The organism is Brevibacterium zhoupengii, from assembly GCF_021117425.1.
GTDB classification, from domain to species: domain Bacteria; phylum Actinomycetota; class Actinomycetes; order Actinomycetales; family Brevibacteriaceae; genus Brevibacterium; species Brevibacterium zhoupengii.
Genome location: NZ_CP088298.1, coordinates 345,394 through 403,064 on the forward strand (window position 1 = coordinate 345,394; position 57,671 = coordinate 403,064).

Annotated in this window: 52 protein-coding genes and 1 pseudogene (2 of these 53 only partly in view); 28 read left to right on the forward strand and 25 right to left on the reverse strand. The window is 61.6% G+C overall.

Translation table 11 applies throughout. The annotated features are described in order from the left end of the window. A protein-coding gene (locus tag LQ788_RS01565; protein ID WP_231444618.1) for an MFS transporter crosses the window boundary here: on the reverse strand, positions 1–435 show its 5' portion. The gene continues 687 nt to the left of window position 1, outside the view; only the first 435 of its 1,122 coding nucleotides appear in the window; it begins with the start codon at positions 433–435; the stop codon falls past the left edge of the window. A gap of 596 nt (positions 436–1,031) precedes the next feature. On the opposite strand from LQ788_RS01565, the gene LQ788_RS01570 reads away from it, so the two are divergent. Beyond that, positions 1,032–1,733, forward strand: coding sequence for a MerR family transcriptional regulator (locus LQ788_RS01570; protein WP_231444620.1), 702 nt, complete (start codon positions 1,032–1,034; stop codon positions 1,731–1,733). 9 nt (positions 1,734–1,742) lie between these two features. On the opposite strand, the gene LQ788_RS01575 is transcribed toward LQ788_RS01570, so the two are convergent. From LQ788_RS01575 to arr, 7 genes are all read right to left on the reverse strand, one after another. Next, the gene (locus LQ788_RS01575) at positions 1,743–3,629 is read right to left on the reverse strand and encodes a S9 family peptidase (RefSeq protein ID WP_231444621.1); all 1,887 of its coding nucleotides are present in this window, start codon (positions 3,627–3,629) and stop codon (positions 1,743–1,745) included. Further along, positions 3,629–4,330: a DUF3159 domain-containing protein gene (locus tag LQ788_RS01580; protein WP_231444623.1), complete on the reverse strand. Its 702-nt coding sequence runs from the start codon at positions 4,328–4,330 to the stop codon at positions 3,629–3,631. The genes LQ788_RS01575 and LQ788_RS01580 overlap by 1 nt, the downstream gene beginning before the upstream one ends. A 231-nt stretch (positions 4,331–4,561) precedes the next feature. Continuing rightward, positions 4,562–5,323 (reverse strand): MerR family transcriptional regulator, encoded by a 762-nt coding sequence (locus tag LQ788_RS01585; protein WP_231444625.1) that lies wholly within the window; start codon positions 5,321–5,323, stop codon positions 4,562–4,564. Continuing rightward, positions 5,310–6,530, reverse strand: a complete 1,221-nt coding sequence (locus tag LQ788_RS01590; protein ID WP_231444627.1) for an MFS transporter — start codon at positions 6,528–6,530, stop codon at positions 5,310–5,312. The genes LQ788_RS01585 and LQ788_RS01590 overlap by 14 nt, the downstream gene beginning before the upstream one ends. A gap of 101 nt (positions 6,531–6,631) precedes the next feature. Continuing rightward, positions 6,632–7,096, reverse strand: a complete 465-nt coding sequence (locus LQ788_RS01595) for an SRPBCC family protein (protein WP_231444629.1) — start codon at positions 7,094–7,096, stop codon at positions 6,632–6,634. Continuing rightward, entirely contained in the window at positions 7,093–7,452 is a 360-nt protein-coding gene (locus LQ788_RS01600; RefSeq protein WP_231444631.1) for an ArsR/SmtB family transcription factor, read from the reverse strand. Before LQ788_RS01600 ends, LQ788_RS01595 begins: the two co-directional genes overlap by 4 nt. Positions 7,453–7,525: 73 nt before the next feature. Then, positions 7,526–7,936 (reverse strand): NAD(+)--rifampin ADP-ribosyltransferase, encoded by a 411-nt coding sequence (arr, locus tag LQ788_RS01605; protein WP_231444632.1) that lies wholly within the window; start codon positions 7,934–7,936, stop codon positions 7,526–7,528. Between the two features lie 223 nt (positions 7,937–8,159). Between arr and LQ788_RS01610 the strand changes: the two genes are divergently transcribed. The 4 genes from LQ788_RS01610 (at position 8,160) to LQ788_RS01625 (ending at position 12,825) form a co-directional block, all read left to right on the forward strand. Next, the gene (locus LQ788_RS01610) at positions 8,160–9,470 is read left to right on the forward strand and encodes an Nramp family divalent metal transporter (RefSeq protein ID WP_231444634.1); all 1,311 of its coding nucleotides are present in this window, start codon (positions 8,160–8,162) and stop codon (positions 9,468–9,470) included. A 103-nt stretch (positions 9,471–9,573) separates the two neighbouring features. Further along, positions 9,574–10,533 (forward strand): alpha/beta hydrolase fold domain-containing protein, encoded by a 960-nt coding sequence (locus LQ788_RS01615; RefSeq protein ID WP_009882177.1) that lies wholly within the window; start codon positions 9,574–9,576, stop codon positions 10,531–10,533. 15 nt (positions 10,534–10,548) lie between these two features. Beyond that, positions 10,549–11,730, forward strand: a complete 1,182-nt coding sequence (locus tag LQ788_RS01620; protein ID WP_009882178.1) for a serine hydrolase domain-containing protein — start codon at positions 10,549–10,551, stop codon at positions 11,728–11,730. Between the two features lie 60 nt (positions 11,731–11,790). Next, positions 11,791–12,825, forward strand: coding sequence for a helix-turn-helix domain-containing protein (locus tag LQ788_RS01625; protein ID WP_092104694.1), 1,035 nt, complete (start codon positions 11,791–11,793; stop codon positions 12,823–12,825). A 9-nt stretch (positions 12,826–12,834) separates the two neighbouring features. On the opposite strand, the gene LQ788_RS01630 is transcribed toward LQ788_RS01625, so the two are convergent. The 3 genes from LQ788_RS01630 to LQ788_RS01640 form a co-directional block, all read right to left on the reverse strand. After that, positions 12,835–13,857, reverse strand: a complete 1,023-nt coding sequence (locus LQ788_RS01630; protein ID WP_231444636.1) for an aldo/keto reductase — start codon at positions 13,855–13,857, stop codon at positions 12,835–12,837. Then, entirely contained in the window at positions 13,854–14,288 is a 435-nt protein-coding gene (locus LQ788_RS01635; RefSeq protein WP_231444638.1) for a MerR family transcriptional regulator, read from the reverse strand. The genes LQ788_RS01630 and LQ788_RS01635 overlap by 4 nt, the downstream gene beginning before the upstream one ends. 183 nt (positions 14,289–14,471) lie before the next feature. Beyond that, a complete protein-coding gene (locus LQ788_RS01640; RefSeq protein WP_317207058.1) occupies positions 14,472–14,972 on the reverse strand; it encodes a GNAT family N-acetyltransferase in 501 nt (166 codons plus the stop codon). Positions 14,973–15,138: 166 nt separating this feature from the next. Between LQ788_RS01640 and LQ788_RS01645 the strand changes: the two genes are divergently transcribed. Then, on the forward strand, positions 15,139–15,702 hold the full coding sequence (locus LQ788_RS01645) for a dihydrofolate reductase family protein (RefSeq protein WP_231444640.1): 564 nt from the start codon (positions 15,139–15,141) through the stop codon (positions 15,700–15,702). Between the two features lie 27 nt (positions 15,703–15,729). Here the strand turns inward: LQ788_RS01645 and LQ788_RS01650 are convergent, their stop codons facing one another. The 6 genes from LQ788_RS01650 to LQ788_RS01675 all read right to left on the reverse strand — a co-directional run bounded on the left by LQ788_RS01650 (position 15,730) and on the right by LQ788_RS01675 (position 22,241). Beyond that, positions 15,730–16,758, reverse strand: coding sequence for a CNNM domain-containing protein (locus tag LQ788_RS01650; RefSeq protein WP_231444642.1), 1,029 nt, complete (start codon positions 16,756–16,758; stop codon positions 15,730–15,732). After that, a complete protein-coding gene (locus tag LQ788_RS01655; RefSeq protein WP_231444644.1) occupies positions 16,755–18,098 on the reverse strand; it encodes a hemolysin family protein in 1,344 nt (447 codons plus the stop codon). The genes LQ788_RS01650 and LQ788_RS01655 overlap by 4 nt, the downstream gene beginning before the upstream one ends. Before the next feature lie 291 nt (positions 18,099–18,389). After that, a complete protein-coding gene (locus tag LQ788_RS01660; RefSeq protein ID WP_231444646.1) occupies positions 18,390–19,676 on the reverse strand; it encodes a TRAP transporter large permease in 1,287 nt (428 codons plus the stop codon). After that, on the reverse strand, positions 19,676–20,308 hold the full coding sequence (locus LQ788_RS01665; protein WP_231447526.1) for a TRAP transporter small permease: 633 nt from the start codon (positions 20,306–20,308) through the stop codon (positions 19,676–19,678). The genes LQ788_RS01660 and LQ788_RS01665 overlap by 1 nt, the downstream gene beginning before the upstream one ends. Before the next feature lie 2 nt (positions 20,309–20,310). After that, a complete protein-coding gene (locus tag LQ788_RS01670; RefSeq protein ID WP_231444648.1) occupies positions 20,311–21,354 on the reverse strand; it encodes a TRAP transporter substrate-binding protein in 1,044 nt (347 codons plus the stop codon). A gap of 293 nt (positions 21,355–21,647) precedes the next feature. Continuing rightward, on the reverse strand, positions 21,648–22,241 hold the full coding sequence (locus LQ788_RS01675; RefSeq protein WP_231444650.1) for a TetR/AcrR family transcriptional regulator: 594 nt from the start codon (positions 22,239–22,241) through the stop codon (positions 21,648–21,650). A 145-nt stretch (positions 22,242–22,386) separates the two neighbouring features. Between LQ788_RS01675 and LQ788_RS01680 the strand changes: the two genes are divergently transcribed. Together LQ788_RS01680 and LQ788_RS01685 are read left to right on the forward strand one after the other, a co-directional pair. Further along, entirely contained in the window at positions 22,387–22,818 is a 432-nt protein-coding gene (locus LQ788_RS01680; protein WP_231444652.1) for an Ohr family peroxiredoxin, read from the forward strand. Between the two features lie 31 nt (positions 22,819–22,849). After that, positions 22,850–23,467: a hypothetical protein gene (locus LQ788_RS01685; RefSeq protein ID WP_231444654.1), complete on the forward strand. Its 618-nt coding sequence runs from the start codon at positions 22,850–22,852 to the stop codon at positions 23,465–23,467. A gap of 68 nt (positions 23,468–23,535) precedes the next feature. Here the strand turns inward: LQ788_RS01685 and LQ788_RS01690 are convergent, their stop codons facing one another. Continuing rightward, entirely contained in the window at positions 23,536–24,216 is a 681-nt protein-coding gene (locus tag LQ788_RS01690; protein ID WP_231444656.1) for a GntR family transcriptional regulator, read from the reverse strand. A 154-nt stretch (positions 24,217–24,370) separates the two neighbouring features. Between LQ788_RS01690 and LQ788_RS01695 the strand changes: the two genes are divergently transcribed. The 12 genes and pseudogenes from LQ788_RS01695 to LQ788_RS01750 all read left to right on the forward strand — a co-directional run bounded on the left by LQ788_RS01695 (position 24,371) and on the right by LQ788_RS01750 (position 39,828). Beyond that, positions 24,371–25,558 (forward strand): CaiB/BaiF CoA transferase family protein, encoded by a 1,188-nt coding sequence (locus tag LQ788_RS01695; RefSeq protein WP_231444658.1) that lies wholly within the window; start codon positions 24,371–24,373, stop codon positions 25,556–25,558. Between the two features lie 5 nt (positions 25,559–25,563). Then, positions 25,564–27,282, forward strand: a complete 1,719-nt coding sequence (locus tag LQ788_RS01700) for a FumA C-terminus/TtdB family hydratase beta subunit (protein ID WP_231444660.1) — start codon at positions 25,564–25,566, stop codon at positions 27,280–27,282. 93 nt (positions 27,283–27,375) lie between these two features. Beyond that, the gene (locus LQ788_RS01705; RefSeq protein ID WP_231444662.1) at positions 27,376–28,524 is read left to right on the forward strand and encodes an acyl-CoA dehydrogenase family protein; all 1,149 of its coding nucleotides are present in this window, start codon (positions 27,376–27,378) and stop codon (positions 28,522–28,524) included. 11 nt (positions 28,525–28,535) lie between these two features. Continuing rightward, positions 28,536–29,714 carry an acyl-CoA dehydrogenase family protein gene (locus LQ788_RS01710; RefSeq protein WP_231444664.1) on the forward strand — a complete coding sequence of 393 codons (1,179 nt, stop codon included), beginning with the start codon at positions 28,536–28,538 and terminating at the stop codon, positions 29,712–29,714. 1 nt (position 29,715) lies between these two features. Further along, a complete protein-coding gene (locus LQ788_RS01715; protein WP_231444666.1) occupies positions 29,716–30,585 on the forward strand; it encodes an FAS1-like dehydratase domain-containing protein in 870 nt (289 codons plus the stop codon). 9 nt (positions 30,586–30,594) lie between these two features. Further along, positions 30,595–31,761, forward strand: a complete 1,167-nt coding sequence (locus LQ788_RS01720; protein ID WP_231444668.1) for a CoA transferase — start codon at positions 30,595–30,597, stop codon at positions 31,759–31,761. A 122-nt stretch (positions 31,762–31,883) separates the two neighbouring features. After that, positions 31,884–32,771, forward strand: coding sequence for a hypothetical protein (locus LQ788_RS01725; protein WP_231444670.1), 888 nt, complete (start codon positions 31,884–31,886; stop codon positions 32,769–32,771). A gap of 325 nt (positions 32,772–33,096) precedes the next feature. Beyond that, complete coding sequence (locus tag LQ788_RS01730; protein ID WP_231444672.1) at positions 33,097–34,428, forward strand: hypothetical protein; 1,332 nt, start codon at positions 33,097–33,099, stop codon at positions 34,426–34,428. Positions 34,429–34,637: 209 nt separating this feature from the next. Further along, the gene (locus LQ788_RS01735) at positions 34,638–35,045 is read left to right on the forward strand and encodes a (deoxy)nucleoside triphosphate pyrophosphohydrolase (protein ID WP_231444674.1); all 408 of its coding nucleotides are present in this window, start codon (positions 34,638–34,640) and stop codon (positions 35,043–35,045) included. A 119-nt stretch (positions 35,046–35,164) separates the two neighbouring features. After that, positions 35,165–36,090: pseudogene (locus LQ788_RS19890) on the forward strand (DEAD/DEAH box helicase family protein); the annotation flags it as partial. A gap of 30 nt (positions 36,091–36,120) precedes the next feature. Next, positions 36,121–38,046, forward strand: coding sequence for a DUF3427 domain-containing protein (locus tag LQ788_RS19895; protein WP_394801344.1), 1,926 nt, complete (start codon positions 36,121–36,123; stop codon positions 38,044–38,046). Between the two features lie 690 nt (positions 38,047–38,736). Continuing rightward, entirely contained in the window at positions 38,737–39,828 is a 1,092-nt protein-coding gene (locus LQ788_RS01750; protein ID WP_231444675.1) for a hypothetical protein, read from the forward strand. A gap of 371 nt (positions 39,829–40,199) precedes the next feature. Here LQ788_RS01750 and LQ788_RS01755 read toward each other — a convergent pair whose 3' ends face one another. Continuing rightward, positions 40,200–41,135: an Lrp/AsnC family transcriptional regulator gene (locus LQ788_RS01755; RefSeq protein ID WP_231444678.1), complete on the reverse strand. Its 936-nt coding sequence runs from the start codon at positions 41,133–41,135 to the stop codon at positions 40,200–40,202. Positions 41,136–41,341: 206 nt separating this feature from the next. Between LQ788_RS01755 and LQ788_RS01760 the strand changes: the two genes are divergently transcribed. From LQ788_RS01760 to LQ788_RS01780, 5 genes are all read left to right on the forward strand, one after another. Beyond that, positions 41,342–42,664: an MFS transporter gene (locus LQ788_RS01760; protein WP_231444680.1), complete on the forward strand. Its 1,323-nt coding sequence runs from the start codon at positions 41,342–41,344 to the stop codon at positions 42,662–42,664. Between the two features lie 16 nt (positions 42,665–42,680). Beyond that, positions 42,681–44,384: an amidohydrolase gene (locus LQ788_RS01765; RefSeq protein WP_231444681.1), complete on the forward strand. Its 1,704-nt coding sequence runs from the start codon at positions 42,681–42,683 to the stop codon at positions 44,382–44,384. Next, positions 44,381–45,988: a zinc-binding metallopeptidase family protein gene (locus LQ788_RS01770; RefSeq protein WP_231444683.1), complete on the forward strand. Its 1,608-nt coding sequence runs from the start codon at positions 44,381–44,383 to the stop codon at positions 45,986–45,988. The genes LQ788_RS01765 and LQ788_RS01770 overlap by 4 nt, the downstream gene beginning before the upstream one ends. 233 nt (positions 45,989–46,221) lie before the next feature. After that, positions 46,222–47,721 (forward strand): peptide MFS transporter, encoded by a 1,500-nt coding sequence (locus tag LQ788_RS01775; protein ID WP_231444685.1) that lies wholly within the window; start codon positions 46,222–46,224, stop codon positions 47,719–47,721. Between the two features lie 33 nt (positions 47,722–47,754). Further along, complete coding sequence (locus LQ788_RS01780) at positions 47,755–49,437, forward strand: amidohydrolase (protein WP_231444687.1); 1,683 nt, start codon at positions 47,755–47,757, stop codon at positions 49,435–49,437. Positions 49,438–49,447: 10 nt separating this feature from the next. On the opposite strand, the gene LQ788_RS01785 is transcribed toward LQ788_RS01780, so the two are convergent. The 3 genes from LQ788_RS01785 to LQ788_RS01795 form a co-directional block, all read right to left on the reverse strand. Beyond that, positions 49,448–50,503 (reverse strand): hypothetical protein, encoded by a 1,056-nt coding sequence (locus LQ788_RS01785; protein WP_231444689.1) that lies wholly within the window; start codon positions 50,501–50,503, stop codon positions 49,448–49,450. After that, positions 50,500–51,108 (reverse strand): TetR/AcrR family transcriptional regulator, encoded by a 609-nt coding sequence (locus LQ788_RS01790; protein WP_231444691.1) that lies wholly within the window; start codon positions 51,106–51,108, stop codon positions 50,500–50,502. The genes LQ788_RS01785 and LQ788_RS01790 overlap by 4 nt, the downstream gene beginning before the upstream one ends. Positions 51,109–51,208: 100 nt before the next feature. Beyond that, positions 51,209–52,189, reverse strand: a complete 981-nt coding sequence (locus tag LQ788_RS01795; protein ID WP_231444693.1) for a helix-turn-helix transcriptional regulator — start codon at positions 52,187–52,189, stop codon at positions 51,209–51,211. A 128-nt stretch (positions 52,190–52,317) separates the two neighbouring features. On the opposite strand from LQ788_RS01795, the gene LQ788_RS01800 reads away from it, so the two are divergent. Both LQ788_RS01800 and LQ788_RS01805 read left to right on the forward strand, forming a co-directional pair. After that, positions 52,318–52,713, forward strand: coding sequence for a RidA family protein (locus tag LQ788_RS01800; protein ID WP_231444695.1), 396 nt, complete (start codon positions 52,318–52,320; stop codon positions 52,711–52,713). A 52-nt stretch (positions 52,714–52,765) separates the two neighbouring features. Continuing rightward, on the forward strand, positions 52,766–53,008 hold the full coding sequence (locus tag LQ788_RS01805) for a hypothetical protein (RefSeq protein WP_231444697.1): 243 nt from the start codon (positions 52,766–52,768) through the stop codon (positions 53,006–53,008). 129 nt (positions 53,009–53,137) lie between these two features. Here the strand turns inward: LQ788_RS01805 and LQ788_RS01810 are convergent, their stop codons facing one another. From LQ788_RS01810 to LQ788_RS01820, 3 genes are all read right to left on the reverse strand, one after another. After that, the gene (locus LQ788_RS01810) at positions 53,138–53,815 is read right to left on the reverse strand and encodes a hypothetical protein (RefSeq protein WP_231444698.1); all 678 of its coding nucleotides are present in this window, start codon (positions 53,813–53,815) and stop codon (positions 53,138–53,140) included. Between the two features lie 124 nt (positions 53,816–53,939). Further along, positions 53,940–55,904 (reverse strand): primary-amine oxidase, encoded by a 1,965-nt coding sequence (locus LQ788_RS01815; RefSeq protein ID WP_231444699.1) that lies wholly within the window; start codon positions 55,902–55,904, stop codon positions 53,940–53,942. A gap of 5 nt (positions 55,905–55,909) precedes the next feature. Further along, positions 55,910–57,463, reverse strand: coding sequence for an APC family permease (locus tag LQ788_RS01820; RefSeq protein ID WP_231444700.1), 1,554 nt, complete (start codon positions 57,461–57,463; stop codon positions 55,910–55,912). A gap of 146 nt (positions 57,464–57,609) precedes the next feature. On the opposite strand from LQ788_RS01820, the gene LQ788_RS01825 reads away from it, so the two are divergent. Beyond that, positions 57,610–57,671, forward strand: the 5' end (the start) of a protein-coding gene (locus tag LQ788_RS01825) for a TetR/AcrR family transcriptional regulator (protein ID WP_231444702.1). It continues 544 nt past the right edge of the window; only the first 62 of its 606 coding nucleotides appear in the window; it begins with the start codon at positions 57,610–57,612; its stop codon lies beyond the right edge, outside the window.

The following is a 57,671-nucleotide window of genomic DNA, read 5'->3' on the forward strand; positions in this document are numbered from 1 at the left end:
GGCGAAGTGCGCCAGGACTCCGGCCAATGCTGTGGCACTGGCGGTTCCGACGGCGATCGCAGCCATGAGATCGGTCAGAGCCGGTTGCCGATGCGCCTCGGCGACGGTGTCCCCGACATAGGTCATCGAGGTCGGGACGACGGCCCCATAGAACGCACCTGACAAGGCGCGTGCAATGACGAGGATAGTCAGATTCGGGGCGAATGTCGCCACCACTCCCGCCGCGGCCGCAGCCAAAAGTGTTGCCTTCATCAGTCGGATGCGCCCGAGGCGGTCGGAGAGCACTCCCCAGACAGGCTGGCTGATGCCGTAGGCCAAGAAGTAGGCACTGGCGATGGTCAGTGCCTGGGCAAGGGATGCGCCGAGGTCGTGGGCGACGAGCACGACGAGAGGGCTGATGGCGAAACGATCGAAGCTGCTGACGAACGCCGCCACGGAGACAGGAAACGGGGGACGCGTCGGACCAGGTAGAACAGCGGCAGCACTCACGATGGATCACTGTACTCCGGACACGGCGAAGCACGGGTGGCTTTCGACTGCTATTTGTTACCAAGGGGTATGTTAAATCAGATGCGCAATTGGACAGAATAGTGGCTTTGACCTCGGGAAATATCACTGATTAAATCAAGGTGCCTTCATAAATGTGAAGGGTCAAAACGAAGGGAACATCATGATCAACCTCAACCTGCCTGACATCCTCAACTCCATCCTTGCGGCTCTCGGCCTCGCCTGATCTGACTACGGATTGACGCGACGGCAACCGTCGCAACGAAGGCTTCTTCTCGATTGAGAAGGGGCCTTCGTCGCCTCCTCGGTCCGGGAGCGGCCCGATGCTAACTCGCTAGGGCAGGTCCTCGTCACTTCACATGCGTGGTGGTGGTCAGGCAGTCTCGTCGAGTATTTCACCGAAGCGGCGCAGAACGTGGCTGCACCAGGCGCTTTTGCTTTCTCTATCGTGGAGCCTGGCGTTGGTTGGTAGCGTTTGCCTGGAGCACGTGGAACGGGACCGAAGCGGAAGGAAGAGGCGGCTGATGGCGTGGAGCACGCGGGAACTCGCTGAGCTTGCGGGGACGTCCCTGCGAGCGGTACGGCATTACCACGACCAGGGTCTGCTGCCCGAGCCGCCCCGTGCGTCGAACGGGTACAAGCACTACGGGGTTCGGCATCTGATCCAGCTGATGCACATCAGACGGCTGGTCGACCTGGGTGTGCCGCTGGCCGACATTCCCACCTTGGACCCGTCTGCCGACAGCTACCGGGAGACCTTGGAACTCCTGGCCTCGGAGGCCACCGCTGAGATCGACCGGCTGGTCGTGGTCAGAGGCAAGATCGCCCAACTGCTCGAGGAGCCGGAGGCGTGGGAGATGTCCAGCGGGACGACGGGCAGCGCGGACGGCGACTTCCTCACGGTCCTCTCCCAGGTGCTGGACGAAGACTCGCTCCAGGCCTGGCGGCAAATGGGTGACTCGATCCCTGACGCCCAGGTCGTGGCCGACTTCGAGAATCTGCCTGAAGATGCTTCGGCAGAGGTACGCGAGGACGTCGCAGTGCGGATGACAGAGGCGGTCCGCGACGGTCTCGCCGCGTCTCCCGAGCTGCGCGATCCTCGGTTCGGCGAGGACACCTCGCGCACGCTGGGGACGCGGAGCATCGGCGAGGCCCTGGTCGAACTGTATTCGCCGGCGCAGCTGCGAGTGCTGGCCAGGTGCCATGAGCTGCTGTCCGCCGGATAAGTGAGTCACTCAACCGGCCGGCGCGGTCGAGGGTACCCTCGCCAGGTGGCGCGCGAAGAACCAATCGGCCACGTGGAATAGGGTCAGTACGTTCTGCGGATTGATGATGAAGTGCCCCTCGTCGGGGAACACGAGGTACTCCACGTCGTTGCCCCGTTCCCGCAGACCGGCGACGATCCGGTCGGAGTTCTCCCGTCTCACTCGTACATCATTGGCGCCCTGCACCACCATCAGCGGGGCCCGGATGTCACCAACCCGGGTGATCGGTGATCGTGCCGTCATGTCGGCGGCCTGCTCCGGAACCGACGGGTCGCCCACGTACCGGTACCAGTTGTTCGCGAGTCCTGCTCTCGCATATTCCGGTAAGGATCGCATGTAGTCGACGAGGTCGGAGACACCCACATATTCGACCGCTGCAGCGAAGCGTTCAGGGGTGAACGCGAGGCTCACCAGAGCAGCATAGCCACCGTAGGATCCGCCGAACACCCCGATCCGCTCCCGGTCCGCATAGCCTTGGTCGATAGCCCAGTCGACGGCGTCGATGAGGTCATCGTGCATGCGTCCGGCGAACTCACCCACGCCAGCCTCCATGTGAGTGCGTCCGAAGCCGGCGGAGCCGCGGAACTGGGGCTGCAGCACGGCGTATCCACGGTTCGCCCAAAGCTGGACAGTGGAGTCATAGCCCCACCAGTCCCGTGTCCAGGGTCCTCCGTGTGGCATCAGCACCAGGGGCAGGTCCCGCGGCTCCTCGTTCACAGGGAGCGTGAGGTAGGCGGGCAGTCGCAGCCCATCTCGAGCTCTGATCTCGATGCTCTCGACGGGGGCGAGCAGATCAGCGTTCAGATGCTCCAATGTTCGTGCCAGGAGCCGGCTGCGACCGGTCTCGTGATCGTAGAGCCAGGTCTGGGGATCGTTGTCGTGCAGAAACGACACCACCCATCGTCGCTGGTCGACATCGCTGGTGATCGTGCTGATGTCCCCGTCGCACAGCGTCCCCACGGCCTCCAGGACCTCCGCGAAATGCGGGTCGAGCGGGTGGGTATGCATGCGCATCCCGTGATAGCGCACCCCGAGCAGCTCGCCGGTGCGACGGTCGCGGATGAGCGGGGACGGCAGGTTCGTGAAGACCAGCGGCCGCGAGTCCAGGTCGGCTTGGGGATGGTGATGGATGATCGTCTCCTCCCCAGTGTTCAGGTCAAGCCGAGCTGGATGCAGGTGATCGGTCCCGCGGTAGGAGCCGAACCATATGCCCGTCCCATCGGGAGTGGCCTCAAAAGGGTAGACGTCCATCGGGTAGGCATCCCCGTCGAAGGTGGTGATGAGCGACTGGCCTCGCCAGAGGCACCAAGAGCCGTCCGCCCGAATGCTCCTCCACAGGAGCGTATCGCCGACGAGCATCCAGGTGCTTCCCTCCCCGGGGCTGGGAGCGAGCCGGGTCAGGGTGCCGGTGGTGATCTCGAGGTCGTAGAGATCGAACTCGGTGGCGGTCTCGGCATTCAGCTGCAGGGTGGCGTGTCCGGGGCGGTCCAGGCGGAGCTCGAGGTTCTGGGCCGTGGCACCGGGGAACGGAGTGAGGTCCACCGCCGGGGTTCCGGGCTCGTCGAGGTCGATGCGGAAGACGTGCCAATTCTCGTCGCCCCCGCTGTCCTGCTGATAGAGCAGGTGGCGGGAGTCTTCTGCCCAGAGATACCGAACGATGGAGCGAGCATCGTCGGCGGTGACACATCGGGGCGCCGTGTCGGCATCGATCTCCTCGACCCAGATGTTGAGCCGCTCGTGCCACATTGACAGGTACGCCAACCGGGTGCCGTCCGGGGAGATCGTGATCCCCGAGCGCTCCGGCGGTCGCAGGAAGTCTTCGATGGTGATGGTCGGGTTGGTCGGGTTGGTTGACATCAGAGGTCCTTCTCTTCGAACTGGTCGGCGGCGGCATCGTCCGATCTGTGGCCAGCAGCGGTCTCGTCGTAACGCGATTCGGCGGCGCGGAGCCGCTTCGTGCTGTGGCGGAACGCCCAGATCACGACGAGGGCGAGTGCGATAGTTAGCGGTGCGCCCATCACGACATCCGCGACCCCCAGGCCGGTGATATTGCCCGAGACGTACATCCACTGCTGCACGACGAACTTGGCGGCGTGAACTACTGCGATGGCCGAGGTGGCTATGAGGTGCGCGTGCAGAGTGGGGCGGTCCTCCCTCCAGGCGTGGGTGCCTCCGTGTACGGCGTTCCAGATGATGCCGGTCAGGGGGCGTTGGACCGCGACGGAGATCGCGGTGGGGATGAAGATAGCAAGGGCGAACCAGATGCCGATGACGAAGAAGTCCCGGACCGAACCGGTCCAGACCACGAGGCCGGCGGCCACTCCCACGCCGAGCAGACTGCCGATCGCCGAGGCTGCCTTCTCTCCCTGCAGCAGTCGGACGATGAACAGTACGCCTCCCACTCCGATCGCCACGGCAAGCGTGGGCATCAGGGGTAAGAAGAGCTGAGCCACCACCAAGGCGATGACGGGGATCGTCGAGAAGAGGAGCCCCCAGGCTCCACCCATCTGCTCGATCACCTGCTGAGTGGTGGTGCTTTCTGTCTTGTCGGTACTCATCGTGCGCCTCCTTCGCAATGTCGTCGAGGACTGCTTTCAACAAGGAGTACACACTGTGCCGGAGCGGCACACTCCACCCCTAAGAGGTCAAATGTGAGGTAAATCATAGTAATGCCGCCGCGATCGGTGTATGAGACTGCCGGAGGCGTCTTGCTCGCCTAGACAGGGGAAGCCGCACGGAAAGGTGAGTCAGTTTGACCTCTCCTGTGGCGTGAACTCCAGCTTTGACCTCTAGGGATGCGGCCGCCGCTGTGCGCGCGGCTGATCCGTTTCAAGACGTTGTTGGAGCATGTGCATCGCCCGGTGCTGCATCGGGCTGAGGTTGCGGGCGCCCAATTGGTCGAGTAATTCGGCGCCGAGGGGATCGAGGGACGATATGACTTCGGCAGTCTCGACGAGTGGTCGGATCTGCTCAACCCAGTCCTCGATCAGTGCCTCGACCTCGCGGTCCGAAGTGTCGGCATCGAGGGCGTAGAAGCGCTTCGTCAGAGTGGTCAAGGCCGTTCTGGAGTCATCCGGGACATCGAGCAAGGCGGCCAGGCCCGCCGCCCCATCCTCTCCGAGCAGATGCGCGACAAGGACGAGCTGCTCTCGCTCGAACCGGGCCATGTGATCGGGAACGCCCTGAGTCGGCTCGGCGTGCGCGGCCGAGAGCTCCAGCGGCAGGTCGAGCGGGGCGCCGGTTCTGCGCAGCACGTCGATGTTGGCGCGGCGGGCGCTGAGCCGTTCGATCTCGGCCGCAGCCTGGTGATCGAGCTGGTCGAGCAGCTCCTCGGCTGCCGTGGGGTCGTCCAGCACTTCGGGGAGCGCAGACAGCGGGATGCCTAGGGCCGTCAGTCGCGTAATCCGCAGAACGCGCACGAGGTGGCCGACGTCGTACTGCCGGTAGTCCCCGGATGTTCGCGGCGGCTCGGCCAGCAATCCGATTTGATGGTAGTGGCGCAGCGTGCGCACGGTGACGCCGGCCAGGTCGGCGAGTTCACTGCTGAGCATCGGACTCCTCCTTCGGGTCCAGATCGCGCAGGGCACGCGAACCGATCACGGCCAGGAGGACGATAATCCACACGCCGGTGACGCCGGCTCCGGCCAGCAGCGGCGAGCCGAGTTCGGCGAGCACACCTGCCAGCGCGATTCCCGCCGGCGCAGCAACAGTCAGCAAGGCCGTCTTGACGCTGAGCACCCGTCCAAGAAGATTATCAGGGGTGTGCTGGACCTGCAGGACTCCGGTGACCGCACCGACCACGGCATTGCCGAGCCCCAGGGTCGCCGCTCCGGCGAACACGATTGTGGGGGAGTGCAGCGAGGCCATCAGCGCGAATCCCACGGTGGTGACGAGGATGCCCGATGACAGCCAGATCCGCGATGACAGCCTGGTCCCGACGGCGCTGTAGACTCCAGCTCCGACCAGCATCCCGGCTGCGAGAGCGGTGAGGACGAGGCCCAACAGCCCGGGGCGGGAGATCAGGTCGAAGTACACCGGCATCACCAGCCCTTGCAGTCCGCCCAGGGCAACTGCAAGACCCAGGACCAGGATCGTGGTGCCCAACAGGAATCGGCTCCTTCCCACGACCAGCAGGCCATCGAGGAGTCCCCGCATCAGGGGCTGACGCGAGATGAGTGAGGAGTCGACCTCCCCGAGGCGGCGAGGCAGCATTCGGGTCAGCACCGCTGCGAGGGCAGATGTCACTGCGGTGATCCACAGGACGGCCATGGGGTCGAAAGCGGCCAGGAGAACGCCGGCGGCAGCGGGACCGATCACTAGGGCGACCGAGGTCAGAGTCTGGCGCATGCCCACCACGCGCTGCAGATCCAGGCCGGTGTGCCGGGCCACCATGGGAGCGAGCACTTCACGGGCCGTCATGCCCGGAACATCGCCGAAGGCTCCCAGAATGCCGAGCACGATGAACCAGGTCAGGTCGAGCCCCCACAGCAAGTTCACGAGCGGCAGCGCCGCGATCGCCGCGGCGGAGATCACGTCTGAGACCACCGAGGCCGTGCGCCTGTTGATCCGGTCGATGATGACGCCGCTGAGGAGGCCGACCGCGACGGAGGGGATCGCGGTCGCGGTGGCCAGGGCGGACATGCCCAGTGGGCTGCCCGTGATCTGCAGGACGATCAGCGGCAGCGCCACGGAGGCGATGCCGTTGCCGAGCAGGCTCAGCAGGTGGGAGGCGTAATAGGCAAGTGCGACGAGGGGCATAGGTTCAGTGAAAACTATGACCTTACGTCGGGGTCAAGCACGACAACTTAGAGGATTTGAGAGGTCCGAATACGTTCGGGCGGTGCCCGGGACCGCACCGGTCAGGCAGCTTCGTCGAGTATTTCGCCGAAGCGACGTAGGACGTGGCTGCGCCAGCCGCCACCCATGAATTTCCGAGACATCTGCTGGGTCGCGTCATCTGGGTCGAAGCCTGCGTGTTCGAGGAACAGGCGGGTGCCCTTCCCCTCGGCCTGCAGCGTCCAGGTGATGGTCCAGTCGGCAGGCGAGGTCGTAGACTCCGGCGGGTTGGCATCGGCCCAGCTGATCTGCAGGCGCTCCTCGGGCACGAGCTCGAGGACCTCGCAGGCGACGACACCGGAGAATCCGGTCTGCTCAATCGGCTGCCCCTGGAAATTGAACCTGTGGCCCACAACGGGTTCGAAGTCGTTGGGCATGAGCCACTGCTCCATGAGCTCAGGCGTCGTCAGGGCACGCCAGACCTTGCCTGGCGGATGTGGGAAATACTGTTCTACTTCAATGCGGGTGAGGTCGCCGGTGTCAGTCATTCGTCGTCATCTCTTTCGGGTTGGTCGTCCATGGTGTCGAGAACTCCGCCGAGCGCGGTCAGGCGACCGCGCCAGAATCGTTCGTAGGGATTGAGCCAATCGATGAGCTGAGCCATCGGCTCGCCGGTGACTCTGTAGACGCGGAAGCGCCCCTCCTGTCGTTCCTCGACGAGAGCCGATTCCCGCAGTGCGCGCAGGTGCTCGGAGACGCTGGGTCGGGCCATGTCGAACTTCTCGGCGATCTCGCCGGCGGTGTGCTCGCCGTCAAGGAGGGCGTCGAGGATGTCGCGGCGAGTGGGGTTAGCGAGTGCCGCGAACACGTCGTCGAGTGGTCCGCTCTTGTTGCGTCTGGGCATGCCACCACAATAGGTAGGAAAAAACCTACATGTCAAGATCGCCGTGGTGAGTTCGAGATTTGTACGGAAGAATTCAGTTGATGATCTCGGCAGTCTTGTCCTGGGCAAGCTTGGCAAGGTTGTTGCGCCAGGTCTGGAGTTCCTCTCGGGTCAGGCGCTTCCAGTCGGTGACCTCGCGAAGAATCCGCAGGGGTGAGGTGCTTCGGTAGGAGCGGGTGGGGTTTCCAGGGAACTTCTTGTCGGTGACATTGGGGTCGTTCTCAAAATCACCGGTCGGCTCGACCTCGTAGACATTAGGGGTTCCGTTGAGTGCGACGAGCTCCGCGGCGAGGCCGGCGCCATCGGGCAGGGCAGTGAAATAGATGTGGTTCATGACGACCTCGGGGTGGTAGTTCGAATTGAACCCCGCTGTCAGAAGATCACCGACCTCCAGCTGCGCCTTGGTGCCATGGAAGAACGGTCCATTGTCGAGTGCGTCAGTCATGCGTCGAATATACAGACGGAATCTGCCAATGGAGCCCAGGCCCAAACGATAGAATGGACTCAAGCAGGCCTCTCCGACATTGCCGCAGGGTGGCTTTCCGGGTACTGAGACCAGACCGTGGGAATCTCACAAATCGGCCATACTCACCTGAGCGAACGACGTCCGTGCGAACGACGCCAGTGCCGTCGTCGACGAACACTCGTGAAGGAGCCCCACCCCGCCTATGTCCGCAGAGAGCACACCGCAGACGAAGGGCGCCACCACCTCGGCGCCGGCAACATTGACCGGACGACTGCGGCTGATCGGACCGGGCATCGTCCTGGCCCTGGCCAGCGTCGGAGCCTCGGACATGATCACGACGATGAACTCCGGGGCCGAGTACGGGCTCGCACTCATCTGGGTCTTCACCGTCGGCATCATCCTCAAGTTCGTCCTCTCTGAGGCGGTCTCGCGGCTGCAGATGAGCGGTGACCGCTCGTTGCTGTCCCACTTGACCTCATTCGGCGGTCGACTCTTCCCGACGCTGTTCCTCATCGCCGAACTCCTCGTCGGCCTCTTCTTCGGCGCCGGGGTCATCGCGGTGACGACGAACATTCTGCAGGCGCTCTTCCCTATCCTGCCGTTCTGGCCGACCGCCATCGTCGTCCTCCTCTCCGCTGCGATCCTCGTCGGCATCGGACGCTACGGGCTGGTGGAGAAGGCCATGATCGGCTTCGGCGTCATCATGTTCTTCGGCATCCTCGCCCTCGCGATCTCCGTGTTCCAGGGCCAGGAGGCGCAGGCCGTGGCCGTCGAGACCATTACCCCGACCTTCCCGAACGGGTCGATCATCACCGTGATGTCGCTCATCGGCGGAGTCGGTGGGGCCACCGGAATCTTGGCCTACTCATTCTGGATCCGCGAGAAATCCTGGCGCGATGCCGAATGGAAGCCCGTCGTACGCATCGACCTGTTCATCAGCTACGCACTGGTGTTTGTCTTCGCCGTGGGCATGAGCGCGGTTGGGGCCTTCATCCTCTACGGCCAGGGCTTCACGATCGCAGATAACGACTCGCTGTTCGCCATCGCCGACAGCCTGGTCTCACGCATCGGCGAGCCGGGCCGGATCGTCTTCCTCATCAGCTTCCTCGCCGTCGTCTACACGAGCGTGCTCGGCGGATTCTCGGGCATCGCCTACGTCACCGCCGACTGCATCCGAGTGCTGCGACGGTACCCGCATCAGGACGAGTCCGAGTTCGACATGTCGGCGAAGTCCGTCGAGTTCCGCGGGGCTATCGTCTACCTCAGCATCGCGACACTGGTGATCATGGGGCTGGGCAAACCGGTGACCCTCGTCCTCGTCTACGCCGCGATCAGCGCATTCATCCTGCCCGTGCTCGCCGCCGCGTTGTTGGTCATCCTCAACCGTTCATCGGTGCCGGCGGCGCTGCGGAACAAGGAGGTGTCGAATGTGCTGCTGACGATCTGCTTCCTGCTGTTCGGCTTCCTCGCCGTCCTCCAGGTCAAGGAGTCGGTGATGGGGCTACTGGGCTGAGGCGAGGCTGGGAAACCCAACCCGACAATTGGCGGGTGAAGGATCGGTAATCGCGTTGTCGTGGCGGTAGCGGCACCGAGTCGGAGTCTGCATACTTAGAGACATGACACGACGACGGTCACGATTCGACGCGGAACTTGCCGCGAGTCTGTCCGTCGTCGGTGGGGTCTTCCCGCCGACCATCACCCCGTCTCTCATCGATTTCATGCGCATCTCCTATGCGTCCGAGCCTCTCGCGGAGACTCTCAAGGGGCGCAGTGTCGAACATTCAGAACATCAGGTGATCGGACACCATGGCGAGGCGATCACCGTGTCGGTCTTCAGGCGCGCGGGTGACACGGGGCGCCGCCCCACGATCGTCTACGCCCATTCCGGTGGACTGATGTTCGGTGACCGCTTCAGCGCACTCGGACTCAACCTCGACTGGGTCGAGCGCATCGGGGCCATCCTCATCAGTCCCGAATACCGCCTCGCCCCCGAATTCCAGGATCCCTACGCCCGTGAGGACATGTACGCCAGCCTGGAGTGGACGGCTGAGAATGCCGAGCGTCTCGGGGTCGACCTCGACCGACTCATCGTCGCCGGCGCCAGTGCCGGTGGGGGACTGGCCGCAGGGATGGCGCTCGCCGCCCGCGACCGCGGGGGTCCGAAGCTGCGCGGTCAGCTGCTCATCTACCCGATGCTCGATGATCGCGGGATCACCGCCTCGACCAACCAATTCGACGGCATCGGTGTCTGGGACCGGGTGAGCAACGAGACCGGCTGGCAGGCGATGCTCGGCGATGACTATCGCACAGAAGCCGTCTTGCCCTACATCGCGCCATCACGCGCCCACGATCTCTCCGACCTGCCGCCGGCCTACATTGACGTCGGTTCGGCAGAGATCTTCCGCGACGAAGCCGTTGCCTACGCCTCGGCGCTGTGGAACGACGGCAGTGAGGCGGAGCTGCACGTCTGGCCCGGAGGCTTCCACGCCTTCGACATCTTCGCCGCCCATACACACCTTGCGCAAGGAATGATCAGTACCCGAATGGCCTGGATCGAGAAGGTCCTGGCCGACTGACCGAAAGGCACAACCATGTCCCAGAACCGAGCTGTCAATGATGCCGTTGCTCGTGTGGCCTCAGAGAAGGTCGAGAGCGGCGGGGTCCCCGGCGTCGTCGCCGGAGTCACCACCGACAAGGAGACGATCAGTCTCACCTCCGCAGGAGTCCGCTCGCTTAACGATCCGCAGCCGATGACCACCGATTCGGTGTTCATGATCTTCTCCACGACTAAGGCGCTGACCGGCACGGTGGCTCTGCAGCTGGTGGAGTCGGGCGACCTCGACCTCGACGCACCGGCCCGCGAATATGCCCCCGGCCTGGCCGATGTGCAGGTCATCGAGGGCTTCGACGTCGATGGCTCCCCGATTCTGCGGGCTCCGGCAAGCGAACCGACGACCAAGCAGCTGCTGCTGCACACGGCGGGATTCGGCTACGACTTCTTCAACGAGAAGTATGAGCGCCTTGCCCGTGAGCAGGGCCAGCCGAGCATCGTCAGCAGCACCAAGCAGGCCCTGCAGACGCCGCTGCTCTTCGACCCAGGCACCCAATGGGAGTACGGATCGAACATGGACTGGGTCGGTCAGGTCATCGAAGGCATCACCGGAACCACCCTGGGTCAGGCGATGCAGACTCGGGTCCTCGACCCGCTGGGGATGAAGGACAGCAGCTTCCGGACATCGGCGTCGATGCGGCAGCGGCAGGCGACGATGCACCAGCGCACCGACGGTCAGCTGGCCGCCACCGACTTCATGCTGCCCGAGCCGGAGGTGGAGATGGGAGGTCACGGCCTCTTCTCGACCGTCGACGACTACCTCACGTTCATCAGGATGTGGCTCAATGATGGTCAGGCAGACGATGGCACCGTCGTTCTACGCCCCGAAACGGTGGACCTGGCCACCAAGAACCACCTCGGCGATCTCAAGGTGAAGATGCTGCCCGGTGTCATCCCGAGTCTGTCCAACGATGCGGAGTTCTTCCCCGGCATGCCGAAGTCGTGGGGGTACACGTTCATGATCAACGAGGAGGACGCGCCGACCGGGCGTCCGGCAGGAGCCGTAGCCTGGGCGGGACTTGCCAACCTCTTCTACTGGATCGATCGGGAGAACAACATCGGCGGCTACTGGGCGACGCAGATCTTCCCCTTCGCGGACCCGGCATCGGTCGGGGGCTACCTCGAGATGGAGACAGCGGTCTACGATGCTCTGAAGGGCTGATTCGCATCGCGGTGCGAATCGACTCCGCGATGAGACGAACACCCGCAAGGAGGCGATGACGTGCAGGAACTGTTGGGTCGCATAGCCAACCTGGACCCCCAGGCGAGTCTTGGCCTGCGCGTCATCGCCTGCTTCGACGAACTTATGGTCGGCGAGGTCAATTCCCGTGCCCTCGCCGCGGCCGCCGCGGCCCTTGCCGGCTGCCCGGCAGGGTTTCGCAACGGCGACAGGAGCAGACAGCTGCGCATCGATCCGTCAGGGAGCCCGGGCGCGGGTGCCCGCCCCGCCGAGGTGAGCGCACTGGTCCTGCCGGATGCCTCCGAGGTCTGGCTCGAGAGAGAGGGGCAAGCCCTGCCGAACGACGACCTCATCCTCGAACGGTTCGGCCTGGCCATCGGGGTGAGGTTCGGATTCGAACGACAGCAGCTGGAGACTCCGCGGGACGTGGCGCTCGCATTGGACACCACCGCGCCCACCGAGGAGCGGGTTGCCGCGGCGGTTCGGCTCGGACTCGTGGCCGGACACGGGTACCGGGTGCTCGTCGCTCCGTTGTTTGCCGTCTTCGACAGACGTCCCGCCGGTCCCACCGATGTCGTCGCCAGCGAGTACGGCGCCCTGCAGGTCCTCATCGTCGCTGACCAAGCTGAGAACATCGCCGTGACACCGGCTGGCCTTGGCCCCGTCGGCTTGATCGGCGACCTGCCCCGTTCGCTGCGCGCCGCCGTGGTGGCACTGCGTCTCAGCCGTCCTCCCGAGGAGGGCCTCGTGCGCGCGGAGAACTTCGGCGGCCTCGTCGAACTGCTCGCCGAATCGCCCGACGCTGTCGACCCCGATGCCGCCCGCATCGACGAGATCATGGAAGCACCCTGGGCGGAGTCGACGGTGCGTGTTGTCCTCGAGGCACCGACGATCAGGCAGGCGGCCAGAGACCTCGGTCTCCATCACAGCACCGTGCAGGGCAGAGTCGAGCAGCTCGCTCGCTGCCTCGGCTACGACCCGCTCACCGGGTACAACAGAACCCGGTTGGGCATCAGCGTGCTCAGGTGGCGGCTGCGCAACTCCCACGTCCTCGAACTTCCCGGGCCTGTGGGCTGAAGGCTGGCACTACTCCCTCCCGGAGCTGATCCACGTCGGATTGTTGACGATGTTACGGCTGCCCTCGACCAATGACCGGATGGAATCGAGCTGAGTCATGTCATCGGCGTCGAGACGCAGATCCACGGCCCCAAGGTTCTCCAGCGCACGCTCGGGTTTGCGCGAGCCGGGGATTGGAACGGCGGAGACACCCATCTGGTCCGCGCGGTGGAGGAGCCAGGCCAGTGCGACCTGAGCGTTGGTGGCGTCGTGACGTCGAGCCACCTCGGCGACGATATCGACGATCTTCTGATTGGCATTCCACGCCTCGCCCATGCGGGAAGTGCCGCCGCGGAAGTCGCCGGCGACCTGCTCCTTGGTCAGGGTGCCGGTGAGGAAGCCGCGACCCAGGGGACTGTACGGCACGAACCCGACGCCGAGCTCGGCGCAGGCGGGCACGACGTGGTCCTCGACATCGCGTGACCATAGGCTCCACTCCGACTGGAGCGCAGCGATCGGATGGGTAGCGTGGGCTCGCCGCAACTCTTCGGATGTGACCTCCGAGAGGCCGATGTGGCGGATCTTCCCGGCTTCGACAAGCTCGGCCATGGCACCGACGGTCTCCTCGATCGGCACATCGGGATCCGGACGGTGATGGTAGTAGAGGTCGATCGTGTCCACGCCGAGTCGGCGCAGCGAAGCATCGCAGGCTGAGCGAGCATACTCCGGTCGTCCATCCGTGCGTTTGGTCGAAGCATCCGTTCCATCTCTGGGCGCGGTGATGCCGAACTTCGTAGCCAACTGAACCTCGTCACGACGCTTGGCCAGGAACGGTGCGAGCATCTCCTCGTTGGTTCCGGCCGGTCCTGTGGCGCCCTCGCGAGGTTTGCCGTAGACGTCGGAGGTGTCGAGGAAGGTGATGCCGGCGTCGACGGCTGCGCTCAATGTGGCGCGGGCGGAGTCATCGGTGGTGCCGCCGTAGACGTGGGACAGGGCCATGCAGCCGAAGCCGATGGGGGAAACTGCGAGGTCGCCGAGGTGGGTGGTCGTCATGATGGATCTCCTTCAGTGTGGTGGGAGTTCGGTGAAGTGTTTGCCGTTGTGTGGTTGTCATTGGGAGCCCCGCCGTACTTGGCGATCTTGTAGTCGGTCGTGAGGAGGGCCAGTTCCAATTCGTGAAGCTGGGACACGATGCGCTCACGTTGGTCGAGCATGATCTGCAGACGTTGCTCGGTGGTCGCTTCACCAGCGCGGACGAGGTCGACATAGCGACGGAGCTCGCTGATGCCCATGCCGGATGTGCGCATGCGAACAAGGAAGTCGAGGCGTTCGACAGTCGCCTGATCATAGGTTCTGTGGTCCGACTGGCTTCGCGGCACCTCGATGAGCCCGGCGCGTTCGTAGTAGCGGGCGGTGTGTGCGGTGATGCCGAGGAGTTCGCATACTTCGGAGATGGACAGTTCGCTGCCGTACTCGGTCGACAATGCTCGCCGGATTCGGGGGTCCCGGCTCGGACGAGTTGGGGCAGAACTAGTAGGAGCGGTGGGGCTCGAGGACGGTGTCGCTGTATTGGCGCTTTGCTGTGCCATGGAAGTAACGCTACGACTTAGAGTGCACTCGAAGTCAAGAGTCCGGTGAAGATTCTCAAGCAGATGGGGCTCCTCCGCTCATGTGTCCAAATTCTTGAAGTACCTGGCCACCGGCCAACGTTCAAAACCAACTGACTCATATGCTGACCTTGCCGGGGCGTGCCCGCGGTCGTCACCTGTCTCCACCATGACCATGTTCATGCCTGCTCTGCGTATCCGGTCGATTGAGTGCTCGAGCAACGCGTGGCCAACGCCTCGCTGTTGGAATCCAGGGTCAACTGCAAGGACGTAGACCTCACCCATTCGGTCCTCAGGGTGTAGCCGCGTACATACCCACCCCACCGGAGACGTCTGGATAAGAGCGACGTCGACATGACTGGGCTCCTCGTCAAGGGTCGTGGCAAGATCCTCAAACTGGCGCTCCCTCCAGCCCCGAGGATAGAAGGATTCATAGACAAAGCCAGGAACGTCGTCCTTCAGCTGAGGGAAGACTGGTTCCCACGCGCGGATGGACAGGTCAAGCAGCGCACTTCGATATGACGGTTGATAGGCAACGATCTGTGGTGCAGTTTGCATCATTGTCCAATGGTGGCAGATCCGAAGTGGATCGACGCCCAGGCCGACAGCGGAGACGAAGTGACTCGAGGCAATGACCTGCTGGGGATCGCACGTCGTGGTCAGGTTGGTCGAAGTGCCGTCGATTTTTCATTGCTAGTCGTTACGAGCGCGAGATAATCTTGGTCCTATGTCCGAGTCGCAGCAGTCTCTTCGTGCCTTTGTCTTCCTAGGGTTGAGTGTCGACGGCCGCATCGCGCGGCCGGATGGGGACCTGGAGTGGCTGACCAGCCGTGGCGCAGCCGCGGGCGATGCGGGTTTCACGCCGTTCGTGGAGTCGATTGACGCGGTGGTGATGGGGCGTCGGACCTATGAGGCTATCGCCTCCTACGACGACTGGCCCTATCTCGATCGCCCGATCCACGTGATCAGCACGACCCTCGCCGCAGACGCAGACTCTCGAATCACCGTGCACCGCTCGGCCGAGGCCGCCATCGACGCTCTGCAGCGAGATGGTCGCTGGCGCGTCTACGTCGACGGTGGGGAGACCGTCCGGTGGTTCCTAGCCGCGAAACTGATCGACGAGCTCACACTCTCCCAAGTCCCTGTACTCATCGGCGATGGGCCATCACTGTTTGGGTCGCTGGGCGGAGATGTGGACCTCGAACATGTTCGAACCACGGTCCTCGACGGCGGGATGGTTCAGACCACCTACCGCGTCCTAGATGGACCAACACCTCGCTCGTCTCAGTAGGCCGTGTTGGCCGAGATCGTATCTCCCTTATGACCGGCGACCGTCGACACTGCCGGCCGAGAGCAGGTAGGTGAGCACGTCGGTGACCGTGACCACGGCATGGCTGCCATTGGCACGATCGACCAATGCCAACTGAGTGCCAGCGGCCTTCATCGCACCGAACGCGTGGACGACGGTCATGCTTGCCGGCAGCGCCTCGACCGGGCGCGCCAGCTCGGTAACGGAAGCTCCCTCATCGAGGCTGAGGACATCGCGGACGTGGACCACGTGGGTCGGCGGCTGCCCTCCCGTGGTGTGCACGAGGATGCGCCGGTGACGATCGCGATGTGAAGCTCTTCGCACCTCCCCCGCCGTCGCTCCCGGTCCGACAGCAGTCGGCTTCTCACGTTCGGCTACGAGCTCGCCGAGGCTGAGCTGAGTGAGTTCGAGAGCACCGAGCAGCGCGTCCGAGGACTCCTGCTCAAGGGTGCCGGCCTGTGCCGAATGCCGCAGCAGCTCCCGCAGATCGTCCGAGGTGTGGCCCTGATCGACCTCGTCAACAGGTTCGACGCCGACGATCCGCAGGCAGGCGTTGGCCGCGTTGTTGAGCACCTGGAGCAGAGGACGAGTGAGGAACATGAATGCCCGCATCGGCAGGGCGAGCATGATCGCAGACCGTTCTGGGTGCGCGACAGCCCACGACTTCGGTGCCATTTCACCGACGACGAGGTGGAGGAAAGTGACGATGATGAGCGCAAGAACAAAGCCGGTGAGGTCAGCGATCCAGAGTGGCAGGCCCACAGCCTCGGCGACCGGGGTGATCCAGTGATGAACCGCAGGTTTCGTGATTGCGCCCAACGCCAGGGTGCACGCTGTGATGCCCAACTGAGAACCGGCGAGGAGGACGGAGAGCTCGGTGGAGCTGCGCAGCGCGGCACGGGCCGAACGGCTGTCGGCCGCCGCGTCTTCCAGCCGGTGGCGTTTGGCGGCGATGAGGGCGAACTCGACGGCGACAAAGAAGGCGCTGAGGCCGATGATGAGAATGGTCAGGGTGACGATGACCCAAGGGTTGCTCATCGCTGAACCTCGATTCCGATTCGCAGCAAGGAGGGCACGTGGGAGGCCACCTCGAGGACATCGACGGTGAGCAGGACGGGACTCGGCGACTCGGTGTCTGCGAGTTCGGCGGGGTCGATCGGCAAGGAGATCTCGATTCGATCGCCGACGGCGGGGAAGCCCTTGGCATGTTCGATGACGAGACCCGAAAGCGTATGCGCCGACGTAGCCGGCAGTTCGCGTTGCAGAGTCCGTTCCAGCTCGTCGAGGGGGATCGCCCCGGGAGCCGTCCAGGTGCCGTCATCAGCGGAGACGATCTCCTCGATCGCATCATCGTGTTCGTCGACGATGTCACCGACAAGCTCCTCGCCGAGGTCCTCCACCGTAATGATGCCGGAGAAGCCGCCGTACTCATCGACGACGCAGCCCATCTGGGCCCGACCTTCGGTCAGAGTGCGCACGGCGTCGGGAAGCGGCAGAGACTCGGGAACGAAGACCGGTGCCTTGAGGAGCCGGCGCAGCTCGTCATCATCGGCGGCGGAGAGAACGTCGAGGAGATCGATCGTGCCCACAACCTCCTCGGCTGCGTTGAGCACCGGGTACCGGGAATGACCGGTCTGCATGAGGGTTCGCACCTGGTGAAGCGATGTGTCCTCGCTGATGACATCGACGCGTGAACGGGGCACAGTGGCGTGGGAGACGCTCTGCTGTGGGAAGTCGAGGATGCGGTCGAGGATGAGGGAATCCTCGTCGACGAGATCTCCGCTCTGGCGGGAGTCGGCGACGATGTGCTTGAGATCGCGACGAGTCGCGGAGTGGTCGACATCGTGGACGGGTTCGATCCCGAGGACCTTCAGCAGAGCGTTCGATGCCTTGTCGAAGATCGTGATGAGCCAGCCGAAGACGGCGAGGTAGATCGCAGTCGACCGCGCCAGCCAGATTGCCAGCGGCTCGGGGCGGGCGATCGCGAGGTTCTTCGGGAAAAGTTCGCCGAAGACCATCTGGATGATCGTCGCCACGACCAGGGCGAGCACGGTGCCGATGGCAATTGCGGTGCCTGTGGGGATCGATGTCCCGCCGAGGGCCTCGCCGACGGCCGTGCCGATAAGGGGCTCGGCGACATAGCCGACCAGCAGCCCGGTGACCGTGATGCCCAGCTGGGCGCCAGAGAGCATGAAGGAGGTGCGGCGAGTGATCGATTGGGCGCGCTCGGCGGCTTTGTCACCGGCGGCTGACCGGGCGGCAAGTCGCGAACGGTCGACGGCCATATAGGCGAATTCCTGAGCCACGAAGTAGCCGGTGGCCACTGTGATGAGGAGGACGACGAGCAGGCCGATGAGGAGCGAGAGAACCCAGGTCAACGACGTTCACCTGCCCGCGCGGGGTGTTGCAAAGAATTGATACTGCCAATGATGTCCCAGCCGGGACTTCGATAGTCGTCCATGGTCCTTCCGGAAGTCTGCATGTAGGCGGCTGACTACGATTATCCAGGTGAAAGCTGGCAACGCGCTGTGGGTAGGCGTTGCGAAGGGCAGGCGGTCTCCGCAACGCTTCCATGACCACTGAACACTTTTGGTGCAGGGGACCAGTCCGCAAACTGTCCACCTGCACCAAAAGTGATCGATCTTCCTCGGACCCTACGGCCTCGGGCGCTACGACCCCACGAACGCCGTCGCGAAGAACGGCACGAAGGTCACCAGCATCAACGCCGCCAGCAGCACCAGCGCGCTCGGGATGGCGGCCTTGGCCACGCTCATCACACTCATGCCCGACATGCCGGAGGCCACGAACAGGTTGAGTCCCAGCGGCGGCGTGATCATGCCGATCTCCAGGTTCATCACGACGATGATTCCGAAGTGGATCGGGTCGATGCCGAGCTCCATCGCGATCGGCAGCAGGATCGGGGCGAGGATGAGGATCGCCGAGGACGTCTCCATCACGCAGCCCACGAACAGCAGCAGGATGTTGACGAGGATGAGGAACTGCCAGGGCTGCAGGTCCCAATTTGTGATCGTCTCCGAGATCGACCCTGGGATCCGCTCACTGGCGAGGACGAAGGTGAAGAGGATGCCGTTGGCGATGATGAACATGACCATCGCGGAGGTCTTCACCGATGACAGCGTGACTTCCCACAGCTGCGAGATTTTGATCTCGCGGTAGATGAGCAGGGACACCACCAGGGAGTAGGCGACCGCGACGGCCGCCGCCTCGGTGGGGGTGAACCAGCCGGAGTAGATTCCACCGAGGACCAGGAACGGCAGTGCCAGGGCCAGGATCGCATCCCGGAAGGCCTTGAGCTTGTCCGCGGTGGAGAGTTTGAAGCCGGCTCCGGCGTGGCCGTAGCCCTTCTTCCAGGCCACGAATACGGCCATGCCCAGCAGCATGACGCCGGCGAGGACGCCCGGCAAGATGCCGGCGAGGAACAGGTCACCGATGTTCTGCTCGGTGGCGATGCCGAAGACGATGAGCGGGATCGATGGTGGGATGAGGATGCCCAAGGACCCCGAGGTGGCCACGAGTCCCGTGGAGAATTCCTTCGGGTATCCGTTCTTGATCATGGCCGGGATCATCAGTGCACCGACGGCCACAACCGTGGCAGGTGAGGAACCGGAGACCGCGGCGAAGAACATGCACGCGAGCACCGTGGTGATCGCCATGCCGCCGCGCAGGTGGCCGACCATGGCGGCACCGAAGTCGGTCAGTCGCCGCGAGATTCCACCGCGGGACATGATGTTGGCCGCGAGGATGAAGAACGGTATCGCCATCAGCGGGAACGAGTTCAAGGCGTTGAAGAGCCGTTCCGAGACCTGGGTCATCGGGATGAGTGTGAAGTAGTAGAAGTAGACGAGGCTGGTCAAGCCCAGGGCCACCGCAATGGGCGCCGAGGTGACGAGCAGCAGAATGAGGACTGCAATGAGAACGAATGTTGCTTCGAGCATCAGCGATCCCCTTCCTTCGTGTCGTCGTCATCGCCGAGGCTGTCGTCCCCGGTCGTACGGTTGTTCGGCGTCGTGGACGGATCGTCATCGATGGCGACATCCTTCACGTCGATGCCGACGGCTGCGGCCTCTTCGGCGAACACGTCCTTGTCGAGTGCCTCCGGTGGTGTCTTCACCGCACGGATGAGCATTTCGGCGGCGCGGATGAAGAACAGCGTCATGCCGATCGCCAGCGAGAGTTCGACGACCCACAGCGGCAGCTTGAGCGCCGGAGTGATCGTCGTCCGCGAGAATGGTTCGCTGATCAGAGCCCAGGACAGGTAGGCGATGAAGCCTGCGTAGATGAGGGTCATCATGCCGCCGAGGACGACGAAGAATTTCTTCTTCTTGCCCTTGAGCAGTGTCGGCATGATGTCCACGGCCACGTGTTCGTTGTGGCGCAGGGTCACGACCGCTCCGAAGAAGGTCGAGCAGATGATGAGGTAGATGATGGCCTCTTCGGACCAGAAGAGCACGTCTCCTGTGATGTTGCGCAGGAGCACGGCGAAGACCGCGAGTGCTGTGGCGCCGATGAGACTGGCGCCGGCCAGGAAGTTCTCGACCCGGCTCAGATATTTGTCGAAGGTCTTCATCGTCACTCACGTTCCTTGTCACGTCGCAGGAGCTCGTCGACGACCTCTGGTCCGATGACATCGCTGTACTTCTCGTACTCGGAAGGCACGACCATGTCCTTGAACGACTGACGCTCCTCCTTCGTGGGCACCACGATCTTCGTGCCCCCGGACTCCTCAATGAGCCGCTTGGATTCCGCGTTGACCTTCTGTGCTTCCTTGCGGTTGAACTCGGAGGCCTCATCGGCAGATTCGTCGACGACGGCCTGCAGGTCATCGGGCAGTTCGTCATACCAGCGCTTGTTCACGGTGAGGATGTAGCCGATGTAGCCGTGGTTGAGCTCGGTGACGTACTTCTGGACGGTGTGCATCTTCTGCGACTCGATGTTCGAGTACGTGTTCTCACCACCGTCGATGAGCCCCTGCTGGAGACCGTTGTAGACCTCGGCGAAGGCCAAGGGAGAGGGAATTCCACCCCAGGTCTCGAACTGAGTGCGCAGCACATCGGAGGGCTGGATGCGGTACTTCTTGCCCTTCATATCGTCAGGGTTCAGCGTCGCATTGTTCGAATGGATCTGCTTCATGCCCGAATCCCATAGGCCCAGGACCTTCAACCCATTGGCCTCGAGGTCGGGGTTGGCGTAGATGGCCTTGCCAATCTCGGTGTCGGGGCTGACGATCTCCGGGATCTCATCCGGGTGATCGAAGATGAACGGCAGGTCGAGGACCTGCAGACTCGGCGCGATCGTCGTGAACTTCGCGCTCGCCGGGGCGAGCATCTGCACGGCGTTGGACTGCAGCGCCTGCATCTCGTCCTTGTCGCCGTAGAGTTCCGAGTTCGGGAACACCTCGACCTGGATGCGACCATCGGACTTCTCTTCGATCTGCTTCGCGAAGAAGTCGGCGGCCAGTCCCTTCGGCGTACTTGTCGAAGTCACATGGGCGAAGCGCAGTTCGAACTTCTCCTGCTTGCCGCTGCGCGCGGGATTGCACCCGCTCAGGGCCAGCAGGCAGATCGACAGGCAGGCAACCAGCGGTTTCCACCTGGGTCGTCGTATCGACGTCATCGTCAGCTCCAGTAATCGAGACCAGTGTCATGTCAGTCTCCGAAGCGACGAGAGCAGACATCGCAGTTTGCTGCACCCATGCACGGCAACGTGCCTTGGTCGTGTGGTGGGTCACCTTCGGAGCCAAACCATTTGAGCTTAGACGAGACTCTGACATTTTCCAATATTATCTGTCAAAGAATGCATTATTTCTTGAGATGTGGGAATCCATCGCTGATGTGAGGAGGATCCTCGGGGTTTTCGGGCGCACTGTCCTCTGGGTGGAGGGTGTCCTATTGGCTGCCGCGCGTGGTTCAGTGGATTGCTGCAGCGATCACCGAGTCGAATCCAGCGGAAAGCGACACCGTGACTGAGGCTGACTCGCCGAGGTAGCCGTTGACCATCGCTCCATCGCGCAGGATCATGAGTTGCCGAGCCGTCATATCGGCATCCGCGACCTTCGCCTCGGCAGCAATGTTGGCGAACTCTTCGAGCATCCACTGTCGGTGCTCATTGATGACCGCGCGGACCGGATCTTCGGGATCTGCGAACTCTGCTGCGGCGTTGATGAACGCGCAGCCGCGAAATCCTGGGCTGCAGCTAGCCTTGCCGACACCTGAGGCGATCGCCCGCAAGGAGCCCTGGGCGTCGCCAACCTGACGCATCGAAGTGAACCATGCGCGTTCTCCGTCCGCCTGCTGCTGCAGGTAGGCGACGACGAGGTCGCTCTTCGTGGGGAAGTGGCGGTAGAAGGTGACCTTCGTGATGCCCACCTGCGCAATGACACGATCGGCGCTCGTCCCGCGGATTCCGTGTGCGTAGAACAGTTCGTTCGCGGCCTGAAGTATGCGATCACGAGTGGCGGGGCCCGACCTGGTCTGGGTACCTGCTGACGTCTTCTGCGGCATGAGATCTCTCCGAATTTTCCTGAACTGCTTGCGCTGGGTATACGAAGTAGTCTACATTATTGAAGTAGACGAACTAGTAACTCTACATAGTTCGCACCGCTGCACCGCCACCGCATCCTCAACCACCACCAGAAGGAGACACCGCATGTCCGCCACGCTCTACACCACCACCGCCACCTCGACCGGGGAGGGCCGCGCCGGAGGCCGTGCAGTCACCGACGATGGACTGCTCGACCTGACCCTGGCCATACCCAAGTCGATGGGCGGCCCCGGTGGCGCGACCAACCCCGAGCAGCTCTTCGCCGCCGGCTGGGCATCGTGCTTCCACTCAGGCCTGAAGATGGTCGCAGCACAACAGAAGACACCTGTCACCGACTCCACCGTCACGGCAGATGTCTGGATCACGAAGACCGATGAAGGCGGACTCGCCCTCAACGCAGCGATCCGCGTGCACATCGGAGGCGGCATCACCCAGGAGGCCGCCGAGGCGCTCGTCGCCGCAGCTCACCAGGTGTGCCCCTACTCGGTTGCCACCCGCGGCAACCTCCCCGTTGACCTCACCACAACCGTCGCCTGAGCGACCTCACGAATACACCAGGAGCAGAACAATGACTACGCAACCCGCCACATCGCCATCCACCTCCGATCACCCCACCTCCGAGCAATCAGCCACCGCGCTGACGTACGGCCGTACGCTTCGCAAGCTGTACTTCATCCGCTTCATCTTCGCCGCCGTGTGGGTGGGCATCATGTTCGCGACCGCTGCGAAGATAACCGAACCGAGCCCACTGCTGACGGTCCTCCTCGTCATCTACCCCATCTTCGACGCCGGTGCGGTGCTATGGCAGCTGCGCGCAGACCCTGATAAGCAACGCTCGGAAGTCGCCGAGTGGCTCAACGTTGTTATCAGCGTCGCCATCGCAATTGCCCTCGGCATCTCATCCTCGATCGCGATCCCCGCAGCTCTGGCGGTCTGGGGCGTGTGGGCCATCGTCGTCGGCATCCCACAGTTGATCACAGCGATCCGCAACCGCCGCAACGGCGGCCAAGTGGCACAGATGCTCTCGGGCGGCATCTCCGTGTTCGCCGGTGCAGGCTTCCTGCTTCAGGGGCTCCAGGGCAACGGAATGATTTCAGGCGCGGCCGGATATGCAGGCCTCGGCGCGATCTTCTTCCTCGTCTCGGCCGTCCGCCTGAACTCGAAGTTGAAGAAGCAGAGTGCCTGAGTTTCGGGCAGAACATTACGGTCGACCACGACCTGACCGTGATCGTCGGTGAGGTGGGTGTCGGCGGTTCAGTCCGTGTCGAAGTCGAAGGGGTCGGAGACCGGTGCTCCCGTGGTTGATTCGGCCAGGCGCAGGAATCCATTGGTGATGTGATCGCCGAGGTGGGTCGCCGCTGCGTCCGGATCGATGCGTTTGACGGCGTCGACGATGGCCTGGTGTTCGCTGTGGACCTGGTTGAGTCGGTCCGAGCTGTCGAGGGTGAGATCCCAGGGGAAGGCCCGCCACCGGGTTGCGATGTCATCGCGCAGGGCGGGCAGTCCGCACCGATCGTAGAAGAAGAAGTGGAATTCCTCGTTGCGGGTGTTGCGGCCCATGGCGTCGCCCTCTTCGCTGGCGGAATCCAGGGCTTCGAGGAGCTTCTCGGCCTGGCGCAGCTCGTGGCGGGAGATGCGTGTCGTGGCACGGGCGATGGCGAAGGTCTCGGTCAGCTTCCGGGTGATGAAGAGGGATTTGAGGCGGTCGATGTCGACACCGGCCACGCGGACACCGCGGTGAGCCTCTGAGGAGACGAGGCCTTCGGATTCGAGGATGCGCAGGGCCTCGCGGACGGGAGTGATTGAGGCCTTGAACCATTCGGCGACCTCGTCCTGACGCAGTCGCTCACCGCGTTCGAGTTCGCGTCCGAGGATCTTCCGACGCAAGCCCAGGACGATCTTGTCCCGCTTCGTCGATGCTGATTCCTGATCCACTCCACAGCCTTCCGTCGCCGCTCGTTGTCCCTCGTCAATTGTCTTCGCTTCGTGAAGTGTATCCCGCTGCAAGGTTTCAGCATGAATAATGCATGATTCAGACAATGATGTATTCTGTCGGGGAAAGCTTATGAAATCTTGTTGTGGAGGCCCCTTGCACGCTGAACTTCCGTTGTCCGGGATCACCGTCATCAGCTGCGAGCAGGCCGTGGCGGCACCGTTTGCCTCTCGGCAGCTCGCCGACCTGGGTGCACGCGTGATCAAGATCGAGCGCCCCGGAACCGGAGACTTCGCCCGCGGCTACGACACCACCGTCAACGGCATGTCGAGTCACTTCGTGTGGATCAACCGCAACAAGGAGAGCCTGAGCCTCGACCTCAAAAACCCTGAAGGCAAAGCAATACTGAAGGACCTCATCGCCGAGGCCGATGTGTTCATCCAGAACTTCGCCCCCGGAGCTGCCGAGCGCTTGGGTTTCGGTGCCGAAGAGCTGCGCGGCATGAACGAGCGACTCATCTATGCCTCCATCTCCGGATACGGACCAGACGGGCCGTACAAGGATGCCAAGGCATACGATGCACTTGTGCAGGCCGAAGCAGGTTTGGTCTCCGTGACAGGGACCGAGGACCATCCCGCGAAGACGGGAATCTCAACGGCGGACATCTCGGCCGGCATGTACACCTATTCCGGAATCCTGACCGCACTGTTCAACCGCGAACGGACCGGACAGGGAGCCACACTCCAGATCAGCCTCTTCGACTCCCTCGTCGAATGGATGGGCTACCCCCTCTATTTCACCAAGGGCGGCGGCACTCGCCCCACCAGAGCCGGAACCTCCCACGCGGCCATCGCACCCTACGGGGCCTTCACCTGCGGCGACGGCACCCAGATCATGCTCGCGATCCAGAACGAACGCGAATGGAAGAGCTTCGCAACCCAGGTCCTGGGCCGCGAAGACATGGTCACCGACGAACGCTTCGACCGGGCCGCCCACCGCTACGCCCACCGCGACGAACTGCAGACCATCATCGAGTCGGTCTTCGCTGACCTCACCGGTGAACGGTGCGATGAACTCCTTAAAACCGCCAAGGTTGCACACTCGAGGCAGCGGGACATGACCGAGATCGCCGAACATCCTCAACTGGTCGAACGTGACCGCTGGCAGGACGTCGGATCCCCGGTCGGACCGATCTCGATGCTGCTGCCCCCGGTTGAGATGTCCGGGGTCGAACCACGGATGGACCCGATTCCCGACGTCGGGGAACATACGGACACCATCCTCGGCGATCTGGGATTCAGCCCGGAGAAGGTCGCCGAACTCCATCGTGAAGGAGCCATCTGATCACCATGGCCGATCAATCTGCACCCGCAACGCCTGCCGTCGCCTACACTCCGCTGCTGCCCACGCACGGTGATGGCCCGGCCATGCGGCAACTCGACATCGGCGGAGTCGAAACGGTGCACGCCGAGGTGGCCGGCCAGTCGAGGTCATTTCTGCAGGTGGCGCCCTCGACGCTCACCGACCTCGCCGAGGTTGCGTTCAAAGAGGTCTCCCACTACCTACGCACCGATCACCTGGCCAGTCTGCGTGCGATCATCGACGACCCGGAAGCCAGCGCCAACGACGTCTTCGTCGCCCTCGACCTGCTGCAGAACGCCTCGGTCTCCGCCGGGGAGATCTTGCCCATGTGTCAGGACACAGGCACCGCGATCGTCTCCGCAAAACGCGGACCCAATGTGCTCACCGATGGTGACGACGCCAAACATCTCTCAGCCGGAATCCACCGGGCCTATGAGGAACTCAACCTCCGCTACTCCCAGCTGGCCCCGGTCAGTCTCTTCGAGGAGAAGAACACCGGAACGAACCTGCCGGCCCAGATCGAGGTGGGCTTGAGCCCGGACGATGACTACGAACTGCTTTTTATGGCCAAGGGTGGTGGAAGTGCGAACAAGTCCTTCCTCTACCAGGAGACGAAGGCCGTGCTCAACGAGGACTCGATGCTCGAATTCCTCGCCGAGAAGATCTCTACCCTGGGCACCGCGGCCTGCCCGCCCTACCACCTCGCCGTGGTCATCGGCGGACCCTCGGCGGAGTTCACGCTCAAGACCGCGAAGCTCGCCAGCGCCCACTACCTCGACGATCTGCCCACCACCGGTGACGCGACACTTGGCCACGGGTTCCGCGACACGAACTTCGAAGACACGGTGTTCAAACTCACCCAGACACTCGGATTCGGCGCCCAATTCGGCGGCAAGTACTTCTGCCACGACGTACGCGTCGTCAGGCTGCCCCGCCACAACGGGTCACTGCCGATCGCGATTGCCGTCAGCTGCTCGGCCGATCGGCAGATCATCGCCCGCATCAACTCAGACGGCGTCTTCATCGAGGAACTCGAACACGATCCCGCACGGTTCCTGCCCTCCATGGGTCGGGTCGAAGAGATCGAATCAGGCAACGTCACCGAGGTAGACCTCGACTGTCCCATGCCGCAGCTCCAGTCCCAGCTGAGCCAGCTGGCAGTCGGCGACAGACTCTCGCTGACGGGCACCGTGATCGTCGCCCGCGACATCGTCCACGCCAACCTGCGACAGCGCCTCAACGAGGGCGGGCAGCTTCCCGACTACTTCAAGGATCACCCGATCTACTACGCGGGACCGGCGAAGACACCCGAGGGAATGCCCTCGGGATCCTTCGGCCCGACCACCGCCTCACGGATGGACACCTACGTCCGGCAGTTCCAGCAAGCCGGCGGATCGATGATCATGCTCGCCAAGGGCAACCGCTCCAAACAGGTCAAAGACTCCTGCGCGGAATTCGGTGGCTTCTACTTAGGCTCCATCGGCGGCCCCGCGGCCCGTCTGGCCCAGGACTGCATCACCTCCGTCGAGGTCCTCGACATGGAAGACCTCGGCATGGAAGCCGTCTGGCGAATCACAGTCGAGGACTTCCCGGCCTTCATCATCACCGACGACAAGGGCCACGACTTCTTCGACACCACCGGACCCGAGACCACGATCGGACTCGGACGCACACGCACAGCCAAGGACGGCGCCCGCCTGGACTGAACCAGGCACGGGCCACCACGAACACGGCCACGCCGGGCCACCTCGGCGTGGCATTGAGAAAAATTTTCAGTATCAGAGGATAAGGAATTCGACATGGCAGTCAGCACCGAAGAGCAGATGATGATCGACACGGTCGCCGAGTTCATCGACCACGACGTCAAACCCCACGTCAACCGGGTCGAGCACGCCGACGAATACCCGGAGAAGTGGATCCAGACCATGAAGGACATGGGCATCTACGGTCTCGCGATCGACGAGCCCTGGGGCCCGGGCAAGGTCTCGACCGAGGCCTACGCGCTCATCACGCAGGAACTGGCCCGCGGGTGGATGTCCCTGGCCGGCGCCATGGGCGGGCACACCGTCGTGGCCAAGCTCATCGCCGAATTCGGCACGAGCGAGCAGAAGGATCAGTACCTGCCGCGCATGGCCACCGGTGAGCTGCGCGCGACCATGGCCCTGACCGAACCCGGCGGCGGCTCCGACCTGCAGGCCATGCGCACCGTCGCGGCCAAGGACGGCGAGGACTACGTCATCAACGGGTCGAAGACCTGGATCACCAACGCCCGCAAATCCGACCTCATCGCCCTGCTGGTCAAGACCGACCCGAGCGCTGAACCACGCCACAAGGGAATCTCGATCATCCTCGTCGAAAAAGGCGAGGGCTTCACCGTGTCGAAGAACCTCTCGAAGCTCGGCTACAAGGGTGTCGAGACCTGCGAACTCGTGTTCGAGAACCTGCGCCAGCCACAGTCCCAGCTGCTCGGCTCGGTCGAAGGCGTCGGCTTCAAGCAGATGATGAAGGGCCTGGAGATCGGACGCATCCAGGTGGCCTCCCGCTCACTCGGCGTGGCCCAGGCAGCGTTGAACGATGCGGTGAAGTACTCGCAGGAACGCGAGTCCATGGGCAAGCCCATCTGGAAGCACCAGGCCGTGGGCAACCAGCTGGCGAAGATGGCCACGAAGCTCGAAGCCGCCCGGCAGCTCGTCCTCCACACCGCCAGGACCTATGACTCGGGTGATCGCGTGGACATGGAGGCCGGCATGGCCAAGTACTACGCCTCAGAGATGGCCGCCGAGGTGGCCCTTGACGCTATCCGTGTCCATGGCGGCTACGGATACTCCACCGAATACGACGTCGAACGCTACTACCGGGACGCGCCGCTGATGATCGTCGGCGAGGGCACCAACGAAATCCAGCTCGGCGTCATCGCCAAGCAGCTCATCGGCCGCAACAAGGCCTGAAGGGATCCGCAATGACGCATAAGCCCAGGCCACGCCCGAACACACCGCACTTCATGACCGAGGAACGGCTCGAGATCCAGGCACTCGCCCGCGAGTTCGCCCGCGACGTCGTCCTACCACTCGCCAACGAGCTTGATCCCGTTGAGGGACAGTTCCCGGATTGGTTCGTGCGTCAGATGGCGGACATGGGATTCTTCGGGATCCTCATCCCCGAAGAATATGGGGGCCTTGGACTTGGCGTCTTCGAGTACTGCCTCGTCGCTGAGGAACTTTCCAGAGCGTGGATGAGTGTCGGTGGTCTCTTGGCTCGTGGCAACGGGATGGGTGGTGGATTCTCACCTGAACAGGAAGCTAGGCTGCTGCCGAAGGTCGCCACCGGCGAATACCTCGGCGCCTTCGCCCTCTCTGAGGCAGAAGCTGGTTCAGATGTAGCGAACATTCGCTGCAAAGCCACCCGCGCTGAGGACGGTGGCTGGGTCATCAATGGCACGAAGATGTGGTGCACGTTCGCCGACCAGGCCGACTACATCATCCTCTTCGCCCGCACCTCGACCGACGAGAACAAGCGCCACCGGGGGATCTCGGCATTCCTCGTCGAGAAGGAACGCGGTGAGTTCCCCGAAGGTATGTCCGGGACTGCTGTGAAGAAGATCGGGTACTTCGGGTGGAAAACCTGGGATCTCAACTTCGACGACTTCCACTTGCCTGCTGAGGCATTGCTGGGCGAGGAAGATCGCGGCTTCTACCAAGCAGTGTCGGGGCTTGAGGTCGGGCGTGCACACACTGCGGCCCGCTCGATCGGGTTGGCGCAGGCTGCGTTGGAGGATTCGATTGCGTATCTCAAGCAGCGGGTCCAGTTTGGTCATCCGCTCGCGGATTTCCAGCATCTGCGGTTCAAGGTTGCTGACATGGCGGCTCAGATCGAGGCGTCCAGGGCGTTGATGTATCACGTGTGCACGCAGATCGATTCTGGTGCACGCTGTGACAAGGAAGCCGCGATGGTGAAGTACCTGGCGGCTGAGATGGCGGAGAAGGTCACCTCGGAGGCCGTGCAGATCCACGGTGGTGCCGGATATACGAAGGACTTCGCGGTGGAACGTCATTGGCGTGATGCCAGGTTGACGAAGATCTTCGAAGGCTCCTCGGAGATTCAGATGCGTATCATTTCCGATGAACTGTTAGGACGTTGAGATGACTGAGAACAACCTGCAGGACTGGGTCGGCCGATCCAGCACCGAAGAAGACATTGCCGACGGCGTCAACGCGGCTCGACTGGCCACGCTGCTTGAGCAGGAGCCACAGGATGGCTCCGGACCGCAGCGCCTGTTCCCCGTTGGGCACTGGCTGCAGTTCGCCGAGGACGATGTGCCGATGAGCGAGCTCGGGACCGACGGACACGCGAAGCTCGGCGGATTCATGCCGCCGGTCAGCTTGCCCAGGCGTATGTGGGCCGGCAGCCAGCTCGAGTTCCACGCACCAATCGTCGCTGGACAGAAGCTGTCACGGACGACGACCATCGAATCGATCACCGAGAAGACCGGCGGCAGCGGCCGGCTGTGCTTCGTCATCCTTCGCCACGAAGTCTCCGCCGATGGAAACCTCGCGACCACGGACCGACACACGATCGTCTACCGGGAAGCCACCTCGGCGCCCGAAGGATCCACAGCGGCACCACCACGGGCAGACTCCCCGGCACCGGAGGGGTGGGACTGGGCGCGATCGGTGCGACCCAACGAGGTCATGCTCTTCCGGTACTCGGGGCTGACGTTCAACTCCCACCGCATCCACTACGACCACCCATATGTGACGGGTGTCGAAGGCTACCCGGGACTCGTCACCCACGGCCCGCTGACGGCCACGCTGCTGCTCGACGCGTTCATGAAGAACCACCCCGAGGCCACCGTCGCCACCTACGACTTCCGGGCGAAGTCACCCCTGTTCGCGAACGAGCAGATCCACCTCGTCGGTCGCAGCACCGGAGCGAACACCCACGAACTCGAAGCGATCGGACCTGACGGCAAGACCGCGATCGCGGCAACAGTGACGACCACGGAAAACTGAGGAGAACACATGTCTGAAACTCGCCCAGCACCATTGGCCGGACTGAAAGTCGTCGAAATCTCTGCGTTTGTCGCAGCACCACTGGGCGCGATGACCCTGGCTCAGCTGGGCGCCGACGTCATCCGCATCGACCCTATCGGCGGCAACATCGACGCCAACCGGTGGCCGATCAGCGACGACGGCACTAGCATCTACTGGGCCAGCCTCAACAAGGGCAAACGCTCTGTCACCCTCGACCTCAAATCCGAAGAGGGCCAGAAGATAGCCACCGACCTCATCGCCGAGGCGGGCACCCTGGTCACGAACCTGCCCGCCCGCGGATGGCTCTCGTACGAGAATCTTGTGCAGCACCGTGAGGATCTCGTGATGCTGCGGCTCAACGGATCCCACGATGGGAAGCCTGCGGTGGACTACACGATCAACGCGGCCAGCGGATTCCCCATCATCACCGGCGACGACGAGCGTCCCGTGAACAATGCCATCCCGGCCTGGGACGTCATCGCCGGCCTCTATATCGCCAATGGCATCACCGCGGCTGAGCTTGATCGCCGGACCTCGGGGAAGGGCCAGGAGATCAACTTGGCCCTGTCCGATGCGATGCTCGCAACCGTCGGCAACCTCGGCTACATCGCAGAGGTGCAGTCGACGGGTAAGACTCGTGGACCGCTGGGCAATGGTCTCTATGGTGCTTACGGTCAGTCGTTCAAGACCTCTGATGGGCGCGAGATCATGGTCGCAGTCATCTCGAACAAGCACTGGCGGGGGCTGGGCACCGCGACGGGGCTAAGCGATAAGTTGGCGATGATTGGGCCGATGCTCGACGTCGATCTGTCGACCGAGGGCGGGCGGTTCGAGGCGCGGGAAGCTATCGACGCCGTAGTACGTCCGTGGTTTGCTGCGCACACTGCCGCCGAGGCTGCTGCCGCGTTGAGCGGAGCGGGTGTGCTGCAGGGGGAGTTCCAGACCTTCGAGGAGTTGGTGAATAACGATCCGTGGTGTTCGCTGGAGAATCCGCTGTTCAGCGAGATCGATCAACCGGGGGTCGGAACTGTGATTGCTCCGAGGGTGCCGTTGGCGTTCTCGGGGTCACCTGCGGGTGCGGCGGTTCCTGCTCCACAGTTGGGCGGAGATACTGAGAGTGTGTTGGCAGATGTGCTTGGGCTCGGCGACCGATGAGGTCGCCGGGCTGAAATCGATCGTCGTGCGTGGCTGAGCTAAATGCAGTCGGGCGGTAGCCAGCACTCTATGTGGTTAGGTAAGTGTAGAGACGGTTACGCACGACTTGAGAGAGGCCGGGCATGACGAATTCTTCGGAAGAGCTCGCACGTGATTCTGCTGGTTGGATCATCCGGTCCGATCCAACTACGCGTCCTCGTCTGACTGGCGACGAACAGCTTGAGGGAACGGGTGGGGCGACAGTTGCCGATTTCTGGCGTTTTGCCATGCAGGACCTGCAAATGAACAACACGCGAGGCTACCTCGCTGAGTTTCTAGTTGGGCGGGCGCTCGGCATCGAATCCAACCGGGTCGAATGGGACCCATTCGATTTGCTGTGGCATCCCGCACCCTCGGAATCTGTACGAATAGAGGTGAAAAGCTCGGCTTACCTTCAGTCTTGGCGACAGCGAAAACTCTCTACTCCGTCATTCTCTGGTTTGAAGGGCAAAGTTCTCAACGAAGATTTGGGCGCGTATCCCGGGGAGCCCGGCTACAACGCTGACATCTACGTGATGTGTTTGAACGATCAGACCGACCCAACTGCCTTTGATCCCTTGGACATCAGCGTGTGGAAGTACTTCGTCGTTCCTCGACACTCGCTGGCGTCAAGCAACCTGGCGGGTGTTGGCCTTCGCTGGCTGGACCAGAACGGTTATACACCGGTCTCCTACGACGAGCTTGAGTCTGAGGCTATAAGAGTCTGGCAACTGGAACGAGAGAAGGCGTTGACGCCGGTGAAGTCCGATGAAAAGGAAGAGCTTCGCAAAGTTGCACCGTTCAGCGTTCCTATACCATTTTCGAAAGTCGACGATCGGGCAATCGCGCCGTGCACGTCCTGTGGAAGAACATCTAGGTACGACGCTGGTATCTTGCACGTTATCCGGTCGGCTCATGGCTCGTCAGGAACTGGGCACTTCGATGTCTACTGTCCGATGCACCTCGAACAGTGGGCGGCTGGCCAGAGATGAGGGCCTGGACTCGAAGCGCCTATGTTCTTGAAATAGTGGCAGGGAAGCACTCTTGACTCCTTGGCCCGTCGATGAGGAGCCTGGGGCTTATCCAAGGTAACGGGGGAAGTTCGTCGAATTCAGTGACACCTTTGAATTGATAAAGAACTGGTAAGACGATCAGTGGTTCCTTGAGCGGGGCTGATGCAGGGTTTGGTGACCCGAGCTGCACATTTTCACTTTCCTGTTGTCGTGTCAGCCCCATGTGTGACACTGATTTGTACTACGGATGACGAGTAGTTTTGTCGCCAGCTGATAACTGCAAATAGACGAGGAAGTCGGAAATATGACCACGACCCCGAGTGCCGCTGTCACCTCCCTTGATGTTCTCGAAAACTTCTTCGGAGACGTTCCGAAAGTGGATCAGATACTCTCCCTCTCTGACTCAGACATCGAAGAGCTTCGTGATCGTACGATGGAGTTCTCGAGCGTGGAGGAATCAGAGCCGGTTCCCGAAGCATCGATCTACCCCGGATCATGGATCGCGGGGAATTGGCATCTCGACGTGATGCGCCCTGAGCTCAATCAATCGCTGATCTATCACGACTCCATCGTCACCCACGATCCTGTCGCTGACTTTTTCGGAATGTCGTCGCGTTGGCTTCCCGAGTTCCGGCCTATTCGAGCGGCAGATGGAACGATGATCCTCCAGCGAGATCCTGAGATGTGGACGCACGACCACACTTACGAGTCCTTGCGAAGCGATCCTGACCGGGTTCGACACTTTTTGGCTGGTCTGATCCCCTACGTCTTCGAGCTGGCACCCATGATCAAGTCGAGGGTGATCGTTCCGCGTCCTCAGTGGAAGACGTTTAAGGAGCGTCGGGACGCGATGATGACATCAGCCCGACACGACGTGAAGAACCCGATGATGACGGACGGTGCCCCTCGGATATCGAAAGAGGTAGGCCCGATTGCCCTATGGGATCAGCTTCACGGAATGCGAGCGGAACTCACGAAGCCTGTGAAGCTCTCGGATCAGAAGTGGGACTGGGAGGTTGAGTTCTTCCACATGGCCAAGCAACTGGCGTTCTCGGATCAGTACTCAACCATTTATGTGCCTCACCATCCGGGCGACCTTGAGCTGCTGAAATTGAAGGTCGGCTCGCTCGAAAGGGTGCAGGAAAACCAGCCTTCGTCGTCCGTGCTCAACGAGCTGTCCCGAGTGGTACTGCCTAACCTCAACGTGTCAGCACGAACAGCGGTCGATATCCGCAAGGACAGCGAGAGCTTCGAGGCTTGGCGTAGGGCAGTCCGAAAAATCGACCGAGATGCGGCGAACGACGAACCGAACGTTTTGAGCCAAAGGGTCGAGGATGAGCTGTCGACGGTCAAGGAGAAGATCGAGCGCGAGGCTTTTGGTACTGCGCTCAAAGGACACGTGACGCGCGGAGGATTGGGGGCCGCAATCTCCTCAGCGGGTCAGATCGGCCTTGAGCGCATACTGACCGGTGAATCGAACCTGCTTCTAACCGCAGGGGCGGGGGCCATTGGGTGGATCGGGGGAGCGTTCCTTCTGCCACGTGCGCGTGGTGCCGGTCGTGTGATGGTCTCTCTTCAGAAATCAGAGGAGATGCCGAGTGACATCAATCGTCGGCGTGGGATTGGGCCAAACTGAAAACCTAGCCTCTGTTTCAACGCGAGAGTTTCGCGTGATAGAAGAACGGTATCGAGAAGTCGAGACGGTTCATCGAGGTTGTGCTGTCGTGTTGCCTTTATGCAAGTCGAGTCTCCTGTTACCAAACCCTGCATCTGTCCCGCATCTGCGATTCCGCGATATATAGATAGGCTGTCTGTGTCTTAGTCACACGAGTAGGAGTCCTGACAATGAAGAAGGAAATCAACGTCGTTGGTGCTGTCGTGGTCGACCGTGGAAAAATACTCTCAGCTCAGCGGAGTGAGAGTATGTCCTTGCCTGGCATGTGGGAATTCCCCGGTGGCAAAATCGAACCAGGAGAGACTCCTCGCGCTGCTCTCGTGAGAGAGATGCAAGAAGAACTCCTTTGCACTGTGGAGATTGGGGACGAGGTCGCCACTACGCGATACGAGTACGACTTTGGATTCGTTACTCTGACAACCTTTTACGCGATATTGGTCGACGGTGAACCACAGCTCACCGAGCACTCTGAAATTCGGTGGATTGATGCTGCCGATCTGAATTCGGTTGAGTGGGCTCCTGCCGATGTACCCGCCGTTGAGACAATCATGGCCGCATACGCGACACAGAGACGTTAAGAATGGATCTCGTCCCTGACCAGATCCGGCACGACACGTCGTTCGGCTTCCTCGACAAGTCCGTCTCGTCTGAAAAGCTATTCAACCCAATGCTGGTTTCGAACTTCGAGTCGAACACCATGTACAAGACCATTCTCGAAGAACTGCGAAGGTCGAAGAGTTTCACTTTCTCGGTCGCATTCGTCAGTCCAGATGCCATCGCTTCGTTGAAGCAGCCGTTGATCGAGTTCCCCGGACGCGGACGGATCATCACGTCCACCTACCTAGGGTTCAACTCACCGGCGTCGTTTCGTGAACTGGCGAATCTGAGAGACCTCGGCGTGGAAGTGCTGGTTTATGAAAACGGGCGTCAAGGCTTTCACCCGAAGGGTTTTATATTCGAGCAGGAACATGGCACGACCGCCATCGTCGGTAGCTCCAACCTCACATCATTGGCGCTCAAGCGCAATCATGAATGGAATCTGAGGTTCTCCGCTTTGCCCGGTGGCGACATCGTGGAGCAGCTGAGTGAGGCAATCGACACTCAGCTGTCTTCATCGTCCCTGCTCACTGACGAGTGGATCCGACGTTACGAAGAGCAGTACGTCCCACCCCAGACAGCGCAGCCCCTTTCCGGAGTTCCGACGCCGGGGGAGAGCGAACTCTCGCAGATCCATCCAAACGCGATGCAAGCCGAAGCGCTAGAGGAAATCGCCAAAGTGCGTCTCTCAGGAGAGAACAAGGCATTGGTCGTCTCTGCTACAGGGACCGGAAAGACCATCCTTGCTGCCCTTGATGTGAAGGCAGTTGATCCGAAGAGGGTCCTCTTTGTCGTCCACCGCGAACAAATTCTCGATCGCGCGATCGAGAATTCAGTAAGGTACTCAATCTGAGTAGCGCAGACATCGGGAAGTTTGTCGGGGCGCGGAAAGAGCTAGACCGTAGATTCGTTTTCGCGACGGTTCAATCCCTCGGCACGCTGGATAAGCTTCGTCAGATACCACGAGACTATTTCGACTACATCTTGGTCGACGAGGTGCACCGCGCTGGTGCCACCATGCACCAAAACATAATTGGATACTTCGAGCCAGAATTCATGCTTGGGATTACCGCAACACCTGAGCGCACCGACGACTTCAACGTCTACAGCCTCTTCGACTACAACGTTCCTTATGAGATTCGACTTCAAAAGGCTCTCGAAGACGACATGCTTGCGCCCTTCCACTATTACGGGGTGACGGACTTCGAAGTTGACGGCGAAGTCATCAGCGATGCGAGCAAACTCAGCACCCTAGTCGCTCCAGATCGTGTCAACCATCTTTTAAAAGCGATCGAGACATATGGCCATGTGGGGAACAAAGTCTGCGGCCTCATGTTCTGCAGTCGTATAGACGAAGCGATCGAACTGTCGTCATTGCTCAACCAACGGGAGGTTCACGGTCGCCGGCTTCGCACGAGGACTCTGACCGGCGACGATCCGGTTCCAGTGCGCGAGTCAGTAGTCAGCCAGCTGGAGGCGGGGGCGCTTGATTACATCATCACGGTCGACGTTTTCAACGAAGGAATCGACATCCGTACGGTGAACCAGGTGGTGATGCTTCGTCAGACGCAATCAAGCATCATCTTCACGCAACAGCTGGGTCGTGGTCTACGTAAAGCCGCTGGCAAGAGCCACCTCATCGTAATTGACTTCATCGGCAACTATGCCAACAACTTCCTCGTTCCAATTGCACTCTTCGGCGACAGCAGCCTCAATAAGGACTCGATCAGAAAGAAGATGATCGAGGCTCAAGATGTGGGCGCTGTCTCGGGGCTCTCCAGCATCAACTTTGACGCCATCGCCAAGGAGAGAATCTTCAAATCAATTGCGACGACGAGACTCGATAGCCTCAAGAACCTAAAGCAGTCCTTCCGGGATCTGCATACCCGACTTGGACGACCGCCCCAGCTCATCGATTACGCTCGGTTCGACGTTGTTGATCCAGTAGTCATCGCAGGTGCGAGAGGCAACTACTGGAACCTGCTCAATAGTTTCAAAGTCGTCGACGAAGTCCCGACCCCGGCTGAAGACAAAGCGCTGACATTCATCAGCTCTGAGTTCCTCAACGGTAAGCGACCCCATGAGCTGCTTCTCCTCCAACACCTCCTTAATACGCGATCATCCACGTCGGAAAGTGGTCTCCGACGTCTCCTCGAGAGTGCGGGCGCAGGCGCCGATGAAGCGACCATCGCATCGCTGGCACGAGTGTTCAATCTGGAATTCTTCACCGAGGGTGATCAGAAGAAATACGGATCACCAATTCTTGAGTGGAGCCAGGAGGGAATTTCGTTCACCAGCGAGTTCGCTCGATCGCTTGACGAGAGCCAGATGTTCAGCGATCACGTGATGGACGTCGTCGACACCGGTTTGTTTCTGTCTCGGCATCGCTACCAGTGGGACAAACAACTGGAAGTGGGCAAGAAATATTCGCGCAAGGACGTCTGCCGACTACTGAATTGGAAGAGCGACCAAAAGGGCACGATGTATGGGTACAAAGTTGACGTGTACTCGAACAGCTGCCCGATCTTCGTTACCTATCATAAAGACAATGAGGTCTCGGCCAGCACTTCGTACGAGGATTCGTTCCTCAGCGAAAACACCCTCCGCTGGTTCACCCGGAGCAAGAGAACTCTGCTGAGCAAAGAAGTCCGGGCGATCGTGGGGAACCATGTTCCCCTCTACCTCTTCGCAAAAAAAGACGATGCAGAAGGCACCGACTTCTATTACTTGGGTCAGGCTGTATCTTCGAAACCTGTACAAACGAAGATGCCCGGCGATGGCGGCAAAAGCCTCGATGTTGTCACCATGGATCTGAGCCTAGATACCCCTATCGAGCTGGCTCTCTACGATTATCTGACGACGGGCCCGGCGTTGTCCGATAATGCTCAAGGCTCGGAGTCAAAGACAGATGCTGAGGCGGGAGATCCTAAGGCCCAGAGTAGAAGACCCTCAGGCGTGGAGGCTGCCGCTACCTTGTTCTGAGTCGAATGGACGTGCCGCTCCCGACATGACGTTCGTATAGCGCGTATTCCTACCCGCCATCACAAGACCAGACAGCGACCGCATTCAAATTCGGGAGGGGCATCTCTTAACCCAATAGAACCTTTCGGAGTGTTCGTCTATTAGCGTGAGTGGGTGGCGACACGTGTGATTTTGGCCTGAAATATCGGCAGCGTTTCTGCAGCTACAGGGCCCGATCGACGACCCCGGTATGAGTGGTTTGCCATGTCGTTGATGGTCTGCGGGTGTTGCCGCCAGAATACCAAGCCCCACAATAAATGTGGTAAGGACTGGGCTCAACGCTTCTCCCTCCCGATCATAATGCAGGTGTCTGCACGGGCGTCATGACGGGTAACGGCTACTAATCTGGGGGTCGAGGCGCACTGAAAGGGACGCCGATGCGGACTAGATTTAGGACCGGAAGCCCACCAAGAATGCGTTCGCAGCTCAAGACTCGAGCTGGTCTGCGATTATTGGGGTTCCAAATGTGAGAGAGGTTTGAGAGCCGATCACCAATCAGCGGGCCGTCGACAGCCACGTGTTGGTGACAGTCGGTCAGGCGAACTCGATTGGAGCTTTGCTAGTGCCATTCACCTTCGAGCCATCCTCTCAGGGACGTAGTTACGTAGTCCCGTGCAGCCGTGTCAGTGGCTTTCGGTAGAGTCCCCAGCTATGAACTCTGGCCCGGAACAATACAGCTCTGAACTCTCCCCCCGGTCGCCGTGGAAGGCAACTGTCGAAGTCATGCTCTTTAGCCTCATATTCTGTGCCTTAGCGGCTATCATCCTTGCTTTTCCGCTCGGCGGAGTGGAGCTGAGCATGGTGTGGCAGAGAGCAGCAGTCGCCGGTTCCGTAGCTAGTGAACACATAGGCGTTACGCTAGGGGTCTACGCCACCACGTTTCTTGCCTTTTACGGCGTTGTAATCGGAGCTCAAATCAATCGGTCGCGTATGGCGAACCAAACTCAGCGATTCCTGAGTTTGACGTCGGAACTTCTATTTGGGACTCTAGCTCCCGCCATTGGTCTCATCACTATCGCTTGCATTGAGAACCCTTCGCGGGCCGGCGCACTATTCGCATTCCTCCCCGCCACTGCGATTCTATTTGTTGTGGCGACTGTCCTCGGTACGTTCCTAGTTTTCAGTGAAAGCGAACGCCGAGATTCCCTGAGAAGGGCTCTGTCCCAGGTAAGACAGAATCAGATGGTACTCCCAAGAGCTGGAAGATACGGTATGCCCGTGATCTTCTGTCATGCAGCGACACTGGCTGTGATCGGCACCCTGATCACGGGCATCTTCAATGGTTGGACAATCCAGCCTTCAATTATGGCGTTGCTTGGAAGCATGTACTTCGTCGTCGCTGGAGGATTCGCTGCAGGCAGTGCCTTCGCCGTCATATCTCGACAGACGACTCAAGATGCTTTCGATAAAGTATTCGGAACTGTCATCAGTGTCATCATTTTTTCGGCTGGTGCTTTCCTTGCCGTCAGCTCCTTGCTCAGCGGACTATGGTCAGTCACCATTTCGCTAGTTGCGATGATCGTCCTCTCTGTGAGTTCGGCGCGAACAAAATACGCAAGACTTAGAAACGCGACAATTTATGGGGCTGCCACGCACGTTTCGGCACAATCAATCTCCACAGAGCTCTCGCGAATCAAAAAGCGGCTCAGGGAATTGAATGGGGAACCTGAGGGGATCTGGCTCCCTCGCTCTACTCAAATTAGGAATATTGACACATCAGCGATAAGAATTCCGAGAAGCTAGGCCATGCGGGGTTGTTCCAGGCTTGGGGCTCATTGCCAGGTTCGACGATGCAAACAGAATTCTGTGTCCCGAATATTCGACACGGACGGCTCAGACTCACCAATGAGGTGCCCGGATAGCGAGTCGGCCGCCGCTTTCGATCTAGCCCTTATAGCAGGGCCGAGCGCCCGCACTGAACATATAAGAGTAGTTCAAGGAGGGGCGACGCACGCAGTGCCATGCTGGGTGACGTGTGAGTCAACGATTGCGTCGTATGCAATAGGGGTCAGCAGGCCCCTGCCTAGACTGCCGACGGTGTATTTGCTGAACAATTGCGGGCGGGATTGCTGTATTGTGCCCATCTTTCCAAGCTTGCCAGTGTAAATTCCAGATCAGGTGTCACCTAAGCCGACATCAGTCCCAACCACCCGACCGATTGCTCGCGTGTAATCCTCCTTGACGAGATTGAAATGGGTCCACGTCTCCACCGTGGCCACGTCGTTAAGGCCACGCAATGCCTCGACCGTAGCGAGCACCTCGGTGGAAGACGGGCCGACGGCTGTGGCGACGAAGTCATGAGCGCCGTGGGAGCGAGCTGCGAACTCGATAGATTCTGACGCCAAAATGAATTCACGTACCGGCTCCGAGCGACCTGCCAGTTTGAGGCCCAACCCGGTCGCGAAGCGATTCGCGGACAGCCCGCCGGACTTAATCGCGGCGATGCGGATGACTCCGGCTGAGATGAGGCGTTGTACGCGCGAGCGCACGGCCGACGGGGACCGATGGACCACCTCGGCGAGGGCTCGGTAACTGGCTCGACCATTCGACTGCAGAGCTGTGATGAGCTCACGGTCGAGCTCGTCCAGACTGATCTCATTACGGTTCTGAGCGACGAAGAATCCACGCAGCACATCGACATAGGTTGTTACTCGGATCTCGCGCACACCGTGGATCGCTCTCACTGACTCGAGGGTCTCGAGCAGTTCATGACTCGAGCTGTGTCGCGATTCGAAGACGAGCGGACGCTTCCCACTGGCGATCGATACGAACACAGCGTTGGGCAGACGAGCGACCTCCGCCGCGATCGGCGCAACAGGTCCGTCGACACTGACCATCGAATGCGTGAGCACGTGGTGCCCGGCTACTCCCGGATCAAGAGCCGCGACCACTCTTAGGCCATCCCGTTCGGTGAGAATCCGCAGACGCTCGGCGATGACGTGGCGGGAGACCCCGAGCGCCCGCGCCAAGTCGAGGATACTCTCTCGCCCATCAAGCTGGAGCGTTCGGATGATCGCCGTATCGAGGAGAGAATCCTCCGTCTGTCCCACTCTGCCTCCAAATGCGTGCTGCCAATACGTTTTCACTGTCTATTCTCACCGATGCGGACTCAGAAGGTAACAGATCGGCAGTATCACTGCAGAAGATGCGAATCATCGGTCGTGACACCGGCCGTCACCGGGCCTACCATCGCACCAGGGCCACAGCCGCGAGGGCACTGCAGCTTTCGCAGCCGATCCGAGCAAAGGAGCTCATCATGACCACGCCCGCACCGACAGCACCCGAGCGTTCTCATCGCCGCGCGCTCAAATCCGGATTTGCCGCCTCCGTCGGCACGACCATCGAGTGGTACGACTTCTACGTCTACGCCACGGCCGCCGCCATCGTCTTCCCCCAGGTCTTCTTCCCGGAAGTCGACCCCACTCTCGGCACTCTCGCCTCCTTTGGCACTTACGCCGTTGCCTTCTTCGTCCGGCCCCTTGGCGGAATCATCTTCGGCCACGTAGGCGACCGCCTCGGCCGCAAACCCGCGCTGACCATAACCTTGCTGATGATGGGTGTGGCGACAGTCCTCGTCGGCTGCCTTCCCGGCTACGATTCCTGGGGCATGACCGCAGCCGTGCTCCTAATCGTCCTCCGGATCATTCAGGGGCTGGCTGTCGGCGGAGAATGGGGCGGGGCAAGCCTCATGGCGGTTGAAAGCGCCCCGCCGAAGTTCAAGACCTTCTACGGCGGGTTCACCCAGCTGGGCAACCCCCTCGGTGCGCTTCTGTCCTCCGGCGCGTTCTGGGTGCTCTCGATGATGGGCGAGGATGTGCTCTTCAGTTGGGGTTGGCGCGTGCCCTTCCTCGCCAGCATCATCCTCATTGGTGTCGGAATCTGGGTGCGGCTTCGTGTCGAGGAGACACCGGTGTTCCAATCAACCGGGGCCACCCAATCGATGCCGATCATGCACACCCTGCGTTTCAACTGGTATCCGGTGCTGCTGGGCTTCGGCATGGTCGCCATCGCCTCCGGCGGCTACTATCTGGCCACCGCCTACGTGCAGAGCTATGCCACCAGTGAGGACATCGGGCTGGCCGCGTCGATCATCCTCGGCGCGATGACGCTCGCCTCCTTCCTCGAAGCTATCGTCACATTGCCGTTGGCCCTCCTCGGCGACAAATGGGGCGGGAAGATGCTCATGTATCTCGGGGTGAGTCTGTCGTTCCTGTGCTCTATCCCCCTCGTCCTCGCCATCGAGAACCACACAGTGGCTCTCATCTACGTCTTTGTCTGCGCGATCCGCATCACCATGAGCGCGACCTGGGCGCCCCTATCTGCTCTCCTCACCCAGATGTATCGCCCTCAGGCCCGCTACACCTCGATGTCTCTGGCCTATGGCACCGGTGCCGCCGTCTGGGGTGGACTCTCGCCCATCGTCGCGACCTCCCTCATGGCCGCCACCGGATCGATATGGTCCGTCATCGGCCTATTCGGATTCCTCTCCGCTGTCGCGTGGATGGCCACGGCACTGGCCCCACAGCACAACGATGAGATCGATCCCGCGCCATCACCACACACCACTTCCGAGAACTGACACGAAGGAGGCGCTCATGAGGCACCTGGCGACCTACGACGCTCGCGACTCCACCCCCACCCTGATCACGGCCGGGATGATCCGAACAGTCGACGACAACGCACCAATCGCCTCGGCGATACTCATCGGAGGGGGAGAGATCCTGGCCGTGGGAACGGAATCCGACGCCGAGGCGGTCGCCGTAGACCGCAGCCTGAGTCCGATTCGCGTCGACCTCCCCGATGCCACAATCGTTCCCGGCTTCGTCGATCCGCACGCCCATCCGCTCATGTACGGTCAGACGCTCACCTGGATCGATGTCTCGCCGGGCACAGCGCCATCGATTCCCGAAATGCTCGAGACCCTGCGGAGAGAGTCGTCGAAACTGCCGGCCGGTGTGCCCATCCGAGGTTACGGTTACGAGCAGCGCAATCTCGCCGAACGACGACATCCGACCCGGCAGGAACTCGACGAGGTGGCCGATGACCGTGAGGTTTATGTCATGAACGCCTCCGGGCACGGGGGAGTCGTCAACTCCTTCACGCTCGAGAAGTTCGGCATCACCCGCGCCACTTTGAACCCGGAAGGTGGGGAGTTCTTCCGCGACGCAGACGGGGGACTGACAGGTGAACTCTCCGACGCCGCGTGCAATATCCTCACCGGGCTCAACGGCGTGAAGATCGGCCACCACGGCCCAAACTTCCACCTCGGTGATGAAGCGGCCGAACACCAACGGCAACTCGATATCGTGCAGCGGGAATTCCTCTCCGGCGGCGTCACAGCGCTCGGTGACGCCCAAGTGTCGAAGCGCGAATTCTCCGCCTATCTCGCCATGGCCGATCGTGGCGAGCTGCACATGCGGGTATCGATGTACTTCCTCTCCCACCTGCTCGATGCCGTGCTCGACCTCGGACTCACAGGGCCATTCGGCAACGCCTTCCTCTCCACAGCCGGCATTAAGCTCTACGCCGATGGCACCTTGGGCGGATGGACCGCCTACTTCCCCGAAGGCTACGTAGGCGACCCCTGTCGGACCGGTCAGCTCTACCACTCGCCCGAAGAATACCGCGAACTATTGCGCCGAGCTCATGCAGTCGGGCTCCAGACGGCAACCCACGCGCAATCACCGACCGCAATCAGAATGGTCGTCGACGCGATTGAGACTGCACTGGCCGAACGGCCCGACGCCGAGGCGCGCCACCGGATCGAGCACTGTGGGCTTCCTGATCCTGCCGATGTCTCTCGGATGGCACAACTGGGGATTCGACCGGTCAATCAAACTCAGCACTATTTCAATTGGGGCGAAGGCGTCGAACAGGCCATCGGCACCCCAGGGGAAAGATTCAACCCGCTCGGCGAATTTCGCGACGCCGGGGTGCCCATCACCCTGTCCTCCGACGCTCCGGTCGCTGAACCGTGTCCGCTCGAGGCGATCCAGACCGCGGTCACCCGCATCACTCGCCGCGGCCACAAGCTGGGACCAGACGCGCTACGCATCACAGCCGAACAGGCACTGCGCGCGCACACTCTCGAGGGGGCGATCACTCTGGGACGTGAGCATGAGTTCGGGTCTCTAGAAGTCGGTAAACGCGCGGACTTCACTGTTCTCGGCGCGGATCCGCTCACGGTGCCAGGGGAAAAGATTGCGGGCATTCCGGTGCTCGAGACCTGGGTCGACGGGGTGCGGAGGTATCGGGCAGATTCTATCGAGGAAACCGAACAGAGGCGGGAGCAGTCATGAACGAAAACACGCCCGTCACGCAGGCTGGGAGAAATGAGGAAACGAGCGTACTGAGCAAGGAGACGGCCCAGGCGTGGATAGACGACCATCTCGGCGAGCTCCTCGACTGGCACACGCATATCTGGGAACTTGGAGAACCGGCATGGCGCGAATACGCTTCCCAAGCCTGGTACGTGCAACGTCTTCGCGATGAAGGATTCGAGGTCGAAGACGGGTCGGCTGGGATGCCCACCGCCTTCAGCGCGCGCTGGTCCAACGGCCCCGGGCCCACTCTGCTCACCTACGCCGAGTACGACGCCGTGCCGGGCAACTCTCAGGCAGCCACGACCCGGGAAGAGCCGCGGGAGGATCTGTCTCGCTTCGCCCCCGGGCACACCGATCCGCACTCGGCACTGGGCATTTCCACCCTCGCGGGCCTGCTGGCCACCAAGCACGCGATGCTTACTTACGGCATCACCGGCACCCTCCTCTACACAGGGGAACCTGCGGAGAAGATGCACGGGTCGAAGGTCGTCCACGGATTGCGCGGCTACTACGATGAGGCGGACGCGATCGTGTCATTCCATCCCTTCTACATGCTGCCGCTGTGCAACACGGCCCGGTGGGACACCCACTGTGGAGCCTATTACAGCAAGGTCTACTCCTTCGTCTGTGATTCTCCGGAGACCTGGCAGGTCTCAAGTGCGGACCCGCATTCGCCCATACCGGCCTCACATTCGGCGGCTCGTGCACCCGGTGCCAACCTGGCACTGACCCAGATGCTGACCTCATCGCGGTCGATGCTCGACTCGATGCTTCCGGCCACGGGCGGTTGGAGCTTCTCCGATGCGATACTCAACGACGGGCAGGCGACGGCGGACAATCTGCCCCAACGCTTGGCACGAGTCCAGTTCTCCTGGCGCACCCCGGACATTGAGATGGCCGAGCACATCCTGGCGGTCCTCGACCGGAATGCTAAGGCTGCGGCGATGATGGCCCATTGCGAGGTCAAGGAGCGGTGGGTGGCCAGGAGCCGACCGGGGAGGGCGAACCATGTGCTCGCCCAAACTCTTTACGACAACCTCGCCGAGGTGGGACCGCCGTCGTATGGTCCTGAGGCCGTGGCACTTGCCCAGGAGGTGCAAAGCAACCTTGGGATCGAAGTCAGCGAGCATCCGTTCCTGCCCGAGACCGAGCAACTCATTGAGCCGAAAGAAGCCGAGCGGCTGCTGCGGGAGCAGATGCCGGCCTGGCAACGGAATTGGACGAGTGACGACTATGTGGAAATGAGTCACTACGCTCCGCTTGTGCGGTTCTACGTCTCCCGTCCCGCGCTCGCCTCGGTGCCGGGGGTTGGGCCTTACCCAGGCTGGGTGATGAACGCTCTGGGAGGCATGCGGGAGACGATTGCGCCGACGATCATCACTGCGGGGAAGGCGATTGCTGGGACCTTTCTCGAGCTTCTGACTTCACCGGACGTCGTGGAGCGGGCGCGGGCGGAGTTCGAGCGCCGCGTCGCAGACGAGCCGATGTCCGCGCTGTTGCCTGCCGACTTCGCAGCACCGGTTGAACTGCCCTGGCCGGATTACCGGATCGACCGCGGGAACGGCCGGAGGTGGTGGTGAGGCGGGTGGCCGGCACCCGAAAAGGTTCACAACCTCTCTTGTCTCCTGGGGATTCTCGGCACCACAGTCCATCTGAAAATCAGACCGAGACCATCTAGAACGACTGTTGGAATCGATGAAGCGCCGTCACTAGGCTCAAAACAACAGAGCCAGAAGCCGATGGTCACCACAGGCGTGACCGCTCTTCATGGGCGAAACCTGCTCGTCAGAGCACCCAACATGCCGAGGAAGTCATGTCTGAATCCCAGATAACCGATGCCGCCGGGGCTGCGGAGAATCCGGATAACACGAAGACCGCGGAACCAAAGGTGAAACAGCCGATCGGTCTGTACACTCTGTTCTCCATCGAGTTGTGGGAACGTTTCAGCTTCTACGGTCTCCAAGTCATCCTCGCCTATTACATCTACTACTCCGCAGGCGACGGCGGGTTGGGACTGACCGAAGCCGAAGCTTTGGCCATTGCAGGTGCCTACGGTGGTGCCGTCTATCTTGGACAGCCTGTCGGTGCTTGGCTCGCCGACCGTCTCGTGCCTGCCCGAACGATGGTGATGGCCGGCGGTGCCATCATCATGGGAGGACACATCAGCCTTGCCCTGCTGCCTGGAATCGCGGGACTTCTCATTGGATTGGCACTCATCACCGTCGGCACTGGTGCCCTCGCGCCCAACACCCACGCCATGGTCGGTCGGCTGTACGCGGAACCGTCACCTCGGCGGGATTCCGGTTATGCGATCTTCTATACAGGCATCCTCATCGGCGCCCTCTTCGGTCCGCTCGCCACCGGTTATCTCCAGGTCGAACTCGGGTTCCACTATGGCTTCGGAGCCGCTGCAGTGGGTATGGCCATCGGCCTCATCACCTATTTCCTCGGTCGCAACACAGTTCCCGCCGAAGCCCGGATCGTGCCGAACCCGGTGAGTTCGCCAGGTAAATGGAAGGCCATCGGATTCGGCATCGCGGTGCTCGCTGTCATCGCAGTGCTTGTGAGCACCGGGCTGATGTCGACCGGCAACCTCAACAACTACGTGCTCGGGACGATTCTCATCGTCGCGATCGTGTACTTCGTGGCCATGCTGCGGTCAAAGAACGTAACCGCCGAGGAGCGGCTGAAGGTCAAAGCCTTCATCCCCCTCTTCATCACTGGTGCGATCTTCTGGACGATGATCCTCCAACTCTTCACCACCTTCGCCGTCTACGCCGACACCCGAGTCAACTTGAACATCGGCAGCTACTCGATGCCTGCCGCTTATATCAGCACCTTTGAAGTCATCGCCGGCATCATTGTCGGACCGCTCATCGCCGCCTACGGACAGAAGCTTGCGAACCGACCCAAAGGCCGTGTGCCGAGCACCACCTCGAAGCTCGCTTTCGGCTTTATCCTCATGACCCTGACCTTCGGGCTCTTCGCAATCTTCCCTCTGATCTTCTCCGGCCTGATTCCGCTGGTCGCTGTCATCGCGGGCATGATCGTCATGGGAATCACCGAGGTGACCTACGCGCCGATCGGCATGTCCGTGGCTTCGCAATTGTCCCCGGTCGCCTTCAATTCTCAGATGATGGCCCTGTGGGGATTGACCACCGCCGCCGGAGCCAGCCTCTCCGGGTTCATGGGGCAGCTGTACTCGTCCATCAGCGAGGTAAGCTTTTTCGCCCTGATGACTGTGATCAGCCTGCTCACCGCAGCCTTCCTCTACTCAATCCGCGGACGACTGTGCAAACTCGGCGTCGCCTGACAAATCACCATTTCCCACTATCAAGGAGCACCCATGCCTGTTGCCGACCGTGTCTACCGTGGCGGAACCATCCATACGATGGACTCGACCACACCCACCACGACCGCCGTCGCCGTTCACGACGGAACGATCATCGCCCTCGGTGACGCTGACTGCAGTGCAGTCACCGATACCACCACCGAGGTGGTGGATCTGAACGGCCGGACTCTGGTCCCAGGATTCCATGACGCGCACGCCCACCCTGTCCTCGGCGGAATCGGCCTGAGGCAGTGCAACCTCGATGACATTCACGGATATCAGGCATATTTGGATCGGATCAAATCGTATGCCGAGAACAATCCTGACAAAGAGTGGATCTTCGGTTCGGGCTGGTACGGAGACGTCTTCGAAGGAGGTTTCCCGCACCGCCGGGATCTCGATGCGGTCGTCAGCGACCGCCCTGCCGCCTTCACCAGCCACGACGCACACGGAACCTGGGTCAACACCAGGGCACTCGAGGCCGCCGGCATCAACCGGGACACGCCAGATCCTGATGGGGGAAGAATCGTCAAGGACGATGCAGGTGAGCCGACAGGTCTGCTCTTCGAGGGCGCGATCGCACTTGTCGCCGATCTGTTTCCGAAATCGACCTCTCATGATGTCGAAGAAGCGCTGCTGAGCTCGCAGACGTACTTCCAATCTCTGGGGATCGTCGGGTGGCAGGATGCCGGAATCGGAGTGCTCACCGGATCACCCCATGACACGTACCCGCCATATCTCAATCTGGTCAAAGCTCAGAAATTCTCCAATAAGGTCACCGGCGCACTGTGGTGGGATCGTGCAGTCCCGTATGCCGAGCAGATCACGACCATCATCGCCCGCCGCGATGAGATCAATGCGGCCGCGGGGGAACGGGAGCGCGGCACTCTGCAGGCCACCACTGTGAAGATCATGCTCGACGGAGTCTGCGAAAACCTCACCGGTGCGCTCAAACGCTCCTACCGCGGTCATGACCACGAGCACGGTATCCTCATGTTCGACGCCGAGGAACTCAAGGAGATCGTCGGCGGCCTCGAGGATCATGAGTTCAACATTCACATCCATGCTGTCGGTGACGAGGCCCTCAAGCAGGCTGTCGACGCACTGACCCAGAACGGTGGACCTTCACCGCAACGCCGCCACCAGGTCGCACACCTCGACATCGCTGACCCTGCCGAGCTGGCCCGGATGGCCGAGGCCGGAATCATCGCCAATGTCCAGCCCTTGTGGGCCCGGCGTGACTCCGTTCTCGTCGACACCAAACTGCCGCTGCTCAACGAGGACCAACAATCGAACCACTTCATCTTCGCCTCGATGCGAGACGCAGGAGTCCGACTGTCCTTCGGCAGCGACTGGCCGGTCTCAAGCCCCGACCCGATCTGGGGTATGCACGTGGCGGTCAATCGCACGGCCCCACACAACGACCCCCACGGCCAAGACCACGTCGCACAGAACGAACCGTTGCTCGCTGATGAGAAGATCACCGTCGAACAGGCGCTGCGTGCCTATACACTCGATGCCGCCTATGCCAACGGGTATGCCGACGTCTCAGGCAGCATCACCGTGGGGAAGTCGGCGGACTTCGCGCTTCTCGATCGGGACCCGTTCACGGTTGAGTCTGAGGATCTTGGAGACATACTGGTGGAGGCCACAGTGTCCGCAGGCGAAGAGGTCTACCAACGAGACACGGTGGTGTGAGCCGATGAGTTCAGCGGTCGTGATCGCCGGCTGCCGCGTGCGCGATGCGCTTCTGCAGGCGGCGATCGAGCCCGATCATCGCGAGGATGGTCACGACGATGATGACGACAAGGCCGATGAGGTTGACTGCGTCGGGCATGAAGAACACGATTCCGCCGAGGGAATGGGCGACTAGTGCCCCGGTGATGACAGCGAGCGTATGGCGATCGCTCCACTGCGGGGACCCGTATGTCGCATTGAGGACATATCCGCACGCGACAGCCAAGACCAAGGCGAGCACCAAGGGCACGATGACCATTCGTCCTTGGGTGAAAGCCGGCTGGTCAGCGTTGAACATCGGAAATGTGAGGAACATGCCGACAAAGACCCCCGCACCGGCTCCGAGCCTCCACCACCAGAGACCTATGGACGCGAGGCTGCGATTTGTCGGCGATGTCCGAGCTGCCAATCGCGATCCGTCGAGGTCGAATCGTCGTGGAAGCACAAAGAGTGCGATGATCCCCAGGGCCAGGATGAGGACCGCGAAGGTGATGATGAGAGGCACTGGTACCTGGTATCCGGGATCTTGAGATGGGGGCACGCTCACGCGAAGGATTCCTGTGCCGAGGATGGCCACAATCGCGACGACGACGGTCATGGTGCGCGTCTTGAGGTAAGGGCGCCTGCGGTGGGCCGGGAAGATGAGGTCGACGAGGGCGATGGGAATCAGGACTGTGAAGACCACGTGGTAGAGGGCGTTGGCCTCCCAGTAGGGGACATTGAAGCCGAAGATGCGCAAGCCCCATTGGGCCGCATCGTAGAGATGCGGACTGGTCAGTGCCTGCAGGCCGATGCCGTCTTCGAGCAGTTCATAGGCGACTCCTAAGAGCACCAGGCTGGGCCATCCTCGTCCCATTCGAACGGTCAGTTCGCGGATCAGGAGCACTCCGGCGCCGTAGACGGGAACCCACAGGATCACCAGCCAGGCAAAGGTGATCGGAGTTGAGCCCAGTGCCAGTTCGGCGATGAGCGGGGTGAGAATGACGAGGAGCCACGCGGCCTTCTTGTTATTGCTTCTCTGAGTCATGGCGATGACGTCCTTTCGGGGCCCGCACCGACGGCGCGACGGAACGTCGACACGAGCTCGTCGGCGTAGTGGTCGAGGTCGAGGTCCGGGCGGGTCCGCAGCATGAAGGGAAGTCCGTCAACCGAACGCTGAATCGTCGTGGCCATGATCGTCGTGTCAAACGATTCGAATTCTCCGGCCTCTTGACCCTCGACCAGGATCCGTTCGACCTCCGAGACCACGTGGGTCTCCTGAGCGTCACCATAGACCTCGTCTCCCTCGGCCGGGTGATGTTCGAGCATGATCGTCATCAGCGCACTCATCGCTGCCCGATGCTCTTTGGTCAGACCCACTGCGGTGCGGATATAGCCTTCGAGCGCCGAGGTGGGGGAGGAGGACCGATGGTGCGCTGCACTTTCCATGTGCGTGCCGATGAGGTGGTAGATATGTGCCACGGCCGCCTCGATGAGGTCGTCCTTGTTCGCGAAATGGTAGGAGATCGTGCGCGTCGACTTCACGCCCGCGGCTCTCGCGATGTTCTGAAACGTCGCCACTCGATAGCCCGATTCGGCAATCACACCGATCGCAGCCTCGACGATCTGGGCTCGACGAGCTTGATTCGTCACGGACGAGCTTACTTGCATGAGTAAATTATTACTCGACTGAGTACTTTGGTCAATGTTCCACCACTGATGATTGGCCGATGTGCTCGGTACTGCTGTCGTACTACTGTGCGGTTGGCACGGAGGAGTAGAGGTTGAGCAGGGTCTTTGCTCGTTCGCGGAGTGAGGCCCTCAGCACCTCGGGGCCGACCACCTCGGCGCCGACGTCCACCTGCCAGACTGCCCATACCGCGTGACGGAGATCCTCGAAGGTCACCTCGAGGCGCACCCAACCATCGGGCTCTGGGATCTCTGCGATGACCGCGCGCACGTTGGTCAACAGTTCATCACGCCGAACGGGGTCAATCCTGAGTTCCACTGCGAGATGGTTGTCAGAGAGGAACTGGGAGCGGCGCTGCTCCCAAATGCGGTCAAGATCGGCTTGGGCGGGACGGTCTGCGGGTTCAGGAAGTTCCTTGGCCTCGAGTAAGCGCGAGACCCGATAGGTGCGATCGTTTCCGGATTTTGTGGCCAGCAGATAGGTGCGATCGCGGACGGTGACGAGCCCGATCGGATCGACGGTGTGCCAGCGCGCATCTTTGTCGGGAGCTTTATAGAGGAAATGAAGTCTGTGACCGTCGAGGACTGCCTGGCGAACCTCGTGTAGCACCTCGGTTGGCAAGGACTCAGCCGTTGTTCGCCGAGAGAGCAGATCGGTCTCGGGGTCGACGAGAAAGCGGCTGGCCGCATCGTCGAGTACGGAGCGGTTGCTCTCGGGTAGGGCGTCGATGACTTTGCGCATCGCCGATGACAACGCCGAGCTGAGCCCGAAGACCTGCTCTGCGCGTCCGGAACCGGCGGTGAGCAGGGCGAGAGCTTCCTGATGGTTGAGCCCGGTCAGTTCGGTGCGGAATCCAGGCAGAAGCGAGTATCCGCCATGTCGTCCGCGGTCGGCGTAGACGGGAACTCCGGAGGCGGACAGCGCGTCAATATCGCGCAGCACTGTGCGAACGGAGACTTCCAGCTCTCTGGACAGTTCGTCCGCGGTCATCCGACCTCGCTGGCGCAGCAACAGGACGAGCGAGACTAAGCGATCGGCGCGCACGACTTCAGTATTACCAGAAATCACGACACAAGGTGTCGTGATTTCTTGGAAAGCTGGATTTCAAGGGCGTTGAGAATGGCGGCAATCGAGTTGCCAGGACGCTCCACTGGATGAAGATCGGAGCAGCAATGGAACGCACTGCAGTGAACCCGGTGACGTGGTCACAGGAGATGGGGTTCAACCAAGGAGAGCTCATCTCCGGCAACGCCCGGACGCTCTATGTATCGGGGCAGACGGCGATGAGCGCGGACGGCAGACCCGAGCATGACGGTGATATCGCGGCGCAGCTCGCTCTGGCGGCGGACAATCTCGAAGCAGTCTTGAGTGAGGCAGGCATGACATTGACCAACCTCGTGCGACTCAATGTCTTTACGACCGATGTGGACGCGTTGTTCCCTCACTACGGTGTGCTTTCCGGACGGCTCGGAGCCGCCGGCGTCGCCCCGACGACCACAATGCTCGGCGTGACACGCTTGGCGGTGCCCGGTCAGATGGTCGAGCTTGAAGGGACAGCAGTGGACTGATTGGAGGCCTGGTCGTAAGCTCGGCACGAGGCAGGGGAAGTGGGAGGGAAAGATGGCGAGCGAAGAAGCAGCCGGACCGAAAGACCCTCAAACCATCAGAACTGAGCACCTGATGAAGGGTGCGTTCAAAGTCGTACTCGTCGGAGCGATTGCTCTGCTGTACTGGTTCTTTCGAATCGGCACTGACATCAGCCCGCCAGCGCCCGTGCTCATCCTCCTCATTTTCGTCCCGATCTTTGTCGTGTGGGAGTTCATCAGTTATCGGAGAGAACGACGAAAGGTCGAGAACGTCTAGGCCGACGCGGCAATGCAACGAGATCGGACGTCGACTCGGGAGCGAACTGGTCACCCAACGAAGAACGCCGAGGCGGTTCGTTGAAATATATCGACGGACCACCTCGGCGAGGGCCGGATTGAGTTCGGGTCAGTGCAGGAATTGCATGACCGTGAGCATTGTGGCCATGCCGAGGTTCTCGGCCGCCAACCCTGGTCGTCTGCGAGTGGCAGCCTGAACCGCAAAGAGCGCGAGAAGCAGCGCCACAATGATCACGCCGAGCGTGATGACTCCGCTGGCGAGCGAACCGTCGAAGCTATGGCCATGGTGCTGATGCGCCGAAGGTCCGCCGGTGCCTGAACCGGCGCCATGGTGTGCCCTATGGTTGAGAACCTGCCACGCCATGATCGGATAGGCAGCCGCAGACAGTATGGCCGAGGTTGTCCCCAACCGAGGGAATGGACGGGGCTTGTGCCACTCGGTCGGGCGTTCCGGCGACGATGATTCGGCGGTGTGATCAAGCGGCTGCGCGACCTGTGTGCGCGTGGAAAGTGCACCTACAAGCACGTTCCCCGGTGTGGCGGCCACCGCCGGAGCATTCGTTTGTGCTTTCAACCTCGACCGCAGCCTCACCGCGACGCACAGTCCCACGAGGAGCAGCAGTCCCGACCAGATGACCGGCGGCAGTGCACCGAGGAACGCCAGGTCAATCATGGTCAGCAGCATCACGGACGATGCCACAATCGCCAGTCGACTCCGCGCGGTGATTGAACCGACGAGGCAGGGAATCGCTGCGGCGACCATGAGAAGCGATGCGATGGGACTCATGCTGCGCGCGCCCTCCTTTGGGCATCGGTCGTCTGCGTCGTCGAAACGATCTGGTTAGGTGAGAGGGTACGGGAAAAGGCGGTGCCCGGTATGGTGTGACCGAACACCGCCCCGATGTGGATGCTCAGCCGCACTCGCAGGAGTGGCCGTCCTGTGCCGCGCAGTGACCTGATTTGGGTCGGGGCACGTCGAGTGCCGGATTCTGGTCGAAGAAGCCATAGGGCTTCATCGAGAATCCGAGGCGATCGACCGGCATGATCGGCCAATCCTCTGGGCGAGGGAAGTGAGTCATCGCGAACGAGCACCAGAGGACGATGTCGTCACCGTCGACCGGGCGCTGCTGTTCAACCCACTGAGTGATGGTGCCCTGGCCCGGGTTCTGGTTCGGGTACGTGCCCGATGGGAACCGTTCGTTCTCGTCGAACCGGGTCAGCCACACGTGCTTCGATCCGAAGCCTGCCCGCTTCGAGATCGACGAGCCCTCGGCGGCCATCATCGTCGGCTCATCGGGCATGTGCAGCTGATAGCCGACGGGGAAGCCGTGACGGTTCTGCTTCTCCGGGTTGACGATGTGCCACACGCGACCGGCCTCACCATCGGCGAGCCGACCGCCCTCCTCGGTGAGGCGGGTCTGCTTGCGGGTGAACGCATTGCCGTACGGGTTGTCATCGCCGAAGGGTACGCGCACGACCTCCTGCTCGTCGACCGCGTTCTCGATGCCGTCGACCTGCATGTCGAGGCGGGCGCAGAACATGTGCTGGTGGAAGGGCATGCCCAAATTTTCATCCCCGAGCGGCGATGACCAGCGCTGACGCTGAGCCTCGTCGCCGTAGGCTGCGGTGTAGACGATGCCGGTGGCCTTGCACTCGAGTTCGATCGTGCCGTCGAGGTAGAGGTACCAGTAGAAGCCGTAGTCGTAGTTGCCGACGGTGATGAAGAAGGAGATGACGATGCGGCGGTTGCGGCGCACGTCGGCGGCTCCGGTGAACTCATCGGTGTGCTTGAAGAGGATGCCCGCGTCCTCTTCGTGGATGCAGATAGCGTTCTTGATGGTGCGTGCGTGGCCCTGTTCGTCGGCGAGCACGGCGTCGGAGTACTGGATCTCGCCGAGGCAGTCGCAGCCGAGTTCGAGCGAGTTCGCGCTCTTGCCCATTGAGTATTCGCCGGCGTCGAAGTAGTTTTGCCAAAAGCGCACGGGGCTCGGATCGCCGTAGGGCACGACCATCTCTGCGACAGAGGCACGGTAGACGATGGGGCGCTGCTGCCCGTTGTCATCGAAGCTGATCTGGTGGAGAACGAGTCCTTCGACCGGGTCGAAGCCGAGACGGACCTGCCACTTCTCCCACGTCAGCACGTCACCGTCGAGTGAGAAACTGACACCTTCGGGCTGTGAGATCTCGATCGGCTTCTGCGTGGTGCGAGGCTCAGGCAGCCACGAGTCGAGGTGGTAGTCGAAGCGCTCCTTGGGCACCGGCACGATGTCGGTGTCGATGACATCGATGACCTCGCCGGTGTTGAGATCGAGGTAGGCGACGAGTCCCTCGAGCGGGTGTGCCCAGGCGTTGTCGTGCGGGTCGGACTGGATGAAGGACGAACCGCGCACGAGGCGGCGACCCTCTTCGCCGGGAATGTCGAAGCGGCCGGCCGAGAGCGCACAGATGCGCACGGTCTCGATGTCGGTGATCCCGCGTGCTTCGACGGCGGCACGGAACGTGGCGTCGTTGCGGATCATCTGCTCGGCGGACTCGTATTCGGTCATCGTGATCGGCGCCTGACCCTCGGTCGCAACATCGAGGACGCGTGCGAGCAGGACCTTGCGCTGGGTCAATGACACGAGGATTTCGGTCTGTTCGCCGCTGCCGCGTTCGACGAGGAGTGAGCGCACACGACGGTCGAGGTCGGTCGCGCCGGCGATCACGTCACGCTTATCGGGTTCAACGAGGCTGACGAGAGCGAACAGTGTTTGCTCGCTGACGTGGCCGGCGTCGACGATGATGGCGCGGTTGAGTTCGATCTCTTCGCCGGTCAGGCGGTCGAGGGGGTGCGAAGTGGTCGACGCGGTTGACGTCGTCGAGGTGGTCGTAGTCATTTCGTTCAGACACCTTCCGGGGTTGTGAGTGGCTTGTCGAGATTGTTGTCGAGACCGGCCTGCAGAGTCTCGGGGTCAAGGGCAGGTCGGTACGCGCGGATCTTCGCGCCGCGGACATAACCGACGATCGCGAGGGCGGCGAGGACGATGAGAGTGCCGAGGGTGAGTGCGGTGAATGGCCCTTGGTCGACGCCCCATTCGTCGAGGAAGTCATAGTCGAGGCCGAAGAATCGATCGAGTGTGCCGGGGAAGATCGCGACCCAGGAGCCAAGCAGTACCCAGAGGAAGGCAAGTCCGCCGAGGATCGTGAAGCCGACGTTGCCGACCGGCACGCGGAACGGGCGCTCGATGTCCGGGTGCTTCCAGCGCAGCTTGATGGCTGCCGGGATGATGAGGAGGTAGCTGAGCAGGAACGTCGAGATGGAGATCGAGAGCACGACTCCGAAGAGAGCCCCGGCATCGCCGCTGAGCTGCATGGCCGCAATGAGGAACACAGTAGCCACGACTCCTGAGAGCAGGTTGACGTTGACCGGGGTGCCGAGACCGCGTGAGATCTTGCCGAAGAAGCCGCCGAAGAACGCCCCATCTGCAGCCGTGAGTGCCTGCATGCGGTCGCTCATGATCATCCAAGCAGCGCCCTGCGAGGCGAGGATGATGACGAACAGCAGGGCAGCGGTGACGACCATGACGTCGGCTGCGGGACCGTAGATGGTGAACACGGTCTTGACTGCATCGAGCATGCCTCCGATGCCAGTGATGGTCTCGGTGGGAAGCACGAGCAGCATGGCGAGAACCGGCAGGAGGTAGCAGAGGGCCGAGATGAAACCAGAGCGTGCGATCGCGGCTGGGATGTCCTTCTTCGGGTCCTTCATCTCATCCGATGCGCTGTTCGAGGCCTCGAAACCGAGGTAGGAGAAGAGCAGCAGCGGGACGAGACCCAGGAACCCGCCGAGGCTGGGGCTGAAGTCCGAGAGGTGCAGCGGCTGCACTCCGTGCTGGACTGCGTAGATGATCGTGGTGAAGAGGAAGAACGCAATGAAGATCACCTTGAGAGCACCGCCGAGTGTGGGCAGCCACTTCGCCTTCGACAGCGACACGATCGCTGCGAGCACCGTGATCCAGATGAAGACGATCTTGAAGATCCAGTCAGCGACGGAGCCTGCCTCAAGCGGGCTGATGAACTGGTTCCAGGTGCCAGTGGCGAGGAACGCCATCGATCCGCCGACCCACACCGGCTGTGTGACCCAGCTGAGGATCGACGCGATCGCACCGGCTGGTCGGCCGAAGGCTTGGCGGACCCACAGGTAGGCGCCGCCCTCGCCGACGAACGAGCTGCCGGTCTCGGCGAACACAAGAGCGTAGGGCACGAGGAAGAAGACGGCGAGGACGAGGGTCCAGGTGAAGGTCTCCGCGCCGAAGCCTGCCGTTTCGGCGAGGACTTCGATGCTGAGTACGGCCGACATGACGATGAGCACGATGTCGAAACGGCCGAGCGTCTTCTTCAGATGCTGTTTCTGCTCATCCGCGTACGCGGTGGTCTGTTCGTGTGAAGACACCATCCACCTCCTTGTGAGTGGGCGTCCATTTGATTCTTTGGGCTACACCACAAAGAATGGCATGGGCAGCAGGTGTTGAACAGAGGAAAGTGGCGGTTTCGGCATAGCGATATGCGTTGAACTAAATCACTTCAGGAGATAATGAGAGCATGGCGAGACCGAAGAATCAGAATGCGCGTCGTGAACAGCTGGTCAAGTCGGCGAAGCAGGC

Coding starts and splice junctions, on each gene's coding strand:
- LQ788_RS01570 (WP_231444620.1), top strand. CDS start 1,032: ATGGCGTGGAGCACGCGGGAACTCGCTGAGCTTGCGGGGACGTCCCTG.
- LQ788_RS01575 (WP_231444621.1), bottom strand. CDS start 3,629: ATGTCAACCAACCCGACCAACCCGACCATCACCATCGAAGACTTCCTG.
- LQ788_RS01580 (WP_231444623.1), bottom strand. CDS start 4,330: ATGAGTACCGACAAGACAGAAAGCACCACCACTCAGCAGGTGATCGAG.
- LQ788_RS01585 (WP_231444625.1), bottom strand. CDS start 5,323: ATGCTCAGCAGTGAACTCGCCGACCTGGCCGGCGTCACCGTGCGCACG.
- LQ788_RS01590 (WP_231444627.1), bottom strand. CDS start 6,530: ATGCCCCTCGTCGCACTTGCCTATTACGCCTCCCACCTGCTGAGCCTG.
- LQ788_RS01595 (WP_231444629.1), bottom strand. CDS start 7,096: ATGACTGACACCGGCGACCTCACCCGCATTGAAGTAGAACAGTATTTC.
- LQ788_RS01600 (WP_231444631.1), bottom strand. CDS start 7,452: ATGCCCAGACGCAACAAGAGCGGACCACTCGACGACGTGTTCGCGGCA.
- arr (WP_231444632.1), bottom strand. CDS start 7,936: ATGACTGACGCACTCGACAATGGACCGTTCTTCCATGGCACCAAGGCG.
- LQ788_RS01610 (WP_231444634.1), top strand. CDS start 8,160: ATGTCCGCAGAGAGCACACCGCAGACGAAGGGCGCCACCACCTCGGCG.
- LQ788_RS01615 (WP_009882177.1), top strand. CDS start 9,574: ATGACACGACGACGGTCACGATTCGACGCGGAACTTGCCGCGAGTCTG.
- LQ788_RS01620 (WP_009882178.1), top strand. CDS start 10,549: ATGTCCCAGAACCGAGCTGTCAATGATGCCGTTGCTCGTGTGGCCTCA.
- LQ788_RS01630 (WP_231444636.1), bottom strand. CDS start 13,857: ATGACGACCACCCACCTCGGCGACCTCGCAGTTTCCCCCATCGGCTTC.
- LQ788_RS01640 (WP_317207058.1), bottom strand. CDS start 14,972: ATGATGCAAACTGCACCACAGATCGTTGCCTATCAACCGTCATATCGA.
- LQ788_RS01645 (WP_231444640.1), top strand. CDS start 15,139: ATGTCCGAGTCGCAGCAGTCTCTTCGTGCCTTTGTCTTCCTAGGGTTG.
- LQ788_RS01650 (WP_231444642.1), bottom strand. CDS start 16,758: ATGAGCAACCCTTGGGTCATCGTCACCCTGACCATTCTCATCATCGGC.
- LQ788_RS01660 (WP_231444646.1), bottom strand. CDS start 19,676: ATGCTCGAAGCAACATTCGTTCTCATTGCAGTCCTCATTCTGCTGCTC.
- LQ788_RS01665 (WP_231447526.1), bottom strand. CDS start 20,308: ATGAAGACCTTCGACAAATATCTGAGCCGGGTCGAGAACTTCCTGGCC.
- LQ788_RS01670 (WP_231444648.1), bottom strand. CDS start 21,354: ATGACGTCGATACGACGACCCAGGTGGAAACCGCTGGTTGCCTGCCTG.
- LQ788_RS01675 (WP_231444650.1), bottom strand. CDS start 22,241: ATGCCGCAGAAGACGTCAGCAGGTACCCAGACCAGGTCGGGCCCCGCC.
- LQ788_RS01680 (WP_231444652.1), top strand. CDS start 22,387: ATGTCCGCCACGCTCTACACCACCACCGCCACCTCGACCGGGGAGGGC.
- LQ788_RS01685 (WP_231444654.1), top strand. CDS start 22,850: ATGACTACGCAACCCGCCACATCGCCATCCACCTCCGATCACCCCACC.
- LQ788_RS01700 (WP_231444660.1), top strand. CDS start 25,564: ATGGCCGATCAATCTGCACCCGCAACGCCTGCCGTCGCCTACACTCCG.
- LQ788_RS01705 (WP_231444662.1), top strand. CDS start 27,376: ATGGCAGTCAGCACCGAAGAGCAGATGATGATCGACACGGTCGCCGAG.
- LQ788_RS01710 (WP_231444664.1), top strand. CDS start 28,536: ATGACGCATAAGCCCAGGCCACGCCCGAACACACCGCACTTCATGACC.
- LQ788_RS01715 (WP_231444666.1), top strand. CDS start 29,716: ATGACTGAGAACAACCTGCAGGACTGGGTCGGCCGATCCAGCACCGAA.
- LQ788_RS01720 (WP_231444668.1), top strand. CDS start 30,595: ATGTCTGAAACTCGCCCAGCACCATTGGCCGGACTGAAAGTCGTCGAA.
- LQ788_RS01725 (WP_231444670.1), top strand. CDS start 31,884: ATGACGAATTCTTCGGAAGAGCTCGCACGTGATTCTGCTGGTTGGATC.
- LQ788_RS01730 (WP_231444672.1), top strand. CDS start 33,097: ATGACCACGACCCCGAGTGCCGCTGTCACCTCCCTTGATGTTCTCGAA.
- LQ788_RS01735 (WP_231444674.1), top strand. CDS start 34,638: ATGAAGAAGGAAATCAACGTCGTTGGTGCTGTCGTGGTCGACCGTGGA.
- LQ788_RS19895 (WP_394801344.1), top strand. CDS start 36,121: ATGCTTGGGATTACCGCAACACCTGAGCGCACCGACGACTTCAACGTC.
- LQ788_RS01750 (WP_231444675.1), top strand. CDS start 38,737: ATGAACTCTGGCCCGGAACAATACAGCTCTGAACTCTCCCCCCGGTCG.
- LQ788_RS01760 (WP_231444680.1), top strand. CDS start 41,342: ATGACCACGCCCGCACCGACAGCACCCGAGCGTTCTCATCGCCGCGCG.
- LQ788_RS01765 (WP_231444681.1), top strand. CDS start 42,681: ATGAGGCACCTGGCGACCTACGACGCTCGCGACTCCACCCCCACCCTG.
- LQ788_RS01770 (WP_231444683.1), top strand. CDS start 44,381: ATGAACGAAAACACGCCCGTCACGCAGGCTGGGAGAAATGAGGAAACG.
- LQ788_RS01775 (WP_231444685.1), top strand. CDS start 46,222: ATGTCTGAATCCCAGATAACCGATGCCGCCGGGGCTGCGGAGAATCCG.
- LQ788_RS01780 (WP_231444687.1), top strand. CDS start 47,755: ATGCCTGTTGCCGACCGTGTCTACCGTGGCGGAACCATCCATACGATG.
- LQ788_RS01785 (WP_231444689.1), bottom strand. CDS start 50,503: ATGACTCAGAGAAGCAATAACAAGAAGGCCGCGTGGCTCCTCGTCATT.
- LQ788_RS01800 (WP_231444695.1), top strand. CDS start 52,318: ATGGAACGCACTGCAGTGAACCCGGTGACGTGGTCACAGGAGATGGGG.
- LQ788_RS01805 (WP_231444697.1), top strand. CDS start 52,766: ATGGCGAGCGAAGAAGCAGCCGGACCGAAAGACCCTCAAACCATCAGA.
- LQ788_RS01810 (WP_231444698.1), bottom strand. CDS start 53,815: ATGAGTCCCATCGCATCGCTTCTCATGGTCGCCGCAGCGATTCCCTGC.
- LQ788_RS01815 (WP_231444699.1), bottom strand. CDS start 55,904: ATGACTACGACCACCTCGACGACGTCAACCGCGTCGACCACTTCGCAC.
- LQ788_RS01820 (WP_231444700.1), bottom strand. CDS start 57,463: ATGGTGTCTTCACACGAACAGACCACCGCGTACGCGGATGAGCAGAAA.